Genomic DNA, 53505 nt, shown 5'->3' with positions numbered 1-53505 from the left:
CGCAGCACGGCCTTCGCGCGCACGGCCGCCTCCAGTTCCCTGTCCAGCCACGCGGCGTCCGCGTCAGGACCCTGGCGTTCGCGCAATCGGGCGATCAGCGGTCCGTAGTCGGGGTCGGAGGGGGGATCCGGCACGGCGGCCGGATGGCGTGTGCGCACCGCGACGGTCCCGTCGCGATCGACGAGCGTCGCCGGATACCGGGCGTCGGTCAGCGCCCAGTAGACGGTGTCCTGCCCGACTTTGGTCGTCAGCGATCCCCCGTGCACGGCGAGCCCGAGAGGGCGCAGCGACTGGTCGACCGCCATGGCCTCGAGGAGGTGCGCATCAGCGCTCTCCACCCGTGTGCGTCCGGTCTCGTCGTCCACCGAGACCCGTACGAGCCCGTGACGCTGCGCGGTCTGCGCGACAAGGTAGCCCAGGGGCTGCGGGATGCCCGTGAGCGAGATCCCCCCGAGGAACTCCAGGATCGACGCCTCGTCCTCTCCCGCGGCGAAGGCGTGCGCGACGGACTCCGCCGTGAACCGGTACGACGAGGCCTGGGAGGCGGACTCCCGACGGGCCATGGTGCGTAGGCGCACGTCCAGTGCGGGTTGCAGCGGACCGGGGGCGATCGCCGTGAGGTCGTTCTGCAGGAAGATCCGATCGACCTCCGCGGGCAGGAGTATCGACAAGGGCGAAGGGTCCGCAGCTGCACCGCTTCGCAACGGCGCAGACCACGGGGGCTCGGAGCCGTCCTCGGCGATGAGGCCGAGCAGACGAGCGGCCTCGAGCTGCCGCGCTGCCTCTTCCGGCCAGGCCGGGTCCCACGGGTGGGCCAGAGGCCATTGGCCGGGTGGCAGCCAGCCGCCCGTCGCGGTGCGGATCCCAGGAGGGAGGGTGTCGCGGAAGGTCGTGGCCAGGAGGCCCCAGCGGGCGGGAGCGGGGGAGCGAAGCCATTCCTCTGCTGCGGGTGTGGTGCGCAGCAGTCGCTCGACCGGGGTGGCCAGGCCGGCTCGCACGGCGAGAGCAACCAGCGGGTCCACGCTCTCGACGGCGAGACCCGCCTCGGCGAGCTGGCGCTTCTGACCTGCGCTCACCGCCCCGCCCATGAGAAGCGCGAACGGCTGCTCTCTGGCGAGCAGGAGGATATCGGCGAGCACGCCGACAGTGGTGAACGCCCGCTCGGCGGCGTGCGCGGCCGCGGATTCCTCCGCGGCCGGTGCGGGCGTCTCATCGAGCGGAGCAGGTCGTGGTCTTCCGGCGACGGCGTCGGCGACCGGCGGATGCGGCGTGCCGTCGGGGCGGAGCAGGGCGAGTGCCGTCAGGCGCTCACGCCCGGCGCCGGCGTCGCCTCCCTTCGCAGCATCGACGAGCGCGGCGGCCTCCGCGACGGTGAGGGTCGGGAGCACGCGGCCGATCGACGAGGGCTCCAACAGGGCCTCCGCGGCGTCGAAGAGATCCTGCCAGGTGGCGTCGGGACGCACGCCGCGCGCGGACAGCAGCGCCGTCAGCTCGTCATCGCTCGCCGCAGCCAGGTCGTCGGCCAACGGGCGTGCGTGCGTGCTCATCGATGCGGCCTCAACGACGCGACTCGGCGCGGCCCTTCCGCACGAAGCTCATCACCAGCAGCACGATGATCATGATGAAGGCGAGAGGCAGGCCCCAGTACGGGATCGCCGCGATCACCGGCCAGAGGCCTTCGCCGAACGCGGCCCGGTCCATGCCGAGCGCCGTGCCGATGATGATGACGAAGAAGCAGATCACCGAGGCGGCCGCGATGCCGAGCGCGGTGAACGCCAGGATGCGGTCGATCCGACGGATGGGGACCTCCGGTCCGGGACTCTGCGTACTCATCGGCCCCAGCCTACTCGCACGCGCGGGAGCGGTTCCGTTCCGCGCGTGACCGGTAGGCTGGGGGCACGCGCACGAGCGCGCTCCGTCAGCATTCGATCCAGCGAGGTTCTCCCATGCCCACCGGCAAGGTCAGGTTCTACGACGAAGACAAGGGTTTCGGCTTCATCGCCAGCGATGACGGCCAGGACGTCTTCCTGCACGCCTCCGCGATGCCGGCAGGCACCGCCGTGAAGGCCGGTGCACGCGTGGAGTTCGGCGTGGCCGACGGCAAGCGCGGCCTCCAGGCACTGTCGGTGCGCGTGCTCGAAGCGCCGCCCAGCCTGGCGAAGGCGAAGCGCAAGCCCGCCGACGACATGGCGATCATCATCGAGGACCTCGTGAAGCTCCTCGATGGCATCGGCGGCGATCTGCGCCGCGGCCGCTACCCTTCCTCCAGCCATGGTCGCAAGATCGCGGCCGTCCTGCGCAAGGTCGCCGATGACCTCGAAGCCTGACGCCGACGCGCGTCTCATCGAGGCGCATGACCTCGCGCTCTCCGCACTGCGTGAGATCACTCCCGCCGCCACGATCGGGCCGGCTGCGGGTTTCACGCCGGAGGACGACGGATCCGTCTCGCTGCGGTTCGAGAACCGTCTCCCCGGCTACCCGGGCTGGTACTGGACCGTGACGGTCGCTCGGGTCGACGACGAGGAGCCGACCGTCCTCGAGGTCGAGCTGCTCCCCGGCGACGGAGCGCTCCTGGCCCCGGAATGGGTCCCGTGGGCGGAGCGCCTCGCCGAGTACCGTGCGCACCAGGCCGAGCTGGCCGAGGCCGCGGCAGCCGGCGGTGAGGACGAGGACGCTGACGGGGACGACGAGGACGGCGACCTCGACGACGGCATCGACGATGACGAGCTCGATGAGGATGGCTCGGACATCCTCCACGCCGGCGATCTCGACGGCGTGGACATCGACGAGCTCGACGACTCCGATGAGGAGGACGCGTCCGGCGACGACGTCGACGAGGACGACGAGGCAGAGGACTCCGAAGACGACGACGCCGACGCCCGCGATGCGGACGCCGGCGACGAAGAGGAGTGAGCCGGGCGGTCAGCCGCCCATGTTCTCCTGCACGAAGTCGATGGCCCGGATGAGCTGACGCACGTCGTCCGGCTCGATCGAGACGAAGGTCGCTACCCGCAGCTGGTTGCGGCCGAGCTTGCGGTACGGCTCGGTGTCGACGATGCCGTTGGCGCGCAGCGTTTTCGCGATCGCCGCGGCGTCGACGCTCTCGTCGAAGTCGATGGTCGCCACCACGGGCGAGCGGTGCGCCGGGTCGCTGACGAAGGGCGTCGCCACGGCGGACGCCTCCGCCCAGTCGTAGAGCACCGACGACGACTCCGCCGTCCGTGCCGCAGCCCACGAGAGCCCGCCGTTGTCGAGGATCCACCGCAGCTGGTCGTCCAGGAGCAGCAGCGTCGTCAGAGCGGGTGTGTTGAGCGTCTGGTTGAGCCGCGAGTTGTCCACCGCATGCTTCAGGCTCAGGAACTCCGGGATGTACCGCCCCGAGGCGGCGATCCGCTCGATGCGGTCGATCGCGGCGGGGGAGACCGCGGCGAACCAGAGTCCGCCGTCGGAGCCGAGGTTCTTCTGCGGGGCGAAGTAGTAGACGTCGGCCTGCGCCATGTCGAGGTCGATGCCGCCCGCGGCGCTCGTCGCGTCGATCACGGTGAGCGCTCCTTCCGCGTGGACGCGCTCGATCGGCGCGGCCACGCCGGTGGAGGTCTCGTTGTGCGGCCAGGCGTACACGTCCACACCCTCGACGAGCTCGGCGGCGCTGCGCGACCCGGGCTCGGCGGAGCGGACGTCGGGAGCCTCCAGCCAGGGAGCGGCGGCGGCCTTGGCGAACTTGCCTCCGAACTCGCCGAACACGAGGTTCTGGCTGCGACGCTCGATGAGACCGAAGGCCGCGGCGTCCCAGAACGCCGTCGAGCCGCCGTTGCCGAGGATGATCTCGTATCCCTCCGGGAGGCGGAAGAGAGCGGCCAGCTGCTCGCGGACGCTGCCGACGAGGTTCTTCACGGGCGCTTGGCGATGCGATGTGCCCAGGATCGAGGCTCCCGTCGTGACGAGCGCCTCGAGCTGCGCGCCGCGCACCTTCGAGGGTCCGCAGCCGAAGCGGCCGTCGGTGGGCAGGAGGTCACGGGGAATCTCGATCGCCATGGCTAGATTCTAGGGGGATCGCGCCGCCGTCCCTCCCGCCCCCGCCCCGTCCGATGTCGCCGGAGGAATGTAGGCTTGCCTAAGAACTTTCGGAGGGCCACATGACGGATCTGATCGACACCACGGAGATGTATCTCCGCACCATCCTCGAGCTCGAGGAGGAGAACATCGTGCCGCTGCGGGCGCGCATCTCGGAGCGCCTCGGCCACTCCGGTCCCACCGTCTCGCAGACCGTCGGACGCATGGAACGGGACGGCCTCGTCGTGGTGTCCGAAGACCGCACGCTCGAGCTCACCGACGCCGGACGTCGCAAGGCCGTCGACGTCATGCGCAAGCATCGCCTCGCCGAGCGCCTGCTGTCCGACGTGATCGGGCTGGACTGGGCGTTCGTCCACGAGGAGGCCTGTCGCTGGGAGCACGTCATGAGCGAGCAGGTCGAGCGCCGTCTCGTCGAGCTGCTCGGTCACCCCACCGAGTCGCCGTACGGCAACCCGATCCCGGGCCTCGACCAGCTCGGCGACCTTCCCGCCCGCACCTTCGACGAGGGTGTCATCGGCCTCGTGCAGCGGCTGAATGCCGCGGGCGAGCCGGTCGAGGGGACCGTCCGCCGTCTCGCCGAGCCGGCCCAGGTCGACCCCGAACTGCTGGAGCAGCTGCGTGACGCGGGCGTCGTCCCGGGTGCGCGCGGAGACTTCCGCTTCAACGAGGGCTACGTGCTCATCCAGATGGACGGCAAGGAGGAGGGCCTGGAGCTTCCGGTGGAGCTGGCCTCGCACATCTTCCTCGTCGGCGAACCGGCCTGAAAACCCTCACCGAGGATTGTCAGTTTCCCAGGGTGACATGATCGTTATCTTCCGGTAACCTCGGTCAGGTCCTCAGCGAAGAAGCCCGCTGGGGGCGAACCGCGAAGATCCGCCTTCCGGCTCGTCGTCTTCCCGAGAGGGATGCGCTCGAACCCGAGCAGTGCATCTCTGCCCTCGGGCAGAGGCCGACGAGCCAGCGCCACCCGAGGTGCGAAGGCTCAGGAGGACCACGTTTTGGCCGCAGACATCGAACCGACCGCGAAGACATCTGAAGATCGAGTACCCGCCCGGCGCACCGGTGCCAGGGTCAGTGCTCGGAAGATCGCAGCCCCTCTCCGGTCGGTGGCGATCTTCGGTGCCGTCGGTGCTCTCGTCGCCGCCGTCGCGCTCCCCGCCTACGCGGCCTCGAAGCCGACGGACGCCACGGCGCAGACCGTGCAGCAGCTCGCCGCGGTCGACGCTCAGTCGCTCGTCGTCGCATCGGAGGCCACGGCGGCTCCGCTCGTCCGTGGCGCCTTCAGCGCGACCACGCCGGAGGAGATCGAGAAGAAGAAGGCAGAAGAAGCGGCCGCCGCCGCGGCCCGTGCCGCTGCTGCCACCGCGTCCGCCTCAGCGTCCGCGCCGTCCTCAGGCACCTTCAACACGTCCGGCTACGCGCTCGTCGCCCCCGGCTCCGGCCAGGTCCGCTACCCCTTGCCGCTCGGCTCGTGGAACGTCAGCCGTACCGTCGGCGGCGGCCACAACGGCGCCGACATGCTCGCGCCGGCCGGTACGCCGATCTATGCCGCCGCCGCAGGCGTCGTGCGCGCCTCGGCCGAGAGCATCGGCGGCTACGGCGTCGCCGTCATGCTGGACAGCGTCGTGGGCGGACAGCAGGTCCAGACCACGTACGGCCACATGCTCTACGGGTCGCGCCAGGTGCAGGCCGGCCAGACCGTCGCCGCCGGGCAGCTGATCGGCTACGTCGGCAGCACGGGCCGGTCGACCGCGAACCACCTCCACTTCGAGGTCTGGATCAACGGCGGTCTGGTCGAGCCGATGTCCTGGCTCTCCGTCAACGCCGGCTGAGCGGGACACGTTCTCGAGCATTCATCTCCCGTTTCGCCTCGGTCCTCGCGGGATGGGTTAGCCTGAACCCGTCGTCATACAGACGGGAGAGGCTGATGGAGCGAACACCGAGCATCCGAACCATGGACGCTCTCGGTCGTCACGTCCTTCGGCATTGCCCGCAGGGATGCCGCGGTGCTGCCGCGCGCGAGAGGCGCCGTCTGTAGACGGCGCCTTTTTTCGTCCCTGCGAACACTCTTCCTCCTGCACGACGTCGTGTGAGTCGAGAGTGCCGGGAAGCCGTCCCGGCGGATCGAGAGGATGACGAATGCGCACACTGGTCCTGAACGCCGGATACGAGCCGCTGGCGATCGTGTCCTTCAAGAGAGCCCTCGTCCTGGTGATGAACGACAAGGCGACGGTCATCGAGAGAGTCGAGGACGACCCTGTCTGGGGTACCCACGGCGTCTACGATCGCCCGGCGGTGATCATCCTCTCCCGCTACGTGCGCGTCCCCCTCAGCCGTCGCGTGCCGGTCACGCGACGTGGCGTGCTGCGGCGTGACGGGCATCGCTGCGGATACTGCGGCAAGGCCGCTGCGACCATCGACCACGTCCTGCCACGGTCGCGTGGCGGCGCGGACTCCTGGGAGAACCTCGTCGCGTGCTGCCTGCGCTGCAACAACCTCAAGAGCAACCGCACCCCGCAGGAGATGCGGTGGCAGCTGCGGTTCACGCCGCGACCGCCGCACGGAACGGCATGGACGGTACGCGGGGTGGAGCGCAGCGATCCTCGGTGGGAACCCTACCTCGCCCTCGCCGCGTGACGGACGGCGCGAGGGCGCGCAACCCTGGTCCCGTAGACTGGGTTGCGCGCCCTCGTAGCTCAGCAGGATAGAGCAGCCCTCTCCTAAAGGGCAGGTCGCAGGTTCGAATCCTGTCGAGGGCACTCCCGCTTCCGCACGCGTCAGGGGCGTCCGCGCCGCCAGAGCTTCGACGGCCACCAGATGGCCTTGCCGATGTCGTACGCGAGCGCCGGCACGAGCAGCGAGCGCACCACGAAGGTGTCCAGCAGCACTCCGAACGCGACGATGAACGCGAGCTGCACGAGGAAGAGGATCGGGATCACCGACAGCGCCGCGAAGGTCGCCGCCAGCACCAGGCCCGCGGAGGTGATGACGCCTCCGGTGATCGAGAGCCCGCGCAGGATGCCCTCCCTCGTCCCGTGCTGCTTCGACTCCTCCCGCACCCGCGTCATGAGGAAGATGTTGTAGTCGATGCCCAGGGCGACGAGGAACACGAAGCCGTAGAGCGGGACGGCGGGATCGGCGCCGGGGAAGTCGAAGATGCCGTTGAACACGAGTGCCGAGACCCCCATGGCCGTACCGAAGGACAGCACCGTCGTGAGGATCAGCAGCACCGGCGCGAGGATCGAGCGCAGCAGCAGCATGAGGATGATCATGATCACGACGAGGATCACCGGGATGATGAGGTTGCGGTCGTGGATGGACGCGTCGTTCGTATCGATCGAGGTGGCCGTCACCCCGCCCACCACGGCGCCGAGGTCATCGAGCTCTCCCCGCAGCTCGCGCACGGTGGAGGCCGCGGCCGCAGAGTCAGCGGCGTCCGTCAGCGTCGCCTGCAGGAGCACCTGACCGTCGACCGTCGTGGGCTCGGGAGCCGGGGTCCCGGGAGGGCCGACGGCTGTGATCCCGTCTGCCGTCACCGGCGCGGATCCGCTCGGCGAGTCGGCCGCGGTGACGGTCACCCCGTCGATCCCGTCGTTCGCGAGGAGCACGTCGGCGGCATCCTGCAGGTTGTCCTCGTCGACGATCACGGAGACCGGGCTCCCCGAGCCGCCGGGGAAGTGCTCGCCGAGCGCGACCTGGCCGTCGCGCGCCTCGGAGGCCCCGAGCACGAGGTCGGACTGCGGCACCCCCTGAGCGTCCAGCTGGGTGACCCCGGCCGCGCCCGCGAGGAGGACGAGCGTGGTCGCGATCCAGATCACGCGCGGGCGCTTCTTGATGAGGCCGGACAGTCGTGCCCAGAGGCCGGTGGTGCGCATGCCGTGCTCCTCGGCAACGACCGCGGGTTCGAAGCGGGGACGCCGCGGCCAGAAGACCGCGCGCCCGAACAGCAGCAGCAGCGAGGGCAGGAGCGTGAGCGCGGACAGCATCGCGAACACGATGCCGATCGCCGCGACCGGGCCGAGGGTGCTGTTCGACTTCAGATCGCTGAGCAGCAGGCACAGGAGTCCCGCGATCACGGTGCCCCCGGAGGCGACGATCGGCTCGACGGACCCCTTCCACGCGGCGAGGAGCGCGACGCCCTTGTCCTGCGAGACCCGCAGCTCCTCCCGGAACCGCGCGACGAAGAGCAGCGCGTAGTCGGTGGCGGCGCCGATCACGAGGATGAAGAGGATGCCCTGGGTCTGCCCGCTGAGCAGCAGGATCTCCCACTTGGCCAGCCACCAGACGACGAGGAGCGCGACGCACAGGGCGAACAGGCTCGTGGAGAGCACGACGAGCGGCAGCAGGAACGAGCGGTAGACGAGCACGAGGATCACGAGCACGGCGAGCAGGGCGACGCCGAGGAGGAAGCCGTCGATGCCGGCGAACCCCGCGGCGAGGTCGGCCGTGAAGCCCGCAGGACCGGTGATGTAGACCGTGATGCCGTCCGGCACCGCGGCGCGCAGCTCATCGCCGAGAGCGGTGGTGGCATCGCTGAGCTCGGCGTCGCCGTCGATCGGGATGAAGGCCTGCACGGCGCGGCCGTCCTCGGACGGCAGCGCCGGGGAGACGTCGTCCGCGACGCCCTCCACGTCCGGCGCGTCGGCCACCGCGTCGGAGATCGCTTCGAGCTCGGACGGCGTCAGCTCCTCCTCCGAGGTGAACACCGCGATCGCCGGGATGGCGTCGCTGTCGGTGAACTCGCCGAGGAGCTGCTGCACGGTCGTGGCGTCCGCGGACTCCGGGAGGTAGGTGGTCTGGTCGTTCGACGACACCTCGTCGACCTTCCCGAACAGCGGACCGCCGAAGGACGCACCCGCGAGCCACACCAGGATGAGGGCGACGGGCAGGAACACCCGCAGCCAGGAATGGCGGCGGGTGCGCTCGCGGGTCGGCGGCGTCGGTGCGGGGGCGGGGCGGGACATCGGGGTCCTTTCAGGCGGGCGGTCGGGGAGGGTGCGACGGGTCAGGAGACCCAGGCGAGGATGAGGATCATCGTGGCGAGGAAGCCGGCGATGTAGTTGAGCGCGATGAACCGGCGCCAGGCGCGGTTCGTGCCGGCCGAGGTCTCGTCGGTGACGTTCCACCACGGCGCGGCGTTGACGATGTAGGGCAGCGCCAGCACGGCGGCGAGCGGTCCGGGCCAGGGGGTCAGCAGCATCGCGGCGCCGGCGATCGTCCAGAGCACGAGGGACAGCCGGACGGTGGCCCTGGCTCCGATCACGGTCGCGATGGACGAGATGCCGCCCTCGCGATCGGGTCCGATGTCCTGCACGGCGCCGAAGGCGTGGGCCGCCATGCCCCAGAGGAAGAAGGCGACGAGGACGAGGACGGCGGTCGTCGTGACGGGGGCTCCGGCGAGGGAGAGGCCGACGAGGGCGGGGCTGACGAAGTGGGTGCTCGAGGTCACGGAGTCCAGGAAGGGACGCTCTTTGAAGCGCAGCGCCGGTGCCGAGTAGGCGAGGACGGCGAAGACGCTGACGGCGAGCCACAGCCAGGATGCCGGGGTACCGACCGCGAACAGGTACACGAGGAACGGCACGTTCGTGACCGCCGCCGCCCACAGCGTCGCGCGGTGGATCCGCGGGGACAGCAGGGCGCCCTCGATCCCGCCCTTGCGGGGGTTGGCCAGATCGGAGGCGTAGTCGAAGACGTCGTTGATGCCGTACATGGCGAGGTTGTACGGGACGAGGAAGTACAGCGTGCCGATCACGAACGTCGCGTCGATCTCCCTGGTGCTCAGCAGGTAGGCGGCGGCGAAGGGGAAGGCGGTGTTGATCCAGCTGATCGGTCGGGAGGAGAGCACGATCTGGGCGATGTCGCGGCCGAGGTCCCCGGTGCGGGACGTCTGATCGGTCATGCCTGCTCCTCCATCCGGGCGGCGGCGCGCGTCCGGGAGCGGCGCCCGCGGAGGGCGGTCCACAGCGCGGGGAGCAGCAGCACCCCGGCCAGCGGGTAGGCGAAGTCCTCGATCGGGGCGAGCCCGATGTGCAGGCCGGCGAGCGGGCCGGGCGCGTAGTGGAAGAGGCCGGTGGCGATCATGACGGTGTCGAACACGGCGGTCAGCACGAGGAGGGCGAGGGCTGTCAGCGCGAGCGCGCCGAGGTGCGGGGTACGGCGTGCGGCGACGCCGAGGGCGACCGCGGCGAGGGCGGCGACGGCGAGGAACACGGCGGACAGCTGCAGGTAGGTCATCGCGCCGCTCCTTGCGCCTGGGAAGTGCCATGGCGGCGCTCCAGGAGGCGCACCGCGCCGCCGTAGAGCACCATCGTGCACACGACGAGGAAGACGAGGAAGATCGGCTCTTCGAGAGGGAGTTCGGGAGCCAGGACGATGCCCGTGGCGATCGCCGCCTCGCCGCGGAAGAAGATCCCCGCCGCGATACCGGCCACATCCCAGACGAGGAAGAAGGCGAGGCCGACGGCGGTGACGACGGCCGCCGCCACGGCGTCGCGCCAGAAGAACAGGCGGAACCGCCAGTCCAGCAGGAGCATGCAGCCGAGGGAGACGAGCAGGGCGGCCAGATAGATCGCGCCCATCATGCCCGCTCCGCGCTCGTCGGCCGTGGGGCGGGCTCCGGCAGCGGACCGGGGGAGTGGTCGCCCCGGATGCGCTTGAGCACGATCTCGGCGCTGATGAGGCACATCGGCACGCCCACACCGGGGGCAGTGGTCGCTCCGGCGTAGTACAGCCCCTGCACGCGGCGGGAGGCGTTCTGCGCGCGGAACATGGCACTCTGCGAGAGGATGTGCGCGGGCCCGAGCATCCCGCCCCGCCAGGAGTGGTAGTCGTCGCGGAAGTCGGCAGGCCCCACGGTCTCCCGGACGACGATCCGCTCCCGAAGGTCGGGGATCCCCGCCCACGTCTCGATCATGTCGATCGCGGCGTCCGCGGCCTTCTCGACAGCCGCGGAGCCGGCGCCGTCGCTTCCCCCGTGCCCGAGATCGACGTCGGCCGGCACCGGCACCAGCACGAAGAGGTTCTCGTATCCGTCCGGCGCGACCTCGGCATCGGTGGCGCTGGGGCGGCAGACGTAGGTGGACGCCGGGCTGGGGACGGCAGGGGTGCGACCGAAGATCGCGTCGAAGTTCGCATCCCAGTCGTCGGTGAAGAAGAGCGAGTGATGGGGGAGCTCGGGCAGGGCGCCGCGGACGCCGAGCATCACGAGCACGCCGCCGGGCCCGCTCGTGCGCCGCGCCCACCAGGACTCCGGGTAGGACTGCAGCGTCGGGGGCAGCAGCGCCGTCTCCGTGTGGTGCAGATCGGCGCCGGAGACGACGATGTCCGCGTCCTCCACATGGTGGTGGCCGTCGCGGTCCGTCCAGCCGACCCCGGTCGCATGGGTCGCGCCGTCGGCATCCTGGGTGCGGATCCCGGTGACCTCCGCGCCGGTGACGATCCGGGCGCCGGCATCTTGGGCCAGCGCCGCCAACCGTTCGACGACGCGCCAGAAGCCGCCCTGCGGATACAGCACGCCCTGGTCGAGGTCGAGCGCGCTCATCAGGTGGTACATCGCCGGGGCCGTCCGGGGATCGGTGCCGAGGAAGACCGCGGGGTAGCCCAGGATCTGGCGCAGCACCGGGTTCCGGAAGCGGCGGGCGGCGAAGGCCTGGAGGCGCGTGCCGAGCAGCGAGAAGAGCCGAGGGAGCGCGCGCACCACCTCGGGCGCGGCCAGCGTCCTGGTCCTGGTGAACGGGTTGTAGAGGAAGTACCTCCTCGCCATCGCCCCGGCATCGTGGGCGGAGGCGAGGTAGGTGCCGAGCGCGGCAGCGGAGCCGGGTTCCATCGACTCGAACAGCGCCGAGACGGCGTCCCGTCCGGCGGGCACCGTGACCGGAGCGTCGCCGGACTCGGGGGAGCGGAAGACGCGGTACCCCGGGTCGAGCAGGGTCAGATCGAGCTGCTCCTCGGTGCTCGTGCCCATCATCGCGAAGTAGTGGTCGAACACCTCGGGCATGAGGTACCACGAGGGGCCGGAGTCGAATCGGAAGCCATCGCGCTCGATGGTGCCCGCCCGTCCGCCGACGCGGTCGTTCTTCTCCAGCACCACGACGTCGTGGCCGTCGCGTGCGAGCAGCCCGGCCGTGGCCAGGCCGGCCACCCCCGCGCCGATGATGACGACGCGGCTCATCGGTCCCGCTCCAGGCTCGTGACGACGACGGCACGCGCGGCGAGCAGCGCCTTGATCGGATCCGGCACGCGGACCCGCCGGCGGTACAGCTCCGCGGCCGGCGTCCGCGCGACCTTCCGGGTCAGGGCGGCGAAGAGGGCGAGGGCGCTGCGTACCGCGGCACGCGCGTCCTTCGGGAGCAGCGGGATCGCTGCTCTCGCGTCGGCGAGCTGACGGTGGACCGTGTCGACCCAGGCGTCGCGGTCGGCATCGGTGAGACGAGCTGAGCCGCCGAGGTAGCCGCGCTGCAGGCGGTCGGTGTCGTCGGCCAGATCGCGGAGGAAGTTCACGTTCTGGAACGCGGCTCCCAGCCGCCGAGCCCCGCGCTCGAGGATGTCGAGCTCGGCCGGCGTCCGCGTGGCGTCGCGGAGGAAGACCCGCAGGCACATGAGGCCCACGACCTCCGCCGACCCGTAGACGTAGGCGGCGTGCGCGTCGGCGTCGTAGGCCGTGAAGCCGGAGTCACCGGCGATGTCGGCGCGCATCGAGTCGAAGAACGGCCGCGTGAGCTCCTCGCCGATCCCGCACGCGCGCGCCGTCCGCGCGAACGCGTGCAGGATGAGGTCGCTGCTGTAGCCGGTCCGCATCGCCCGATGCGTCTCCGCGATGTACGAGTCCAGGGCGGTCGCCTGGGCGCCCGCGTCGAGCCCGGCCTCCGCGGCGACACCGTCGACGATCTCGTCGGCGATGCGCACCATGGCGTAGATGTTGCGGACGTGCTGACGGTGGCGTCGACCGAGGAGGCGAGTGGCCAGGCCGAATGATGTCGAATAGGTGCGGATCACGTCGGAGGTCGCGATCTCGGCGGTGCGGCTGAAGCGGCGCAGCGCCGCGTCGTCGCGATGCTCGGCGGGGGTCGCGGTCATCGGCTGCGGCCCTCGATCCGGTCGGCGAGCGCGAGGACGACGCGCCCCGCGTCGGCGGAGAGCGTGCCCGCCTCCTCCGCTTCCGCGAGGACTGTCGAGACGGCGGTCAGCTGCTCCTCCACGAGTCCGCGGACGAAGCCCTCCGCACCGCACTCGCGGAGGCGGTCGCGCATCTCCGCCGCGTCGTCGATGCTGAGGTCGGTGGCCCCGAATCGCAGTTCGATGCCGGGCCAGTGGCTGGTCATCCGCGCGTAGGCGATGATCGCGGTCTCCTTGCCCTCGCGGAGGTCGGAGTAGGGGTCCTTGCCGTGCGCGTCCGGGTCTCCGAACACGGACAGCAGGTCGTCCTGGAGCTGGTAGGCGAGCCCGAGGTGGCCGCCGATCTCGGTCAGCTGCTCCTCGGCTGCCGTCGACGCCCCCGACAGGATGGCCGCCGCGCGGAGGGGGAGGACGAACGAATAGGCGGCCGTCTTCGACGCGCTCGTGGAGAGGATGGTGCGGAGGTCGGCCGCGATGATGCCGTCGCTGAGGGCCACGTCCGAGTGCTCGCCAGCGACGGTCTCGAACACCGTCGTCTCGAGGAGGGCGAGGAGCCGCTCCCGTCGCGCGGCGGGGATGTCGGCGCGGGCGAACCCGAGCACGGCACTGGACAGGAGGAGGTCTCCGAGGAGGATGGCGCTCGACCGGCCCCAGTGCAGGGCCGCCTCGCCACCGGCGTCGGGGCGACGGGAGACGAGGGAGCCGATGAGGTTGGGGCGGCGGCGGCGCGTGAGGTCGCCGTCGATCACGTCGTCGTGCAGGAGGAACGCGAAGTGCAGGAGCTCGACATGAGCGGCCACGTCGATCGCCCGCGCGGTGTCCTTCGCCGTGAGGGGAGCCGCGGTGAGTGCGGACAGCAGGTCCATGAGCATGCGCGGACGCAGGAGCTTCCCGCCGAGGGCGTGCTCTGCCGCCGTGTGCCACAGCGCGGCGAACTCCGCCCCGTAGTGCTCGGCGGCGACCGTGCGCTCGGCGAAGCGTCGTCGCAGCACCGCCTCGATGCGGGTGCCGAGGTCTTCCTCTGTCACGGTGACGGCCATGGCTCAGACCTCTCCGTGTCGTCGGAGGAGCGGGAGCTGCTCCGCGAGCCAGGGGCTGAAGGCGAAGGGGGTGCGGATGACCGCGGCGAGCAGGTCGTCCACATCGACCCATTCCCATTCCGCCACCTCGTCGGGATTCGCGGCGGGCTGCCCGTCGATCACGGCGACGTGCACCGGGCAGATCTCGTTCTCCACGATGCCGCTCGCGTCCACGGCGCGGTAGCGGTAGTCGGGGAGCGCGAGCCGGACGTCGCTGACCTGGACCCCCAGTTCCTCGGAGCCGCGTCGGCGCACCGCCTCGATCATGTCCTCGCCGGGCTGCGGGTGACCGCAGAAGCTGTTGGTCCAGACACCTGGCCACGTGCGCTTGCCGAGGGCGCGACGGGTGACGAGCAGGCGTCCCTCTCGATCCTGCACGTAGCAGGAGAAGGCGAGGTGGAGGGGCGTGTCGGTCGTGTGGACTTCGCTCTTCGGCAGGATGCCGACGGCAGTCCCGTCTTCGGCGAGGAGTGTGACGTTGTCCATGGCGCCCTCTCGTCTTTTAGCTAACCTGGCGAAATATCAACTTAGCATGAAGCTGTTGGTGTGTAACATGATCGCATGCACTCCGAGCCCCGCACCACCCCGGTCGCCGAGGCGCCGGCGACCGCGGGGCCGGACGACCTGACCCATGGCGCGATCTACGACGTCGAGGCCAGCGATCCGCGCAGCACGATCATCGACCGCTCCGGCGTCGCGCCGGAGGATCTGCGGCAGATCGCTCGCGTCATGGAGGCGCTCGGCGGATTGCGCGACGCCGAGCAGCGGCTGTCGCAGGCGTCGCGCCGGTACATGCAGCTGAACGAGACCGACATGCGGGCGCTGCACTATCTGATCGTGTGCGCGAATCGGTCGCTGGTGGCGACCCCCAGCGGGATCGCCCATCACCTCGGGGTCTCGACCGCGGCGACGACGAAGCTGCTCGACCGGCTCGAGAAGGGCGGGCACATCCGGCGCTCGCCGCATCCCACCGACCGACGAGCCCTCGCGATCACGATCACTCCGGAGACCAGGCACGCCGCGATGGAGACGGTCGGGCGGCAGCAGGCCAAGCGCTTCTACGCGGCCGCGCGGTTGTCGGCGGCGGAGCGCGATGTGGTGATCCGGTTCCTCCAGGACATGACGGAGGAGATCACCCTGCGTGACGAGCCGTGGGCCACGCAGGGCGTACACGAAGATCCCGCCCGACCGTGAGGTGGGGCGGGACCGGATCAATGAGCGGCGCGGTACGCGTCGAGGATGGGGGCCGGAACTCGTCCCCGCTCCGAGAGCGTGTACCCGTTCTCCTTCGCCCAGGCGCGGATAGCCGCGACCTCGGGGTTGCGTGAGGGCCGCTTCCGCGACGAGGCGGAGGACGAGGAGCGCCCTCCGCCGGTGGACGCACCGGATCCCGCCCGACGCCCGGCCGTGATGTACGGCTCGAGGGCCTGACGCAATTCCTCGGCGTGCGCGGAATTCAGATCGATCTCGTAGGAGGTGCCGTTCAGCGAGAAATGCACGGTCTCGCCTTCTCCGACCTCCAGGACGGTGCCGTCGATATCGTCGACCAGCTGGTGCACAATTCGTCTCGCCATGACGGCGACTTTATCGCGGCGGCGGGAATGCGCACAACAAAGGCCGCTCCTTCATGGCCCCGTATGACGCGGTCGTGGAGAATGCCGATTCAGGGAAGCAGGCCCGCGCGACGTGCTTTGGTCACGGCGGCATGCCGCGTCGACGCGTCCAATTTCGACATCGCGGTGCCGAGATAGGCCTTGACGGTGCCTTCCCGCAGACCGAGGTGCGCGGCGATCTCCGCATTCGTCGATCCGAGGGCGGCGCACGCGAGGACGTCGGTCTCGCGCGGGGAGAGGTGGATGACGGGGACGGGACCGGTCGTCGTCGGGAGGTCGTCACCGGCGAGGGTCAGCAGTCGGCGCTCGACCTGCGCCAGCCGCGCGCGGATGCCGGCGTCGTCCACGGTGGCGGCGATGCTGCGCAGCTCGGCGAAGCTCTCCCGCAACTCCTCGCGCTGGGCCGGCGCGACCGTTGCGGGCGACGGGGACGCGGCCCGCAGACGGCGCTGCACCTCGTCCCGGATGCGCAGCTCATCGGCGACGGATTGGGCGACCTGCATCGCCGGTGCCGTCGTCACGCCGCCGATCCTCTCCTCGGCCCAGGCGCCGGCATAGAGCACGCCGCGCGGGCGCCCCTGGACGACGATCGGCAGGGCGAGCAGCGTCCGCAGGCCTTCGCCGAGCACGAAGACGTCGTAGTCGTGGGTGATCTGGCGGGAGGAGCCGTAGTCGCTCGTCATCCGCGGGCGCAGCTCCATCATCGCCCGCCCGCCGAGGCCGCGCTCGGGGCGCACGCGGAGCCCGTCGAGAGCACGCGTGCGGGCACCGACGATGCTCGTGACGCTCACGACGCCCTCTTCGATCAGCCCGCCGAACGCGACGGGGAAGCGCGTGCGCCGCGCGAGCTCGCGCACCGCGTTGGCGACGAGCTCCGCCTCGGATTCGACGGTGATCGGAGAGCTCACGAATACCTACTTTCGGGGGTGACGGCACCGTTCCCCGTTTCGTAGCGTCGACCCTACCACTCGGGCGGCGACAGCCGCGCGTGCAGCGGACATGTGGCAAGGAGGCCCCATGAGCGAACAGGTTCCGACCCCTCAGAACGGTGCGATCGATTACGTCGCCGTCGAGCAATCCCCTCGATTCCTGCGATTGAAACGGACGCAGCGCTCTTTCATCTTCCCCCTCGCCGCGTTCTTCCTCGTGTGGTATTTCGTCTACGTGCTGCTGGCGGCATTCGCCCGCGATTTCATGGCGCAGCGCGTCTGGGGGGATATCACCGTGGGGCTGCTGTTCGGGCTCGGACAGTTCGTGACGACATTCGCCATCACGATGGCGTATGTCGCATTCGCGAATAGGAAGCTCGACCCGCTGGCATCGGAGATCCGCGAAGAACTCGAGAAGGCGCAGGCGGACGCATGACCATCATCCGCACGGCCACCGAGGATGTGGCACTCGACATCAATCCGGTGTTCAACATCTCGATCTTCCTCGCCTTCGTCGCGGTGACGTTGTTCATCGTCATCCGCGCCAGTCGGAACAACAAGACGGCCGCTGACTACTACGCAGCTGGTCGTTCCTTCACCGGGCCCCAGAACGGATTCGCGATCGCCGGCGACTATCTCTCCGCCGCGTCGTTCCTCGGCATCTGCGGCGCCATCGCGATCAACGGGTACGACGGATTCCTCTACTCCATCGGATTCCTCGTCGCCTGGCTGGTGGCGCTGCTGCTCGTGGCGGAGCTCATGCGCAACACCGGCAAGTTCACGATGGCGGACGTGCTCTCGTTCCGCTTGAAGCAGCGCCCGGTGCGGATGGCGGCGGCGATCACCACGCTCGCGGTCTGCTTCTTCTATCTCCTCGCGCAGATGGCGGGGGCGGGCGGCCTCGTGTCCCTGCTGCTCGGGATCGACGGGCGCGTCGGGCAGTCGGTCGTCATCGCCGTCGTCGGCATCCTCATGATCGTCTACGTGCTCATCGGCGGCATGAAGGGCACCACCTGGGTGCAGATCGTCAAGGCGGTGCTCCTCATCGGCGGTGCCCTGGCGATGACCATCTGGGTCCTCGCGATCAACGGCTTCAGCCTGAACACCCTCCTGGAGGCAGCGGTGGCCAACTCCGACAAGGGTGAGGCGGTCCTGGCGCCCGGTCTGCAGTACGGCGCCAACCCGTGGGACTTCCTGTCGCTGGGCATGGCCCTCGTGCTCGGCACTGCGGGTCTGCCGCACGTGCTCATGCGTTTCTACACCGTGCCGACGGCCAAGGAGGCACGGCGTTCGGTGGTGTGGGCGATCTGGCTGATCGGCGGGTTCTACCTGCTCACGCTGGTGCTCGGTTACGGAGCCGGTGCGCTCGTCGGGGCCGATGTGATCGCCGCGGCACCCGGGGGAGTGAACTCCGCTGCGCCGCTGCTGGCGTTGAAGCTCGGCGGTCCGGTGCTCCTCGGGTTCATCTCCGCGGTGGCGTTCGCCACGATCCTCGCGGTCGTCGCCGGACTCACCATCACCGCGGCGGCGTCGTTCGCCCACGACATCTACGCGAACGTCATCCAGAAGGGGCGCAAGGACGCCTCGGGGAAGCCGGTCGAGGCTGATCCCAACGGCGAGGTGCGGGTCGCTCGCCGGACCGTGATCGTCATCGGCATCCTCGCGATCGTCGGCGGCATCGGGGCGCAGGGGCAGAACATCGCGTTCCTCGTCGCGCTCGCCTTCGCGGTCGCGGCATCGGCCAATCTGCCGACGATCCTCTACTCGCTGTTCTGGCGCCGGTTCACGACGCGGGGCGCGGTGTGGAGCATGTACGGCGGGCTCGGTTCGGCGATCATCCTCATCATCCTGTCGCCCGTGTTCTCCGGCACGCCGACGTCGATGATCCCGGGGATCGACATCGCCGTCTGGCCCTTGAACAACCCGGGCATCGTGTCCATACCGCTCGGGTTCGCGCTCGGCTGGCTCGGGACCGTCACCAGCACGCGGCGCGAGTCTCCCGAGCTGGCGGCCGAGATGGAGGTGCGCTCGCTCACCGGCTTCGGCGCGGAGAAGGCCGTCGACCACTGACGCGACCTCCTCGGGTGCGGGCCCGGCGGCCTACTCGCCGGGCCCGCGCCCCAGGAGCGGGATTCATCGGGACTCGAGGTCCAGAAGGAAGCGCTTCCGTTCCGGATGGCCGCCGTAGTGCCCCGCGGAGCCGTCGGATCGCACGACCCGGTGCACGGGTACGATGATCGAGAACGGCGTGAGGCGGCACGCCGTCCCGACGGCGCGCGCGGCCCCCGGGTGGCCGGCGAGCACCGCGACCTCCCCGTAGCTCAGGGTCTGGCCCCAGGGGATGTCGCACACGGTGTGCAGCGCCGCCCGGTGGAAACCGTCCACGAGGCGCCAGTCGAGGCGGACGCGCTCGTCGAAGCGCACGGGCTCGCCGTCGAAGTAGGCATCGAGGAGCGGGACGAGCTCGTCGGCGGCGCCGGGCTCGGGCTCCGGGACGGCACCGAGCTGCCGCGACACGCTCTCGAGCAGCCACGGCACCTGCGGGTCTGCGGACTCGGAGAGGTCGAAGCGCACGATGCCCTCGTCGGAGAAGACCGCGAGGGCATCGCCGAAGGGCGTCGGAGCGAAGTCATAGCGGAAAGTCATGTCCCCATCCTGACCGGCCCGCTCGACACGAGAGAACCGGTCGCCGGCCCGGTCGCGCGTTCCGTGGACAACGTGAGCGCACGACCGTCCGGGGAGGAGCAGTCCGAGCGGGCGTCGTACCGGCTGTTTTTCACCGGAAACCCGCCGTGGATACCGATCTCCGGCGGTGTCGCGCCTAGGGTGTGAGTGTGTGGCGACGGGAAAGCAGGTCTGCGAACAGCACAGCGGTGGACAACGCTGTGTCCCTCGGCGACCTGCACGACTCGTCCACCGGAGTCGGCATCGCGCACGCCGCCGAGGCCGAGCGCACGCGCCTGCGGGCCGAAGCCGCCGATCTGGGCGGTCCTTCGCCGCTGAGCAGCTTCCGCGACGGGCCGGAATCCGGCATCGACATCTCCAAGGCGCACCCGGGCAGCCTCCCGCAGTTCATCACCGGCAAGTCGACGCTGCTGTCCAACCTCTTCCGCGACGAGGTGGGCCTGCGTACCGCGCGGCTGGCCGCCGAGCGGATCACGGCCAAGAACACCGAGCTGCGCACGGTCCGGGGGATCGAAGCCGTGCACCTCGCCGTCGGTGTCGCGCGGTGGCGCATCGGCGGGGCGACCTTCGCCGCCCCTGTCCTGCTGCGACCCCTCGCCATCCGCCGCCATCACACGGACTTCGAGCTCAAGCTGCAGGGCGCCTTCGAGGTGAATCCGGAGCTCGTCCGGGTCGCCCGCGAGCACTTCGGGCTGTCGCTCGACGCCACAGCCCTCGCGGCGCTCGCCTACGACGGCGGCATCTTCAAGCCGCAGCCGGTGATCGACAGCCTTCGCGGTCTCACCCGATCGATCGAGACGTTCTCCGTCGAGCCTCGACTCGTCGTCTCCACCTTCGCCGACGTCGCGGGTGCCATGGCCCAGGACGGCGGCACCCTCGACCACCCGGTCCTCAACGCCCTCGGCGGCCACGTCGGCGATCGCGAGCAGGTCACGGCACCCAGGGCCGTTCCTCACCACATCGGCCCCGACGACCGCGCGCCCGCCTCGGACACGCTCCTCCTCGACGCCGATGCCGAGCAGGAGGCGGTGCTGGCCCGCATCACCGCCGGTCACTCCCTCACCGTGGCGACGCTGCCGGGCACCGGCGGCACGCAGACCGTCATCAACGCGCTGGGCGAGCTCGTCCGTGCCGGCAAGAAGGTGCTCGTCGTCTCGGCGCGCCGGTCGACGCTCGACGGCGTGCGCCACCGCCTCGCCGGCATCGGCCTCGACAGCCTCGCGGTGTCCCCGGCGAGCCTGCGCCGCGACCTCGTCCGGGCGATCGGCAGGAACGAGAAGGCGACCGCGCCCAAGGTGAGCGAGGTCGACGACGCGCTCGTGCGGCTGCGCACGGTGCTCCGCGACTACCGCGACGCTCTGACCGTCCCGATCCCCGGCCTCGACGCCTCCGTCCTGGACGCGACCAGGCACCTCACCCGCCTCGCGTCGCTGCCGGTCCCGCCGTCGACCACGGCCCGCCTGAGTGTGGACGCCCTGCGCCGGCTCGCGAAGGACCGCAGGGACGCGGCCGCCGCCCTGGCGCACGCCGCGCGGCTCGGCGAGTTCCGCGTCGGCCCGAACGATTCGCCCTGGTACGGCGTGACCTTCGGCAGCACCGAGGCCGCCCGCGCCGCCCACGAGCTCGCCGGGCGCCTCCATGCCGTCAGCGTGCCCGCCCTGCTGGAGCGCGGCTACGAGCTCATCGCGCAGACGCACATGCGACCGTTCTCGACGATCGACGAGCTCGGCGACTACCTCGAGCTGCTGCAGGGCATCCGCGACACCCTGGACCGGTTCAGCCCGACGGTGTTCGAGCGTCCGCTCGGGGAGCTCATCCAGGCGCACGGCTCGCGCCGGGACGCGCCCGGGATGTCCGGAGCCAACCGTCGCCGCCTCCGCCGTCTCGCCAAGGAGTACGTCCGCCCCGGCGTGCACGTGACGGAGATGCACGAGGCGCTGCTGCGCATCCAGACCCAGCGCACGCAGTGGCAGCGCTACGTCGACGCGGGCGTCGCGCCGGAGATCCCGCTCGGCCTCGCCGACGTGTTCGCCTCCTGGCAGCGGGTGGAGGCCGAGCTGGCCGAGCTGGATGCCGCTCTCGGCCGCCGCGAGCCGCTGTCCTCGCTGCCGGTCGCGCGACTCGTGCGCATGCTCGCGGGCCTCGCGGCGAAGTCCGACGTCTTCGAGAACCTCGTCGAGCGCGCGCAGCTGCGTGACAAGCTCGCCCTCCTCGGCCTGGAGCCGCTGCTGACCGAGCTCTCGGTGCGCCACGTCTCCGAAGCCCGGGTGGGGGACGAGCTCGAGTTCGCCTGGTGGCAGTCCCTTCTCGAGCGCGCGCTGCAGGACAACCGGGCGCTGCTCGGAGCGAACACGGCCGTGGTCGACCGCCTCGAGCGCGACTTCCGGCTGGTGGACGAGGCGCACGCGGCGATGGCGGGACCGCTGCTCGCCTGGCAACTCGCGAACCAGTGGCGCATCGCCATCGTCGACGAGCCCGAGCAGTCGCAGAACCTGCGCCGGGCCCTCACGCAGTCCGCGACGACGGCCGCCGAGGTCGTCAGCGCCGCACCGACGCTCGTCGACGTCCTGGCTCCGGTCTGGATCTCGTCGCCCTACCTCGTCCCGGAGATCCCGGACGCGGTGGAGTTCGACACCGTGCTCCTCGTCGACGCCGCGGCCATCAACCTCGCCGAGGCGGCCCCGGCGATCCGCCGTGCCCGGCAGGTCGTCGCCTTCGGAGACCCGGTCACGCAGCGGCCCTCTCCCTTCCGCATCGCGGTCGACCCCGCGGAGGACTGGGAGGAGGAGGTCCCGTTCGACGAGGTCTCCGTCTTCGAGCGGCTGTCCGAGCTGTTCCCCGTGATGACGCTGACCCGGAGCTACCGTGCCGGCGGCGAGGATCTCGCGGAGCTCATCAACGACGCGTTCTACGGCGGCGAGATCGTCTCCCTTCCGTGGGCGGGGTCGTACCTCGGCCGCGGCAGCCTCACCGTCGACTACGTCGAAGGCGGCACCGGGACGCCCGATCCCGTGTCCGGCGCCGTCGAGAGCCCGGACGCCGAGGTCGCCCGCGTCGTCACGCTCGTCGTCGAGCACGCCGTGCACCGCCCGACGGAGTCGCTCATGGTGGTCACCGCCAGCACGCGTCACGCGGAGCGCGTGCGGGCCGCCGTGACCGCCGCCTTCGCCGGCCGTTCCGACGTCGCCGACTTCGTCGCCCGCGACACCGCGGAGCCGTTCGCCGTGCTCACGCTCGAGGAGTCCGTCGCCGAGAGCCGCGACCGTGTCATCTTCTCGCTCGGCTTCGGGCTCACCAAGCACGGCCGCGTCCTCAGCGACTTCGGCGACCTGTCCACGCCGGACGGCGAGCGGCTGCTGACCGTCGGGATGACCCGGGCGCGGCGTTCCATGGTGATCGTCTCGTCCATCCGCCCCTCGGCCTTCGACGACGGGCGTCTCGAGCACGGCGCGGCTACGCTCATGTCGATCCTCGGCGGTCTCGCGGCCCGCGCCCGCGACGCGCGCCTGGAGGATCTGGCCGACCCGCTCACGCTCGCGCTGGCCAGGGAGCTCCGGCGTCTCGGGGCCTCCGTCGACGTCGACTACCGAGGGCTCCTGCCGCTCGTGGCGCAGCACAATGGCAAGGCCGTCGTGATCGAGTCCGATCCGGAGTCCCGGGGGGAGTCCCTGCGCGAGACGCTCCGGCTGCGCCCGCATGTGCTCCGCCGCCTCGGCTGGCACTACGTCCGCGTCCACGCGTTCGACCTCTACAGCGACCCGCGCACCGTGGCGTCCCGGATCGCGACGGTGCTCGGCATCTCGGAGTCGGCCCCGCGCGCGGAGAACGACACGCAGCCCCTCGACCTCGGCGACCACCGGAATGACTGACGGCCGTGACGAGCCGCGTCAGCGGGTCGTCCGGGTGCCGGGCTCCCGGCGGGCGCGCCTGACGCCGGTCGAGGGCAGCGACCCGGCGCCGGAGGTCCCGGAGGGCCAGGCGCCGCGCCGGTCGGCCCCGGGTGACCCGAAGGGGCCCAATGACGACCAGCTCCTCCGCGACGTGCCTCCGCACTACTGAGGCGGCCGCACCCGGAACGAGAAAGACCCACGGCCCTCCGAGGAGAGCCGTGGGTCGTGAGCGCGGTGCGGTCAGACGCCGCGCGGACCCTGCTGGGTCTTGAGCAGATCGCGGATCTCGACGAGCAGCTCCGCCTCGGTCGCGGCGGCCGGCTCTTCCTCCGGCTCCTCGGCGGGCGTGCCCTTGCGTGCCTCGACGTGCGCCTTGAAGGTGTTCATCGGCAGCACGAAGACGAAATAGACGACCGCGGCGACCGCGAGGAAGCTGATGATCGCCGAGATCAGGTCGCCGATCGGGAAGACGACCTCTTCGCCGTAGATGTTGGTGACAGGGATGCCGAAGTTCCCGGCCGCATCGGCCTTGAGGAAGAGCGCGATGAGCGGGTTGATGATGCTGTTCACCACGGCCGTCACGACGGCCGTGAAGGCGGTGCCGATGACGACCGCGACGGCCAGATCGATGACGTTCCCGCGGAGCAGGAAGTCCTTGAATCCTTTGAGCATGGAAACCCCCAAGTCGACTGGGCCTCAGTTCGAGGCGGGAGTCGACGCAGCAGCCGGTTTGGCGCTCGTCGTCGAATCCGACTTCGATGATGCCGAAGCATCCTTCGAACCCCCGGATTTGGCGCGCGAGTCCGTGCGATAGAAGCCGGAGCCGTTGAAGGTCACGCCGATCGAGCCGTACTGCTTGCGCAGCGCGCCACCGCACTCGGGGCAGACCGTGAGCGCGTCGTCGGAGAAGCTCTGGACGGCGTCGAACTGGTGCCCGCACGCGGTGCAGGCATAGGCGTAGGTGGGCATGGCGGTCCTTGCGGGTCAGCGTCGCCGAGGCGACAGATGCAGCGTCTGCGACGGGGTCACGATGCCGTCGACCGGCTGGTCGTGCACCTCGCGCGGCAGTTCGTCGAGTACCTCGGAATCATAGATCACCGCGTACACCGGAGGGCATTTCTCCATGGAGCCGATGGTCTTGTCGAAGTAGCCGCGGCCCCAGCCCATGCGCATCCCCGAAAGGTCGACGGCGGCGGCGGGGACGATCATCAGATCGACGTCGTTCACCGCGATCGGCCCGAGCACCTCGCCGGTGGGCTCGGGCAGCCCGTGGAGGCCTTCCGCGATCTCGTCGGTGTCGTCGGCGACCGCCCAGTCCAGCAGTCCGTCGGAGCGGGTGACCGGGAGGAGGACCCGGATCCCGCGGCGGACCGCGCGGGTGACGAACTCCCTGGTGCCCGGCTCCGTGGTGGTGGAGAGGAAGCAGGAGACGGAGCGGGCGCCGAGCTCGTCGACGAGGGCGTCCAGCCGTTCGCCGATCGCCGTGGCAGCGGCTTCGCGCTGCGGATCGGACAGAAGCTGACGCCGCTCGCGCAGCTCCGCGCGGAGGGCTCGCTTGGCGTGCTCGACGTCGTTAGCCATGGTCCGAGTCTAGGGCGGCCCCCACCGGTAGGCTGTGGGAATGGCTCACGAGAAGATCAAGGCTGTCATTCCCGCTGCCGGGTTGGGGACACGATTCCTGCCCGCGACGAAGGCGATGCCGAAGGAGATGCTCCCCGTCGTCGACAAGCCGGCGATCCAGTACGTCGTCGAGGAGGCGGCGAACGCCGGGATCGAGGACATCCTCGTGATCATCGGGCGCAACAAGAACGCGATCTCCAACCACTTCGACTCCGTGCCGGAGCTCGAGGTGAAGCTCATGGAGAAGGGCGACACGGGTCGCCTGGAGCGCGTGATGAAGTCGAGCGACCTCGCCGACATCCACTTCGTCCGCCAGGGCGAGCCCAAGGGTCTCGGCCACGCCGTGCTCCGCGCTCGGACGCACGTCGGCGACAGCTCGTTCGCGGTGCTGCTCGGCGACGACCTCATCGATGAGCGCGACCCGCTGCTCACGGAGATGATCGCGGAGCACGAGCGCACGGGCGCCGCCGTCATCGCCCTCATGGAGGTCGACCCGGACAGCATCCACATGTACGGGGCCGCCGCCGTCGAGCCGATCGAGGGGTCGGACGCCGTTCGTGTCACGGGCCTCGTCGAGAAGCCCGCGAAGGAGGACGCCCCGTCCAACCTCGCGATCATCGGACGCTACGTGCTCCCCGCATCGGTCTTCGAGATCCTCGAGCGGACCGAGCCCGGCAAGGGCGGAGAGATCCAGCTCACCGACGCGCTGCAGGAGCTCGCGACGGCGGACGGCGGTCCCGGCGTGGTCGGCGTCGTCTTCGGAGGCCGCCGCTACGACACCGGCGACCGCGTGGACTACATCAAGGCGATCGTGCAGCTCGCGGCCGACCGCGACGACCTGGGCTCGGAGCTGCGCCCCTGGCTCAAGGACTTCGCGGAGCGCCTCTAGGCGCCTCGCGGTCGTCGGAGGTGCGGCGTGGAGCTGTCGACGGGGATGCGGCACGGACCGGTCGAGCTGCGTCTGATCCGGACGAAGGACGCGCGGCCTCTGCAGCAGGAGCTGCTCGCGAACCGCGCGTGGCTGCAGCCGTGGGAGGCGACGATCCCGCACGGGGCGGTCTCCTTCGACATGCGGGTCAGCATCCGTCGGCTGCTCCAGCAGTACCGGGACGGCGGCGGCTACCCGTTCGTCATGGAGTACGACGGTGAGGTCGCCGGGCAGCTGAACGTCTGGGGTGTCGCCCGGGGCTCGCTGTGCTCGGCGACGATCGGGTACTGGGTGAGTGAGCGCTTCGCGGGGCGGGGGATCACCCCGACCGCGGTCGCGCTCGCCACGGACGCCTGCTTCACGGAGTACGGGCTGCATCGGATGGAGATCTGCATCCGGCCCGAGAACGCCGCGAGCCTTCGCGTGGTCCAGAAGCTCGGCTTCCGGTACGAGGGGCTGCGCCGGCGATACATCCACATCGACGGGGACTGGCGCGACCACTATGCCTTCGCCCTCACGCAGGAGGAGGTCCCTCAGGGCGTACTCGCCCGGTGGATCCACGGACAGGTGCCGCCGCACGCGGCGACGATCCCGCCGGCGGACCGCATCAGCCTCTGACATCGCCCGTTGCGGAAGGACACGCCGCGACACGCGCCCCGACTGCACGGCGCGGCCGGTCCGCCGCCGTTACCGTTGTCCTATGGACGGGCCGGTGCTGAGCGGGGGAGTGATCGTGCTCGTCGCCGTGCTCCTGTGGATGCTGTACCTGCTGCCCTCTTGGCGCGGGCGCTTCCAGTACAACGCGGCCGAGCGGAACGCCGTGCGGCTCAATCAGGCGCTGCGGATCCTCGCCGAGACGAGCGAGACGCCCAGCGAGGTGCACATGGAGCTCAATGCCCGTACCGTCGTGGCCCAGCAGAAGCTCGCGAAGCGGCTGCAGGCCCAGCGGGAAGCCGCGGAGCTCGAGGCCCTCCGCCAGGAACTCGCCGCCACGCGGGCCGATCCCGTGGTCCGTCGCGCCCGGGCCCGCCGACGCGTGCGCCTGACGGCGACCGGCGCGCTCGTCCTCGGCCTCGTCGCTGTCGGGCTCGGCATCTGGCAGCTCCTGGCCACCGGGGGAGCGGTGCTCCTCTGGAGCGGCGGGGTGGCAGCCCTCATCGCCACCATCGTCCTGCAGCGGATGGCCGCGGTCGCTGTGCGCGCTGCCCGACGTCCGCAGCCCGCGGCCGTCGAGACCGTCGCGGAGAGGGTCGCTCCGACCCTGCATGACCAGGGGCCCGCCACCTGGACCCCGCGTCCGCTCCCGGAGCCGATGGTGTCGGTGTCGGGATCGCGCGCCCAGGCGGCTCGCGCCGAGATCGATGCACAGGAGGAGCGCCGCAAGGCCGCTCGGGTCGCCGCGCTCCGTGCCCGCGCCGAGGAGATGGCGCCGGCAGCGCCCGTCAGCCTCCCGGCAGCTCCGGCGGCATCGGCGGCAGCGGCGGAATCCCCGTACGCCCGCATGGGCTTCGTCGACGACGCGGAGATCGAGGCGCACGTGCGCCAGCTCCTCCAGCGTCGGGCAGCCGGATGACCGTCGCGGTGAGCGCGGGTCTTCTCCGCTGACGCCTCCGTGCCGCTCCCGGCGAGCGGTTCCGGCCGTCTCGGCCGCACGGGCACACCGGAGACGCGCGCAAGTGTCGCTCCTCGCGTCCCGCCCGCTCGGGGCCGTAGAGTCGTGGGATGGGAACCATGCAGTACGGCTCCGGCAGCGAGATCCAGATCGAGGACCGCGCCCTTGCCCATCTGAAGGTCGCGATCGCGACCAAACTCCGCCGGAACGAGAGCTTCACACTGTCCTGGAAGCACCCCGACGGCGACGTGCCGGGACGTTCGACGATCTGGCTGCATCCGTCGATCCCGCTGCGCTTCACCTTCTCGGAGCCGGAGACGCCGGAGCTGAACGTGAAGTGGATCCAGGCCCTCATGGTCGAGGCGAGCTCGTCGGGAGGCATCAGCCTCGTGGACGAGGTCGTCGACGGTCCCGCCGACTGAGCGCCTCCGCTACTCGGCGGGGTACGCCTGCGCAGTGAGCTGCTGGGCGAGGTGCGCGGCGTTGCGGGTCGCGGTCGCGATCGCGGAGCTCACGGCTTCCGGGGTCTCGTCGAGGTCCTTGTAGTCCACGGTCTGCATGGCCTCGCCGTTCCAGTACACCGACGTCTGGGCCGGGATCGTGTAGCCGATGTCGTTCAGCGCCTGGAAGAGGATCGCGGAAATGTGGTGCGCGCCGTCCTCGTTCCCGAGGACACCGGCGATCGCGACCTTGTCGAAGAGGATCGGGCGGCCCTGCTCGTCCGTCTCGCCGAGCTCGGCGTCCAGGCGCTCCAGCACGCGCTGGGCGACGCTCGAGTGCTGTCCCATCCACGTCGGCGTGACGAAGACGAGGATGTCGGCATCGAGGACCCGCTGACGCAGGCCGGGCCACTGGTCGCCGTCGCCCATGTCCTTCTCGACGCCGGGACGGATGTCGAGGTCGACGGCACGGACGAGGTCACCCGTCACCCCGTGCTCGGCAAGGGCATCGAGCAGCTGACGCGCGAGCAGATCGGAGCTCGACGACGCGGGGGAGGGCTTGAGGGTGCAGGAGATCGCGAGGGCGGTGAGGGAGGTGTCCATGCTCCGACTCCACCAGAGATCCGGGCGGCGGCACAGGGCCTTCCCGGGGCCGGGCTATCCTGGTAGAGCACCGACGACAGGAGATCCCGTGATCCTCAGCTTCCTCTTCTTCATGATCATGTTCCTCGGAGGCTTCTGGCTGCTGGGGATCGCCCACGAGATGCCGGACACGCTCGCCGCGCTCACCTTCGTCGGCGGCATCCTGCTCGTCTCGCTGGCTCTCGGGTTCGCGATGCGTCAGCGCGGTTCTGCCACGCGTCGCTCCAAGAACTGGACCGGCAGCCCGACCGAGTGACCAGCGCGGGGCGGCGCCCCGCGCTCACCGTCGCCGGGCGAGCCTCGCTTCGAGGTTCGCCCGCACCGCGGGCCATTCCGGCTCGATGATGGAGTACTCCACGCTGTCGCGGAGTGCGCCGTTGCGGTAGCGGCTCATGGCCCGCATCACGCCGTCCTGCTTCGCTCCCAGCCGTTCGATCGCGGCGCGGGACTGGAAGTTCACCCACTGGGTCGTCAGCCCGACCCGGAACACCCCCAGCGTCTCGAAGGCGTGGCGGAGGAGCAGCAGCTTCGACTCCGCATTGGTGCCCGTGCCGTGCGCGGACGGGCGGTTCCAGGTGTATCCGATGTGCAGTCGGGGGACGTCGGCGACGATGTCGTAGTACGACGTGAGGCCCAGCACCCGGCCGGCGGTGTCGAAGGCCGTGAAGGGCACCATCTCGCCGGTGGCGACGAGGCCCAGGCGGCGGTCGACCTCAGCCGCGACGCCGTCGGGCGCCGGAACCGAGGTGTACCAGGCCGTCTTCCACAGGTCGCCCTCGGTGACCGCTTCGACGAGTCCGTCGACGTGCGACCGGTCGAGAGGGCGGAGCTCGACGAGCTCGCCGGTGAGAGTGACGGGGGCGGGGGTGACGAGGAAGGCCATGAGGTCATTCAACCAGCGTCGCCCGCCGTCCCCGATCATCAGGCGGCGGACTCGGACGGGTTCTTCCGGAGGAGCACACGCTGGAACGCGAGGACGATCTCGATCGTCACGTCGAGTTCGAACGCCAGGCTGGCCAGGTGGGTGCCGCGGAGCTGCTCCGCCGCTGCGTACGCCGCGGGCGTGATCAGACATCGCGCGGCCCACTCATCGGCCTGCCGCTCCTGTCGCGCGCGGAAGGTGGCTTGCCGTGTGGGCTGATGGCCGAGGTGGGCGTGGCCGAGTTCGTGGGCGAGCACGCTGCGCGCGGTACGCCGGCTCATCCCCGGAGCGAGCCGGATGGTCCGGGTGACGGGTTGGAAGCCTCCGGGGGTGGGACCTGTGCGTTCGATCACGCGGAGACCGAGCTCGTCGGCCAGACGGAGGAGATGCTGCATGGGCCTCCGTCCGGTCGGTGTCGTCTACTCGTAGAGGTCGTCGGTGTCCGTCTCGCGGGCGGATCCGGATTCGAAGGCGACCTCGCGGGTATTGTCGCGCGGGGTGGCGACATCGGTGCGGCGCCGGAAGGGGGTGATGATCGCCGACATGCCGTCGGCGGCCAGGCGCTCCTCGGCCCGGGCGACGAGGACGTGCGGCTCGATCCCGAGCGTGGCGCACACCGCGTAGACCACAGGGACGGGAATGGCGCGCTTGCCCGTCACGTAGTTGTCCAGCGCGCTCCGGGCGATGCCCACGTCGCGCGCCATGGCGGCGATGCTGCTGCGTGCCGCCGCGATCTCCGCCCGCATCTGACGACCGATCGCCTCGTTGAACTGCTCGGCTGGTGTCTTCATCCGGCTCACCTTAGCAGCGGGCCGACAGCAGGATGCCGTCATATTGGTGGGTTATAGAAGTGTGGGTGTCCGTGCGTGGCGGTACCGTAGGCGTATGGGGACAGAATTGCGTCATCTGATGGCATCAGCGGTGGAGGCGGCGCGATTGCACGCCGGAGTGTCGTTCATGGACCTCTCGGAGCAGGCCGGGATCGCACCTCCCGCCCTGGCAGACCTCCTCGAGGAGCGCGCGGACTTCACGATGGAGGATGTCGCGGGGATCGCGATGGTCCTCGGCGTCCCCGTCACGCGCCTGCTTCCCTGCGCGCCCTGAGGCGGGGCCCGCTCGTGCCGCGGGCGGGCGGGACGCGATGAAGTAGCGTGGGCGCATGAAGACCGTTTCCTTCGGATCGACGACCGCTCCGGCCCTGATCGCCGGGATGATGCGCATCGACAGCCTCGACGACGAGCAGATCCGCGCGCTGTACACGACCGCACGCGACGCCGGGATCGACTTCTTCGACCACGCGGACATCTACGGCGGCCGGATGCACCACTGCGAGGCACGATTCGCGGATGCCCTCCAGCTCGGCGGCGCGGAGCGCGACGAGATCGTGCTGCAGACCAAGTGCGGCATCGTGCCGGCGCAGGGCATGTTCGATTTCTGCTACGACCACATCGTCGGGCAGGTGGAGGGCTCGCTCGCGGCCCTCCACACCGACCGCATCGATGTGCTCCTGCTGCACCGGCCGGACGCTCTGGTCGAGCCGGAAGAGGTGGCCCGCGCCTTCGACCACCTCGAGTCATCGGGCAAGGTCCGGGCGTTCGGGGTGTCCAACCACACGCCCTCGCAGATCGAGCTGCTGAAGACCGCAGTGCGGCAGCCCCTGGTCGCGAACCAGCTGCAGCTGTCCCTCACGCACGCGCCGATCATCGCGCAGCCGGTGGCCGCGAACATGGCCGGGCACGATCAGAGCATCGGTCGCGACGGCGGCGGCGTCGTGGACTACTGCCGGATCCATGGCATCACCGTGCAGGCCTGGTCGCCCTACCAGAGCGGTTTCGGCGGCGGCGTCTTCCTCGGGCACCCGGACTACCCCGAACTCAACGCGGTGATCGAGCGTCTGGCCGGAGTCCATGGAGTGACACCGACCGCGATCGCCACCGCCTGGATCACCCGGCACCCCGCCGGGATGCAGGTCGTGCTCGGGACGACGACACCGCACCGCGTGCAGGAGGCGGCGGCCGGGGTGGACGTCGTGCTCACCCGCTCGGAGTGGTACGAGCTCTTCCGCGCCGCCGGACACCTGCTGCCGTGAACCCTCGGCTCCGGCCCGTGCGTCGTCTACCCTGAACCCATGCCGTTCCTGTTCTCGCTCCTGGTCATCGCGCTGATGATCGGTGCCCTGATCGACATCATCACGCGCGACGACTCGCAGGTGAAGTACCTGCCGAAGATGGTCTGGATCATCATCGTGATCCTCCTGCCGCTGATCGGCAGCGCGCTGTGGTTCGCGATCGGCCGCGAGTACGGGGACGCCGGCGTCCCTCTTCCGCGGATGCGGCGCGCCGAGCGCCCGACCGCCCCGACGACCACGGTCACACGCTCAGCGCCGCCGGTCGACGTGCGCTCCACCGAGCAGCAGATCGCGGACCTCGACCGCGAGATCGAGGAGTGGCGGCTCCGCGAGGAGATCGAGAAGCGGCGTCGGGAGCGGGGAGACGACGCTCTTCCTTCGTCCTAGCCGCCGAGCGGTCCAGCCTGCCAGGATGCCGTCATGAGCATCCTCGTGAACGTCGACAACTTCGCCCTCGCCGAGACCCACCGCATGATGCGCGACCTCCAGAAGGAGGCCGGGGGTGTGGATCGGTTCCTGCACAACAGGGCTCCGGCCGCGATCGACCGGCAGACCGTGATCCGGCTGAACCGGGACACCCTGTACAGCTTCGCGGTCCTGGACATCAGCGAGGGCGCGACGTTCACCATCCCGGAGCACGGCGACCGCTACCTCTCGGCGATGGTCGTCAACGAGCACCACTACGTCGATGCGATCTTCCACGAGGCGGGCGAGCACACGCTGACGGTGGCGCAGTTCGGGACTCCGTACGTCGTGCTGGCCGTCCGCATCCTCGTGGACCCCGCGGACCCGGCGGATGTGGCGGAGGTGGGGGCGCTGCAGGACCGCATCGCGCTGCACAGCGGGTCGGCCACGCCGTTCACGATGCCGGACTACGACACCGTCAGCTTCGACGAGACCCGCCAGGCGCTGCTCGCGCTGGCGCGGAACCTGCGAGGCTTCGACCGCATGTTCGGCAGCGAGCGCGAGGTCGACCCGGTGCGGCACCTCATCGGCACGGCGGCGGGCTGGGGCGGGCTGCCGTCATCCGAAGCGAGCTACATCGGCGTCGACCCCCGTCTGCCGGTGGGCCGGTACGAGCTCACGGTCGGCGAGGTTCCGGTCGACGGCTTCTGGTCGATCTCGGTGTACAACGCGGACGGCTTCTTCGAGCCGAACGATCGCGACGCCTACACGATCAACGACATCACCGGCGTCCGCAACGACGACGGCACGATCACCGTCCGCTTCGGCGACCATCCGGAGGGGGTGCCGAACGTGCTGCCGATCACGGAGGGCTGGAACTACCTCGTCCGCCTCTACCGCCCCCGCCCCGAGGTGCTCGACGGCAGCTGGACGTTCCCGGCGCTCCCGGAGTCGGCTTGACGGGCTCTTCGCGCGACCGCGGTCAGGCCACGTGCGTCCGGGCGTTCGCGTCCGCCGCGGCGAACGAGGCACAGACGGCCTCCTCGAGGTCCGGGTAGCGGAAGGTGAAGCCGGCGGCGGTGAGCTTCTCGGGGAGGACCCACCGGCTCTTGAGCACGAGCTCGGTCTCGGTACGGATGCCGATGGCGCCGAGCTCGAGCATCCAGCGCGGCATCGGCGGACCGACCTTCGCCCCCAGCACGCGGCGCACGGTGGCCATGAAGGTGGCGTTGTCGACGGGGTGCGGCGAGGCGGCGTTGACCGGCCCGTCCAGAGCGGGGGTCCGTTCGAGGAACTCGATAATGCGCGCCACATCCTCGATGTGGATCCAGCTGAAGCGCTGCCGACCGCGACGGGCGCCGGGGAGGTGTGCGGTACCGGCGGCGCGGCGCGCGGGACCGACCGGCCAGAACCCGTCGTACTGCGGGCCGCCGAGCCCCCGCCGCGCGAGCGTGCGCAGCGGTTCCAGCACACCGCCGTCGCCGAGGACGATGGCGGTGCGGAGGGCCACGCGGCGGGTGCCGGGGAGCGCGTCGGCGAAGAGGGCACGCTCCCACGCCTTGGCGACCTCGACCGAGAAGCCGGTGCCGATCTCGCCGGAGGACTCCGTCATCGGCCGGTCTTCCGCGTGCCGGTAGATCGTGGCCGTCGAGGAGTTGATCCACAGCGGCGGCGGGGTGGCCGCGCGGGAGATGGCGCGGCTCAGGGCCGCGGTCGTGTCCAGGCGGGAGCGGAAGATCTCGGCACGGTTGCGTGGCGTGTAGCGACAGTTCACGCTCTTTCCCGCGAGGCCGACCACGAGCGAGGCCCCGTCGACAGCGGCGTCGATGCCGTCCTGATCGCTCCAGGTGAGGTCGCTTCCCGAGCGGGAGATCGTGACGACCTCGCGCCCGGCATCCCGGAGTCGTGCCGTGAGGAATCGCCCCATGAACCCTGTGGCCCCGCCGATGACCGCCCGGTCCGTGCTCATGCGCTGTCGTCCTTCCGATCGGGTTCGAGGGCGTAGTCGAAGTCGCCCCGGTACTCGTAGAGGCGGCCGAGGAGCGGGGCGTCGACCGTCAGGCGCACCCGCTGGCGACCGGCCTCGTCGTCCCAGCGCTCGACGAGCCGGACCACGGGAGCCACGATCCGCGGGATGCGGAGCCGGAAGCGCCCGAGGCGGATGCCCACCGCGCGACTGGTCAGGTGCAGAGCGCCCGCGCGGGGCTCGACATCGAAGCAGGCCGCGATGAGGCCGGGCTCGCCGAGCTCGTCGACGATGCGGCCGTGCCGCGTCGGGGCGACGGCGTCGCGCATGACCCACGGCCCGGTCGCGAACCGGAAGGTGCGCTCGGCGATCGCCCGGGAGGCGATGGTGCGGTTCTCGATGCGGAAGGGCACGTCGCGCTCCCAGCGGGCGGCGACCACCCCGCGCCGTTCGAGGCGGCGGAGGAGCGGCCAGAGCGCGCGGCGCGGCGTGCCGACGCGCTGGAACGTGCCTTCGCCGACGCCGACCATCCCGTCCGGGACCGCCTGGAAGTAGGTCCGGAGCCGGGGGTGCAGCTCGGCGAGGCGCTCGCCGAGGGCCCTCGCGTACGGGGACTGCGGCACGGGCGTCACGGTTCGAGCCTAGCCCTCGCGGACGCCGCCCCGGCCCGCGCCGTCCGCCGGGCGGAGCAGACGGTCGAGGAGGGCGAGGGCCTCGTGCTGCGGAGCCGTGTCGTCCAGCAGCCACTGCGTCTGCAGGCCGTCCGAGGCCGCGACGACGAGGGCGGCGACCGCGAGAGGATCGACGTCCGCCCGGATGCGCCCGTCCGTCTGCTGCTCCCGGACCGTCTCGGCGATGTCGGCCCGCAGGCGGGCGAAGCGCTCGGTCGCGAAGGCGCGGGCGGCGGGGTGGCCCTCCTCGAGCGCGCTGGCGACGAGCGTGGAGTACAGCTGCACCAGGCCGGGGACCTCGCGGTTGGCCCTGGCCGACCGGATCATCCCCTCGACGGGGTTCGCGGGTTCCGGCTCGGTCTTGCGTCCCGGGGCGTTGCTCTCGACGTAGACCGCGACGAGCAGCTCCTCCAGCGACCCGAAGTAGTGGGTGAGGGCGGCATGCGTCACCCCCACCTCCTTCGCGATCGCCCGCAGACTCGTGCGGTCGGCGCCGCGGGCCGCGAACACCTCGATCGCGCGGTCCAGGATCTCCTGGCGGCGGGCGATGCCCTTGGCGTACGTCCCGCGGGGACGCGGGCGTTCGGAGTCGTGGGAGGGTGCGGCGGGCATGTCGCGAGTCTATCGACAGAAAACTTCCATGTGGAGGTATTCGGTGCTAGCGTGCCTCCGGGGCGCGATGCCCACCTGTCACCGACGACCGAGGAGCACGACCGATGACGATCCAGACCTCTCTGCAGCTGTTCACGATCCGCGAGCAGCTGGAGGCCGACCTCGAGGGCACGCTCGCCGCGGTGGCGGCGCGCGGGTTCACCGCGGTCGAGCCCTACGACTTCGTGCGCCGGGCGGACGCCATGGCCGCCGCCGTGTCGGCCGCGGGACTGACCGCCCCCTCCGGGCACGCTTTCCTGGCCACGCCGACCTTCGTACGCCCTGACGGCTCCGGCACCACGGCCCCCGTGCCTTCGCCCGCGGAGGTCTTCGCGGCCGCGAAGGCGCTCGGCATGGGCACGGTGATCGATCCCTACACCGAGCCGGCGCGTTGGGAACGCATCGATCAGATCGTCGAGACCGCCCGGCTGCTCAACGAGGCGGCGGAGATCGGCGCCGAGGCCGGCGTCCGGGTCGGCTACCACAACCACGCGCATGAGCTGGAGGCGGTGTTCGACGGGGTGACCGGGCTGGAGGTCCTCGCGGAGCACCTCGATGAGCGCGTCGTGCTGGAGGTCGACCTTTACTGGGTCGCTCGGGGCGGCGTCGATCCGGCGGCCCTCGTGGAGCGTCTCGGCGAGCGCGTGATCGCGGTGCACGCGAAGGACGGCACCCTCGACCCCGCGCTGCTGGACGCGTACCCGCCGGCCGATCAGGTGTCCGCGGGCGACGGGACCGTGCCGCTCCGGGAGGCGATCGCCGCCGCGCCCGCGCTCGAACTCGCCATCGTGGAGTTCGACCACTACGACGGTGACCTGTTCGACGCCATCGAGCGCAGCCGGGTCTTCCTCGACGCCGAGGTGGCGCGCTGATGGTGCGCGGGGGTGGTGTCGTCGGCGTCGGCCTCATCGGCGCCGGGAACATCAGCGACCAGTATCTGCAGAACCTCACGCACTTCCCGGACGTGGAGGTGCGCGCGGTCGGCGACCTCGTCGAGGAGCGGGCGCGCGCGCAGGCCGCGGCGTACGGGGTGCCGCGGGGCGGGGGTGTCGAGGTCGTGCTCGACGATCCCGGCATCGACATCGTGGTGAATCTCACGATCCCCGCCGCGCACGTCGCCGTCTCGGAGGCCATCGTCGCCGCCGGAAAGCACGTGTGGACCGAGAAGCCGCTCGGTGTGGACCGCGAGGAGGCGCGACGCCTTCTCGAGACGGCCGCAGCGGCCGGACTCCGTGTCGGCGTCGCGCCCGACACCGTCCTCGGTCCCGGTGTGCAGACCGCGAAGCGCGCGATCGCCCGCGGCGACATCGGCCGTCCGCTGTTCGGCCAGACGACCTTCCAGTGGCAGGGACCGGAGATCTTCCACCCGAACCCCGCGTTCCTCTATGCGAAGGGGGCGGGGCCGCTCCTCGACATGGGGCCGTACTACGTCTCGACCCTGGTCCACGTCTTCGGGCCGGTGGCCGCCGTGGCCGCCCTCGGGCTGCAGGGGTCGCCGACCCGCCGCGTGCAGGTCGGCGACCGTGCCGGGGAGGAGTTCCCGGTCGAGATCCCGTCCACGCTCAGCGTCCTGATGGACTTCGAAGGCGGCGGTCAGGCCCAGAGCCTCTACAGCACGGACTCGCCGCTGGTTCGGCAGGGCATCGTGGAGATCACGGGAACCGAGGGCACCCTCGTCATCCCCGACCCGAACACGTTCGGCGGGCCGATCACGATCACCCGGCCGCTGTCCCGGCACTTCGTGCCACCGGAGCCGGTGGTGCAGGAGGTCGTCGATGTCACGCCCGAGGGGGTGCTCGCGGGGCGCGGGCTCGGGCTGCTCGACATGGTGCGCGCGATCGCGGAGGACCGACCGCACGTCGCCACCGGCGAGTTCGGGTACCACGTGCTCGACACGCTCCTCTCGATCGAGGAGGCTGCAGCGCGGCGCACGTTCGTGGAGGTCGCGAGCACGCTGGATCAGGTGGGCGCGCTGCCCGCCGACTTCGATCCCTTCGCGGCGACGTAGCGGTCCACGTTCGCGGGGGAGAGCACCTCGCGAGCGACCATGATCGCCGCCCCCAGCACCGCCGCGCGGTCGCCCGCCTGCGATTGCACGATCGCGAGGTGCTGGGTGGCGAGCGGGATCGAGCGGCGGTAGACGACCTCGCGGACACCGGCGAGCAGGTGCTCTCCCGCGCGGGCGATGCTGCCCCCGAGCACGATGATCGACGGGTTGAGCAGGTTCACGACCGTCGCGAGCACCTCGCCGACATCGCGACCCGCCTGGCGGGTAGCCTCGATGGCCGCGGCGTTGCCGGCGCGGACGAGGTCGACGACGTCGGAGGCGCTGTGCACGTCGTGACCTTCGGCGCGCAGCGCGACGGCGAGGGCCGAACCGCTCGCGAGGGCCTCGAGATCCCGTTCGTCGCCCGGCTCCCGCCCCGAGCCGGCGCTCATCGGCACCTGGACGTGACCCATGTCGCCCGCCGATCCCTGCGCCCCGCGCTGCAGCTGACCGCCGGCGATGATGCCGGCGCCGATGCCGGTCGAGACCTTCACGAACACGAGGTCGTCCACCCGCGGCCAGCTCGTGGCCTGCTCGCCGAGGGCGAGGATGTTCACATCGTTGTCGACGAGGACCGGGACGTCGAACGTGCGCTGCACGTAGCCGGGGACGTCGAAGCGGTCCCAGCCCGGCATGATCGGCGGGTTGGTCGGGCGCCCCGTGGAGTGCTCGACAGGGCCGGGGACGCCGATGCCGACGCCCACGAGGGGCAGGCCGTCGGCGGTCGCGGCGAGCAGGGCCGTCCCCTCCGCGAGGATCGCGTCGAGGAGGGCCTCCGGTCCGTCGCCGATGTCGATCGCGCGGGTGTGCGCGTCGAGGATCACGCCGGCGAGGTCGGCCACGGCGACGGTCGCGTGCGTGGCTCCGAGGTCGACGGCGAGGACGAGGCCGGCGCGCGGGTTGAAGGCGACGCGGGCCGGAGGGCGGCCGCCCGTCGAGACCGCTTCACCGGCGGGGCGGAGGAGATCGGCGGCGAGCAGCGCGTCGACCCGGGACGCGACGGTGGAGCGGGCGAGGCCGGTGAGGGCGGCGAGCTCCGCCTTGGTGCGCGCGTGCCCGTCGCGGAGGATCTGGAAGATCTCGCCGGTCCCGGGGGAGGGCGTCGCGAGCGGCCTCAGCACGTCAACCATGGCGTCAGTAAAGCACAGCACTTCTCGCAGTCGGCTGTGCGACTTCGGATTCGTTACAAACAACTTTTGACGAAGGACTAGCAAAAGTCCTCGTCGCTGTGTCAGACTCGCCGCCATGACAACGGATGTCACTGACACCGGTCTCGGGACGATCCGAACCGGGATCCTCGGCGGGGGCTTCATGGCCCGCGTGCACCGCACGGCCGCCCGAGACGCGGGCGGCGCCCTGCGCGCCGTCGCCACCCGTTCCGCGCAGGGCGCCAGGGAGGCCGCGCAGCTGCTCGGCGCCGCACGGGCCGACGACGTGGAGGCCCTGCTGGACGCCGACGACATCGACGTCGTCCACATCTGCACCCCCAATGCCACGCATGCCGACCTCGCTCTCCGCGCGCTGCGGGCGGGCAAGCATGTCGTGTGCGAGAAGCCGCTCGCGACGACCGCCGCCGATGCGGCCGCCCTCGCCGAGGCCGCCGCCGAGGCGGGGCTCGTCGCGGCCGTCCCCTTCGTGTACCGCTACCACCCCATGGTGCGCGAGGCCAGGGCGCGCATCGCCCGTGGTGAGGCCGGGGAGCTGCTCACGCTGGACTGCTCGTACCTGCAGGACTGGATGCTGCGGCCCACCGACGACGACTGGCGGGTGCGCTCCTCGTCCGGCGGCGCCTCCCGCGCCTTCGCCGACATCGGCTCGCATCTGTGCGACCTCCTCGAGTTCGTCACGGGCGACCGGATCCGCACCCTGAGCGCCCGTACCCGCCGCGTCTTCGCCGAGCGGGCCGGGCAAGCCGTCGACACGGAGGACATCGTCGCCGTGCTCGTCGAGACCTCGGCGGGGGCGCTCGGCACGCTGCTCATCTCGCAGATGGCGGCGGGCCGGAAGAACGCCCTCACCCTGGAGCTGCACGGGACGCGGCAGAGTCTGCGGTTCGAGCAGGAACGGCCGGAGGAGCTCTGGGTCGGCATGCGGGAGGAGTCGCGGCTGCTGCTGCGCGACCCCGTCGCGGCCGACCCGGAGTCCGCCCGGCTGCAGCGTGTCCCGGCCGGGCACGCCATGGGATATCAGGACGCCTTCAACGGCTTCGTCGCCGACGTCTACGCCGCGATCGCGGGTGACGTCCCCGACGGACTGCCGACGTTCGCCGACGGCCACCGCGCGGCGGTGCTGACCGAGGCCGTGCTCGATTCCGCCGCCCACGAGGGACGCTGGACGGAGGTGCCGGCATGACCGCGACGACGACGCAGCCGGTGCTGCAGGTGGCCGGGATCCACAAGGCGTTCTTCGGCGTGGAGGTGCTGAAGGGCATCGACTTCGACGTGCGGCCGGGGGAGGTGCACGGCCTCGTCGGCGAGAACGGCGCGGGCAAGTCCACGCTCATGAAGATCATCGCGGGCGTGCAGCCGGCCGACGAGGGGACGATCACGTAGCGGGGCGCGGAGGTACGCCACGCGCACCCGCGGCAGGCCATGGACGCCGGCATCGTCACGGTGTTCCAGGAGTTCACCCTGCTCCCGGAGCGGACGGTCGCGCAGAACGTCTACCTCGGCCGGGAGCCGCGGCGCGCGGGGCTCATCGACGTCCGGGCCATGAACGTGCGGACCGGGGAGCTGCTGAGCGACCTCGGCGTCTCCTTCATCGATCCGCAGTCCCGGGTGGGCTCGCTGACGGTGGCCGAGCAGCAGATCGTCGAGATCGTGAAGGCGCTGTCGTTCGACGCGCAGGTGATCTCGATGGACGAGCCGACCGCCGCCCTCAGCGACCGCGAGGTGGAGCTGCTGTACGCGATCATCCGCCGGCTCACGTCGCGAGGGGTCGCCGTCATCTACGTCTCGCACCGGCTGAAGGAGATCTTCGACCTCTGCGACCGGATCACGATCCTCAAGGACGGCGCCCTCGTCTCCACGGACGAGACCGCGGCGCTGACCACCGACGAGCTCGTGCGCCGGATGGTGGGGCGGTCGATCCAGTCGTACTTCCCCGACCCGGTGGCCGGCACCGCGGTCGGCGCGCCCCGACTCGAGCTCGACGGCTGCGGGAACGCCTACGTGGACGGGGTGTCGCTGACGCTCCGTGCGGGGGAGATCGTCGGGGTGGCCGGGCTCCAGGGGTCGGGGCGCACCGAGCTGGTGGAGGGCGTGTTCGGCATCCAGGCCTTCACCCGTGGCGCCGTGCGGATCGACGGGAAGCCGGTGCGGATCGGCGGACCACGCGCGGCTGTGCGCGCCGGACTCGCCCTCGTCTCCGAGGACCGCAAGGCGCAGGGGCTCGCGCTGGGGCAGTCGATCCTCGACAACGCCCTGCTCGTGGTGCGGAACGTGTTCGCGGGACGCACCGCGGCGTCGCGCCGGGAGGTGCCGGGGGTGCTCCGCACGCTGGAGGTGTCCTCGCGCGGCCTCGATCAGGAGGTGCGCTTCCTGTCCGGCGGCAACCAGCAGAAGGTGGTGCTGGCGAAATGGCTGCTCACCCAGCCGCAGATCGTGCTCTTCGACGAGCCGACGCGGGGCATCGACGTGGGCGCCAAGTACGCCGTCTACCAGCTCATGCGCGAGCTGGCGGCACAGGGGAAGGCGGTGCTCATGGTCTCGAGCGAGCTGCCGGAGGTCATCGGCATGAGCGACCGCATCCTCGTCATGCACGACGGCGAACTCGTCGCCGAGCTGCCGGCCGGTGCGGCCGAGCACGAGATCCTCGCGGCGGCCACCGGCGCCGACCGCGGTCCTTCGACGAACGGGGGTGCGCGATGAGCCGCCGCTCCGGAGCCCGTCTCCGCATCGACTCGACCGTCATCGTGCTCGGCATCCTGCTGCTCGCGCTCGTCGTCGGCGCGATCCTCGTCGCCACGGTCGGTCGCAACTTCCTCAGCCCGGGGAACATCCGCGACATCCTGACCGGGATGAGCGTGCTCGGCCTCGTGGCCATCGGGCAGACGCTCGTGGTGCTCGGCGCCTCGCTCGACCTGTCGGTCACCTACGTCATCAGCCTGTCGAGCCTGCTCGCGGCGACGATGATGGCCGGGAACGCGGGGAACATCCCGCTCGCCGTGATCGTGACGCTCCTCGTGTGCGCGGGAATCGGGCTCGTGAACGGGCTCATCGTGACGGTGCTCAAGGTCAACGGCTTCATCGCGACGCTCGGCGTCGGGCTGATCCTCCAGGGCATCCTCAACACGAACTTCGAAGGCTCGGCAGGCGAGGTCCCGTGGGCGTTCCAGCTCATCGGCGCGACCGGGGTCGGACCGATCCCGGTGTCCACGCTCATCATGATCGCGCTCGCCGTGCTGGTCTGGGTGCTGCTCAACCGCACCCGCACCGGCGCCCATCTCTACGCCGTCGGCGGCGACCCCGAGATCGCGCGGCTCAGCGGCGTGCGCACCCGCCTCCCGCTGATCTGGGCGCACGTGCTGTGCTCCGTGTTCGCGGGCCTCGCCGGACTCCTGCTCGCCAGCCGTCTCGGGGTGGGCAGCCCGACGGTCGGGCAGCAGGGCGGCTACGCGCTGCTCTCCATCGCCGCGGTCGTGCTCGGCGGCACCCTGCTCCTCGGCGGGCGCGGCTCGATCTGGGGCACCATCGGCGGCGTCGCCATCCTCGCCGTCGTCGACAACGTCATGAGCGTGCTGCAGGTGAACCCCTTCCTCAAGGACGTGGTGCGCGGCATCGTCATCGTCGCCGCGGTCGCCGTCTACAGCCGGCGTGCCATCGTGCGGCGCCGTCCCCGCTTCGGCGCCGGCGGCACGCGCACCGGGGGAGATGATGCCGCGAAGGCGGCCGAAGCCGACATGGCGGTCGCGGCCGCCGAGCTCGCCGACCCGACCACCGAGGTCGCCGCCGTCGACAGCGCCGCGGATACCGCCTCCGTGCGGGAAGGAGGGCGCTCATGAACGCGCTGCGCACGCTCGTCAGCCCCCGCGGGGCGGTCTTCCTGCTGCTCGTGATCCTGCTCGTCGCGGTCGCCGTGCTCAACCCGAGCTTCGCCGAGCCCGGGCAGTTCATGCGGTACCTGCAGCGCGTCGCCCCCATCGCGATCGTCGCGATCGGGCAGTACTTCGTGATCATCGCGGGGGAGTTCGACCTCTCCCAGGGGTCGCTCATCACGGCGCAGGTCATCATCGCCGGCAACCTCGTCGGCCAGGACGACGCGCGCACCCTCCCTGTCCTGCTGCTCATGATCGTGTTCGGCGTCGTGGTGGGGCTCGTGAACGGTGTCCTCACGACGCTGCTCAAGGTGCCGTCGTTCATCGTGACGCTGGGCATGATGCTCGCCCTGCTCGGCGGCGTGATGTGGTGGACGGGCGGCGCGGCCACGGGGAACCCGGCCGACAGCTTCCGGGAGATCGGTCGCGGCGGGATCCGCGACCTCCCCGTGCTGGAGTTCCTGCCCTGGGCCGTGCTGCTGCTCGCCGCCTGGCTCGCCCTCGGCATCGTCATCACCAAGCGCCCGCTGGGCAAGACCCTCATCGCGATCGGCGACAACGCCCGCGCGGTGGACTACGCCGGTGCCCGCCGGGCCTGGGTCACGACCCGCGCGTTCGTGCTGTCCTCCCTCTCGGCCACTCTCTCCGCCGTCCTGCTCGTCGGGTACGCGGGGGTGCACCCGTCCGTCGGCCGCGGCTACGAGTTCACCGCGATCACCGCGGTGGTGCTCGGCGGCGTCGTGCTCGGCGGAGGCCGAGGGTGGATCGTGGGCGCCGTGGCCGGAGCCTTCGCGCTGGAGGCGCTGTTCCTGCTCCTGAACATCGCGGGCGTCCCCTCCACGCTCCGCGACGCCGTGCAGGGCGTCATCATCATCGCGGCCGTCGCCTACGCGGGGGTCGCCTTCCGAGCCCGCCGCCGGCGCGGTCCCCAGCCGACGGACGTCCCGACCGCGGGGACCGAGAACCCCCAGAACCGCACCACCGCATCAAGCCCTACAACCAGAGGAGATTAGCAATGCGACGATCGATGAAGATCGCCACCGCAGGGGTGGCCCTCTTCGGCCTCATCGCGCTCGCCGGGTGCACGACCGACCCGTCCGTGGCGCCGGCGGAGTCGGAGAACCCCGAGGAGTCGGCCGAGACCACCGAGTGGTTCGACCAGGAGCTCTTCGACAAGCAGGACGAGGAGCGCGGCGTCGACCCCCAGGGCCCCGCCGACCAGCCCTACCTGCAGCACATCAACGCCGAGATGGTCGACACGTCGGAGTTCGCCAGCACCGGCGCCAAGAAGGCCTGCTTCGCGAACGCCTCGATCTCGAACCCGTGGCGGCAGACGGGCTGGATCACGATGAACGAGCAGCTGAAGGTGCTGCAGGAGTCGGGCGCGATCAGCGAGATGGAGACCCGCGACGCGCAGGACTCCGACGACACCCAGATCGCCGACATCGACTACTTCATCTCCGAGGGGAACTGCGACGTCTTCCTCATCTCGCCGAACAGCACGGCGGCGATGACCCCCGCGGTCGAGCGGGCGTGCGAGACGGGCAAGCCGGTGGTCGTGTTCGACCGCGGCGTGAACACCGACTGCCCTGTCACGTTCATCCACCCGATCGGCGGCTTCGCCTGGGGCATCGACACCGCGGAGTTCCTCATCGACAACCTCGACGAGGGCGACAAGGTCGTGGCTCTCCGGATCCTCCCCGGCGTCGACGTGCTGGAGCACCGCTGGGCCGGAGCCGAGAAGCTGTTCGAGGAGGCCGGGATCGAGGCCGTCGACCACTTCACCGGAGCGGACCCCGCCGAGATCAAGAGCATCATCAGCGACGAGCTCGCCAAGGGCGACGTGCAGGGCATCTGGATGGACGCCGGTGACGGTGCCGTCGCCGCCATCGAGGCCTTCGAGGACGCCGGAGCCGACTACCCGGTGATGACCGGCGAGGACGAGATGAGCTTCCTGCGGAAGTGGAAGGACACGGGTCTCACCGGCCTCGCTCCGGTGTACTCGAACTTCCAGTGGCGCACCCCGCTGCTCGCGGCGCAGATGATCTTCGCGGGTGAAGAGGTGCCGAAGGAGTGGGTGCTCCCGCAGAAGCCGATCACCGAGGCCGAGCTGGACGACTATCTCGCGGCGAACGAGGGGATGCCCGACGGCCACTACGCCAAGTTCGGCGGCGAGGACCTCCCCGGTTACCCGACGGTCTGGCAGGAGCGTCAGATCCCGTAACCCCGTGTGCTCCCGCCCTTCCGCTCGGCCCGCGCCGAGTGGGAGGGTGGGAGCACCCGCACGATCACAAGGACAACGATGCCCCGCACGATCGCCGTCAACACCTGGGTCTGGACGTCTCCGCTGACGGACGACACCCTGGAGCCGCTCGCCCGCACGGCAGCGCGGATGGGCTACGACGCCCTGGAGCTGCCGCTGGAGAGCGTCGGCGACTGGGACCCGCTGCGGGCCCGCGCCGTGTTGGACGGCCTCGGCATGGGCGCGGTCGTGGTCGGCGCGATGGGTCCCGGCCGCTCGCTGCTCGCACGCGCCGGAGACGTCGCCGCGACGCAGGACTACCTCCGCGCGTGCCTGGACGCCGCGGCCGTGCTCGGGGCCTCGGTCGTCGCCGGACCGTTCTACGCGCCGACCGGCGTCACCTGGCGCATGGACGAGAGGGAGCGGGCGGAGGTCGTCGGCGAGCTCCGGGAGAACCTCGCTCCGCTCGCCAGGGAGGCCGCGGCGATCGGCGTGACGCTGGCCGTCGAGCCGCTCAACCGCTACGAGACCAGCGTGCTGAACACCGTGGCGCAGAGTCTGGACGCGCTGGCGCCGCTGCTCGGTGCCGGGGTGGGGCTGGCCCTCGACACCTACCACCTCAACATCGAGGAGAAGCGGCCGGCCGATGCGGTCCGCGCGGCCGGCGCCGCCATCGCGCACGTGCAGGTGTGCGGCAGCGACCGCGGTGCCGTGGGCGACGACCACACCGACTGGCCGGAGATGCTCCGCGCGCTCGACGACGCCGGCTACCGCGGCGCCCTGGGACTGGAGAGCTTCACGGGGGAGAACGCGACGATCGCCGTCGCCGCCTCCGTGTGGAGACCGCTCGCCGCGAGCCAGGACGACCTCGCCGCCCGCAGCATCGCCCACCTGCGCGCCCTCGGTGCCTGAACCCCCGCCCGCGACACGAAGCCCCCGCGATACGAAGGAGTATCCATGAGCAGTCACCCGGTCACCCTGTTCACCGGCCAGTGGGCCGACCTCCCGTTCGAGGAGGTGGCCCGCCTCGCGGCGGAGTGGGGCTACGACGGCCTGGAGATCGCCGCGTCCGGCGACCACCTCGACCTCCGTCGGGCGGACGAGGACGACGCCTACGTCGCGTCCCGCTGCGAGATCCTCGACCGGCACGGGCTGCAGGTGTTCGCGATCTCCAACCACCTGGCCGGGCAGGCGGTGTGCGACGACCCGATCGACTTCCGGCACCAGGGCATCCTGCGCCCGTACGTCTGGGGCGACGGCGAGGCCGAGGGTGTACGGCAGCGGGCCGCGGAGGACATGAAGCGGGCGGCAAGGGTGGCCGGGAAGCTCGGCGTCGACACCGTCGTCGGCTTCACCGGTTCGTCGATCTGGCCCTATGTCGCGATGTTCCCGCCGGTGCCGGAGGCGGTGATCGCCCAGGGTTTCCAGGATTTCGCTGACCGGTGGAATCCGATCCTCGACGTGTTCGACGGGGAGGGCGTGCGCTTCGCCCACGAGGTCCATCCGGGGGAGATCGCGTACGACTACTGGTCGAGCGTCCGCACCCTCGACGCGATCGACCACCGCGACGCGTTCGGCTTCAACTGGGACCCCTCGCACATGATGTGGCAGAACATCGACCCCGTCGGCTTCATCGTCGACTTCGCCGACCGGATCTACCACGTCGACTGCAAGGACACCCGTCTGCGCCCGCGGAACGGCCGGGCCGGGGTGCTCGGCTCGCACCTGCCGTGGGGCGACCCCCGGCGCGGCTGGGACTTCGTCTCCACCGGCCACGGCGACGTGCCGTGGGAGGACGCCTTCCGGGCGCTGGACGCGGTCGGCTACGACGGACCGATCTCGATCGAGTGGGAGGACGCCGGTATGGACCGCCTGCACGGAGCCCCTGAGGCTCTGGCTTTCGTGCGCTCCCTGCTGTGGCCGCAGCCCGAAGCCGCCTTCGACGCCGCGTTCCGCCATCAGTGACGGCAGGGCGGACGACCGGCCGTGCTCAGGGCTCCCGTAGGCGGACCAGGCGCTCGTGCCCGGTCTCCTCGAGCTCGGCGATGTCGTCGCGCGACTTGAGGAAGTCGGAGAACGACCGGTAGCCGAGGGCCTTCTCGCTGAAGGACGGGTCCATGCGGCGCATGTGCGTCTTGACCGCGGAGCTGTGCAGCCATTCGTCGGCGTCCGCCTTGTCGTGGCCCAGACGCAGCGCGCGCTCCAGGAGGCGCGTGGCCTCGCCCTGGTCGTCGATCTTCTCCTCGACCTTGGGCTCCTCGGCGGTGGGCTTGCTCTTGGCCTTCGTGCGCGACTTCGACGCCGTCTTGGGCTTCGGGGCACCCGTGTCCGCGGTGGCCGGGGCGGACGGCTCCGCCGGAACCTCGACCGCGGGGGCGGCGGCCGGTGCCGCCTTCGTCGGACGCGCCACGCCGGGGAGCGAGTCGTACGACTCGAACTCGTCGCACGCGGCCGCGAGGGATTTCGCCGTGGACCCGGCCACGCCCACGCCGATCACGTACCGGCCGAGGCGCTTGCAGCGCTGGGCGAGCGGCACATAGTCGCTGTCGCCCGCCACGATGACGACGTGGGTCAGGTCCGGCAGGCGGAACATGTCCTCGACCGCGTCGACCGCCAGCCGGATGTCCGCGCCGTTCTTCGCATACGCCGCGGCCGGGAAGAGCTGCACGAGATCCACCGCGCGCGCCACGAGCTGCGAGCGGTACTCGGCGTTGACCGGCGACGACCAGTCCGCATACGCCCTCGTCAGCACGAGCGTGCCGAAGGACGCCGCGTAGTCGATGATGGCGCCGACCTCGATCATCGCCCGGTTCAGCCGCTCGGCGACCTCGGGGTCGTTCGGGTGCTCCGTGATGCGCTGGCGATCCTTGCCGTAGGAGTTGCGGCCGTGGACGCGGTCGTACCAGGAGATGACGATGTTGTCGAAGTCCAGGTACACCGCCACGCGGGCGTCGGTCGTCTCAGCCACGGTCGTCCTCCTCACCGGGGTACCGGACGCCGATCTGCGCGCGGATCTCGTCGAGGGCACCCATGATGGCGACGCTCTCCGCGATGGGGAGGATGTCGCCCTCGAGGAGACCGTCGCGGACCAGACGCTCGGCGGCGAGCGCCTGGTACTGCATGCCGCGGCCCTCGACCTCCGAGACGTACTCCTCCTGCACGGTGCCGTCGGGCCGCACGACGCGGAAGGAGGTGGGGGTGTACCAGACCCGATCGATGTCGATGCGGGCCTCGGTGCCGACGATGCTCGCAGCGTTGGGGCCGGCACCGCGCGAGGAGGAGAGGCTCGTGGAGACCGCCCCGCTCTCGTGGATCATGACGGTGGCGACCTCGGAATCGGCTCCGGTCTCGACCAGACGCCCCACGGCGCGGATGGTGGTCGGTGCCCCGAGGATGTCCCAGATGAAGGAGATCGGATAGATGCCGAGGTCGAGCAGCGCGCCGCCGCCGAGCTCGAGCGCATTCAGACGGTGGGCGGGGTCGGTGGGCAGCTGCTGCGTGTGGTCGGCGCTCACGGCGCGGATCTCACCCAGGGCGCCGTCGGCGAGGAGCTCGCGGATGCGGACCATGTGCGGCAGGTAGCGCGTCCACATCGCCTCCATCACGAGCAGCCCGCGCTCGGCGGCGAGCCGCTGGAGGTCTTCGGCCTGGGCGCGGTTGAGGGTGAACGCCTTCTCCACGAGCACGTGCTTGCCGTGCTCCAGGGCGAGCCGGGCGTTCTCGTGGTGCATCGGGTGCGGCGTGGAGACGTAGACGATGTCGACGTCGGGATCGGAGACCAGCGCCTCGTACGACGGATGCGCGTGCGCGATGTCGAAGCGCGCGGCGAAGGCGTCGGCCGACTCCTGCGAGCGCGAGCCCACCGCGACGAGGTCGAGGCCGGCCGTGCGCAGATCGGATGCGAAGGCGCCGGCGATGCCGCCGGTCGCGAGGATTCCCCAACGAAGTCCAGTCATCCTCTCAGCGTAGAGGGTGGCGCATGTGACCGTCTGTGACATCCGGTGACCTCCGGCATCGCCGTCGTGGCCGGGGCCGCCGTCGCGCTCCTACCGTGTCGGCATGACGGAACCCCTCGTGATCGGCGCCATGGTGCGCACCCTCGGCGCCTACCCCTCCGGGTGGCGGTACCCCGGAGCCCACCGCGACCCCGCGGGAGACGCCGACATCCTCCGCCGCATCGCGCGGGAGGGGGAGGACGCGGGCCTGGACTACCTCTTCTTCGGCGACTGGCTGGCGACCGGGCCCGACCTGGAGTTCCGTGATCCCTACCTGCTGGCCCGCATCGACCCGCTGAGCGCGGTGCTGTTCCTCGCCGGGGTGACCTCCCGGATCGGACTCATCGCGACGGTCAACACCACCTATGCCGACCCGTACGCCACGGCGCGGGCCCTGGCCTCCCTCGACGTCCTCACCGACGGCCGGGCGGGGATCAACCTCGTCACCGGCGCCGAGCCGCGCGCCGCAGGGAACCACGGCCGTGAGGCCCACGCCGACACCGAGACGCGCTACGACCGGGCGGAGGAGTTCGTCGTCGCGCTGCGCCGGCTCTGGGACTCCTGGGACGAGGACGCCTGGATCGCGGACGCCGAGCGCGGCGTGCTGATCGACCCCCGGGGGCTGCGCGCCGCCGACGTCGCGGGCGCACACGTGCGGGTCGCCGGCCCGCTCAACGTCGCCCGCCCGCCGCAGGGGCGCATCCCGATCGTGCACGCCGGCACCTCGCCGCGGTCGCGGGCGCTCGCGGCGACCGCCGCCGACCTCGCCCTCATCGCCGCCCCCACCCTCGCCGACGCCGTGGCCACGCGGCGGCTGCTGCGGGAGATCGCCGCGGAGGCGGGCCGCGCGGCGGAGGAGCTGAAGGTCATCGCCCCGGTGCTCCCCGTCGTCGCGGAGTCCGACGCCGCCGCCCACCGGATCGTCCGGCGGCTGCTGGAGCTCGTCCCGCTCGCGGAGGATCCGCAGCGGGACCGCCCCGGGTTCCCGCCGAACCGCACGGTGGAAGCCCTCGCCGACGCGCTGGAGGTGGCCGCCGACGACCCACTGCGGGTGGCTGACTTCGACGCCGCGGTGACGACCGCGGAAGCCGCACGGCTGGGGGAGCGGGGTGCCGCGCTCGTCGAACGGCTCGCGCGGATTGCCGGACTCCGGGTCGGGGCGCCGGACGCCCTGACCTGGCGGCATCTCGTCGCCGCGCACGCCGTCCCTGCGGCCTTCGTCGTCGGCGACGCCGGCACGATCGCCGACCACTTCGCGCACTGGCGCGACGAGGGCGCCGCCGACGGCTTCAACGTCCTCTCGGCGTTCCAGCCCGGGCAGTTCGAGGCCTTCACCCGCCTCGTGGCCCCCGAGCTCCGTCGTCGCGGTCTCCTCCGCGCCCCGGACGAGACCGGCCAGGGGTCCCGCACGGAGACGCTGCGCGACCGCCTCCGTGTGACGTCGCGTGTCGGCGCGTGACCACACGTGTCGTCTCGCGACACCCGGAGTCCGCGGCCTCGCCGCTGCACCCCGCCGCTTCCTACCGTGAACACCACCCGCACCCCCTCCGCACACACCCTGCCTTCCGAACTCGAGGAGCCCTCCGCATGAACCGCCGCCTCATCCGCACCGCCGCCGTCGCGGTCCCGCTCGTCCTGATCGGCAGCCTCGCCGCCTGCGCCACCTCGCCCGCGCCGGGGAACACCCCGGCCGCGGCGGGGGACCCCGTCACCGGCGGCACGCTCACCTACCTCGAGCACCAGGCCTACACGAACCTCTACCCGCCGCAGGCCGGCTTCTACCCGAACGGCGGCATCGTCAACAACATCGCCGCCCGGCTCACCTGGCAGAACCCGGAGACGCTCGAGATCGAGCCGTGGATCGCCGCGGAGTGGACCGTGAACGACGACGCCACGGAGTACACCTTCGACCTCAACCCGGACGTGACGTTCTCGGACGGGACGCCCGTTGACGCCGCCGCCGTCGCGAAGAACTTCGACACCTACGGGCTGGGCGACGCCGAGCGCGGGCTCACCGTCTCCGAGGCCATCAACAACTACGCCGGCAGCGAGGTGGTGGACGAGGACACCGTGACGTTCCGCTTCAGCGCGCCGTCGCCCGGCTTCCTGCAGGCGACGTCGACCATCAACTCGGGACTGCTGTCCCCGGAGACCCTGGACGGCACGATCGAGGACTTCGGCGCGGGCAACGCGGAGGAGATCATCGGCTCCGGGCCCTTCACCGTCACCGACGAGAAGCTCGGTACCGAGTACACCCTCACCGCCCGCGACGACTACGCCTGGGGCCCGGACAGCGCCGAGAACGACGGTCGGCCCTACCTCGACGCCGTGCACGTGCTGGTCACGCCCGAGGACTCCGTGCGCATCGGGTCGCTGCTCGCGGGCCAGGCCGACTACGTCCGCTACGTGCAGGCGTTCGACGAGGACCGCGTCGAGGGCGCCGGATTCACGCTGTACGCCCCGCAGACCCGCGGCGTGAACAACTCGATCGCCCTCCGCCCGGAGAACCCGCTGCTGGCCGACATCCGCGTGCGCCAGGCGATCATCGCCGCGGTCGACGCGCAGGAGGTCGTCGACACCCTGTTCACCGAGAACTACCCGGTGGCCACGTCGGTGCTGTCCTCCCAGGCCGCGGGATACAAGGACGAGTCCGCGCACTACGCCCACGATCCGGAGAAAGCGGAGGCGCTGCTCGACGAAGCCGGCTGGGAGCCCGGCGCCGACGGCATCAGGGAGAAGGACGGCGAGCGGCTGTCGATCACGGTCTACGAGGCCAAGCCGCAGCCCCTGTCGAAGCAGACCCTGGAGCTGGTGGCGCAGCAGCTCGCGGCGGTCGGGGTGGAGCTCACCGTCAAGCCCGGCGACGCGGGCAGCTACGCGGAGGACACCCGTGATCCGCTGAAGACGGGGTTCTACCACTCGATGGTCGGCCGTGCGGACCTCGACGTGATCAAGAGCCAGTACTTCACGAAGAACCGTGACGTCCTCATCTCCCAGGACGCGACGCTGGACGAGCTGCTGCTCGCCGTCGCCTCCGAGCCGGACGCCGAGAAGCGGGTGGCCGCCTCGCAGGCCGTGCAGGACTACATCGCGGAGCAGGCGTACGTGATCCCGCTCTTCGAGGAGCCGCAGGTCTACGGTGCGGCCACCTATGTGCACGGCGTCGCCTTCGAGTCGGTCGGCCGCCCCACGTTCTCCGGCGTGTGGCTCGCGGAGCACTGAGGACCACGGTGACCCCATGACCTTCGTCCTCCGACGGGCCGGGCAGGCCGCGATCGTGCTGATCGCGGCCTTCACGGCCACGTTCTTCCTGCTGCAGCTGCTGCCGGGAGACGCCATCCTCATCAAGTTCTCCGACCCGAGCCTGGGGCTCTCGCCGGAGCAGCTCGACGACATCCGCGCGACCTACGGCGCCGACGTGCCGTGGGGGGAGCAGTACCTGCACGCCGGTCTCGGCTTCCTGGCGGGTGACTTCGGCTACTCGACCCAGTACGGCACGCCCGTGCGGACGATGCTCGCCGAAGCACTGCCCGCCACGCTGCTGCTCGCGGCGCTCGGACTCCTGGTCGCGGTCGTGCTCGCGGTGCTGATTGCGGCGCTCTCCGCGCTCGCGCCCTTCGCCTGGCTGCGGGACGGTCTGCGGCAGGTGCCGGGACTGTTCGTGGCGGTCCCTGTGTTCTGGCTCGGGATCCTGCTCATCCAGGTGTTCTCGTTCGGGCTCGGCTGGGTGCCGATCGTGGGAGCCGACCCCGTCAGCGGCCTGATCCTCCCCGTCCTCACGCTCGCCGTGCCGATCTCGGCGCCCCTCGCCCAGGTGCTGGTCCGGTCGATCGACCGCGTGCAGGCACAGCCGTTCGTGACGGTGGTGCGGGCGAAAGGCGCGCCGCCGGCCTGGGTGCTCACCCGCGCGGTCGCACGCAACGCCGCCGTCCCGACGCTCACCATCGCGGGGGTGCTGTTCGGAGAGCTCGTCGGAGGAGCGGTGGTCACCGAGACGGTCTTCGGCCGCACCGGCATCGGACGACTCACGGAGCAGGCGGTCGCGAACCAGGACATCCCGGTGCTGCAGGGGGTGGTGCTGCTGTCGGCCCTGGGGTTCGTGGTGATCAGCTTCGCCGTCGACCTCGCCACGCCCCTGATCGACCCGCGGCAGCGGCGATCGGCGCGCGCGGCCCGTTCCCGCCCCGTCCGTCCCGTCGCCCAGGAGGTGCCCGCATGACCGCTCCCGTGATCGCGGAGACCACCGTCGAGACGCCCGGAGCCCCGCCCGCGCCGTCCGCCGTCTCCGCATCCCATCCGCGACGGCGCTCGCGCGCCTGGGGTCTGTATCTCGCGCTCGTGGTCGTCGCCGTGGCGGTGCTGTGGGCGGTGATCCCCGGGGTCTTCGCGCCGGGCGACCCGCTGACCGGCGTACCCGCCGACAAGCTCCTGCCCCCGAGCGCCGCGCACTGGTTCGGGACCGATGCGCTGGGCCGCGACCTGTTCGGCCGGGTCGTCCACGGCGCGGTGCATTCCCTGTCGGGTGCGCTCATCGCCGTGACGGTCGGCCTCGCGCTCGGCACGCTCCTCGGAGCCGTCGCCGGCGCGACCGGCGGCGTCGTGGACGACGTGCTGATGCGGATCGTCGACGTGCTGCTGGCCATCCCGGGGCTGCTGCTGTCGCTCTCCGTCATCATCCTGCTCGGCTTCGGCACCGTCAACGCGGCGATCGCCGTGGGCCTCGGCAGCGTCGCCGCCTTCGCCCGGCTCATGCGCGCCGAGGTGGCGCGGGTGCGGCGCACCGAGTACGTCGAGGCGGCCTTCGGCAGCGGCGGCAC

The 53505-nt window shown here is 71.1% G+C and carries 59 protein-coding genes, 1 tRNA gene and 1 pseudogene (2 of these 61 running past the window's edge); 34 read left to right on the top strand and 27 right to left on the bottom strand.

Going from position 1 to position 53505, the window contains the following annotated elements:
• Positions 1-1547, bottom strand: partial view of a helicase-associated domain-containing protein gene (locus tag BLU02_RS05580; RefSeq protein ID WP_060921799.1) — the 5' portion only. Its footprint begins 157 nt before the window's first position; only the first 1547 of its 1704 coding nucleotides appear in the window; it begins with the start codon at positions 1545-1547; its stop codon lies beyond the left edge, outside the window.
• A gap of 10 nt (positions 1548-1557) precedes the next feature.
• Complete coding sequence (locus BLU02_RS05575) at positions 1558-1833, bottom strand: hypothetical protein (RefSeq protein ID WP_060921798.1); 276 nt, start codon at positions 1831-1833, stop codon at positions 1558-1560.
• A 113-nt stretch (positions 1834-1946) separates the two neighbouring features.
• Here BLU02_RS05575 and BLU02_RS05570 point away from each other — a divergent pair, with 113 nt between their 5' ends.
• Together BLU02_RS05570 and BLU02_RS05565 are read left to right on the top strand one after the other, a co-directional pair.
• Entirely contained in the window at positions 1947-2327 is a 381-nt protein-coding gene (locus BLU02_RS05570) for a cold-shock protein (RefSeq protein WP_025105533.1), read from the top strand.
• The gene (locus BLU02_RS05565; protein WP_060921797.1) at positions 2311-2913 is read left to right on the top strand and encodes a DUF3027 domain-containing protein; all 603 of its coding nucleotides are present in this window, start codon (positions 2311-2313) and stop codon (positions 2911-2913) included. Before BLU02_RS05570 ends, BLU02_RS05565 begins: the two co-directional genes overlap by 17 nt.
• Positions 2914-2922: 9 nt before the next feature.
• Here the strand turns inward: BLU02_RS05565 and serC are convergent, their stop codons facing one another.
• On the bottom strand, positions 2923-4035 hold the full coding sequence (serC, locus tag BLU02_RS05560) for a phosphoserine transaminase (protein ID WP_060921796.1): 1113 nt from the start codon (positions 4033-4035) through the stop codon (positions 2923-2925).
• A gap of 101 nt (positions 4036-4136) precedes the next feature.
• Here serC and BLU02_RS05555 point away from each other — a divergent pair, with 101 nt between their 5' ends.
• From BLU02_RS05555 to BLU02_RS05540, 4 genes are all read left to right on the top strand, one after another.
• Positions 4137-4838: an iron-dependent transcriptional repressor DtxR gene (locus BLU02_RS05555; RefSeq protein WP_025105536.1), complete on the top strand. Its 702-nt coding sequence runs from the start codon at positions 4137-4139 to the stop codon at positions 4836-4838.
• Positions 4839-5180: 342 nt separating this feature from the next.
• The gene (locus BLU02_RS05550) at positions 5181-5906 is read left to right on the top strand and encodes a M23 family metallopeptidase (RefSeq protein WP_231919647.1); all 726 of its coding nucleotides are present in this window, start codon (positions 5181-5183) and stop codon (positions 5904-5906) included.
• Between the two features lie 307 nt (positions 5907-6213).
• Positions 6214-6711 carry an HNH endonuclease gene (locus BLU02_RS05545; RefSeq protein WP_060921795.1) on the top strand — a complete coding sequence of 166 codons (498 nt, stop codon included), beginning with the start codon at positions 6214-6216 and terminating at the stop codon, positions 6709-6711.
• A gap of 48 nt (positions 6712-6759) precedes the next feature.
• Positions 6760-6833 (top strand) — tRNA-Arg (locus tag BLU02_RS05540).
• An 18-nt stretch (positions 6834-6851) separates the two neighbouring features.
• Here BLU02_RS05540 and BLU02_RS05535 read toward each other — a convergent pair.
• The 8 genes from BLU02_RS05535 to idi are packed head-to-tail and all read right to left on the bottom strand — an operon-like array spanning position 6852 to position 14753.
• Entirely contained in the window at positions 6852-9038 is a 2187-nt protein-coding gene (locus BLU02_RS05535) for an MMPL family transporter (RefSeq protein ID WP_060921794.1), read from the bottom strand.
• Positions 9039-9079: 41 nt separating this feature from the next.
• On the bottom strand, positions 9080-9973 hold the full coding sequence (locus BLU02_RS05530; protein WP_060921793.1) for a prenyltransferase: 894 nt from the start codon (positions 9971-9973) through the stop codon (positions 9080-9082).
• Positions 9970-10308 (bottom strand): lycopene cyclase domain-containing protein, encoded by a 339-nt coding sequence (locus BLU02_RS05525; protein ID WP_060921792.1) that lies wholly within the window; start codon positions 10306-10308, stop codon positions 9970-9972. The genes BLU02_RS05530 and BLU02_RS05525 overlap by 4 nt, the downstream gene beginning before the upstream one ends.
• A complete protein-coding gene (locus BLU02_RS05520) occupies positions 10305-10652 on the bottom strand; it encodes a lycopene cyclase domain-containing protein (protein ID WP_060921791.1) in 348 nt (115 codons plus the stop codon). The genes BLU02_RS05525 and BLU02_RS05520 overlap by 4 nt, the downstream gene beginning before the upstream one ends.
• The gene (gene crtI, locus BLU02_RS05515) at positions 10652-12244 is read right to left on the bottom strand and encodes a phytoene desaturase family protein (protein WP_060921790.1); all 1593 of its coding nucleotides are present in this window, start codon (positions 12242-12244) and stop codon (positions 10652-10654) included. Before crtI ends, BLU02_RS05520 begins: the two co-directional genes overlap by 1 nt.
• Positions 12241-13149, bottom strand: coding sequence for a phytoene/squalene synthase family protein (locus BLU02_RS05510; RefSeq protein WP_060921789.1), 909 nt, complete (start codon positions 13147-13149; stop codon positions 12241-12243). Before BLU02_RS05510 ends, crtI begins: the two co-directional genes overlap by 4 nt.
• Positions 13146-14228 carry a polyprenyl synthetase family protein gene (locus BLU02_RS05505; protein ID WP_060921788.1) on the bottom strand — a complete coding sequence of 361 codons (1083 nt, stop codon included), beginning with the start codon at positions 14226-14228 and terminating at the stop codon, positions 13146-13148. The genes BLU02_RS05510 and BLU02_RS05505 overlap by 4 nt, the downstream gene beginning before the upstream one ends.
• A 3-nt stretch (positions 14229-14231) precedes the next feature.
• Positions 14232-14753 carry an isopentenyl-diphosphate Delta-isomerase gene (gene idi, locus BLU02_RS05500; protein ID WP_060921787.1) on the bottom strand — a complete coding sequence of 174 codons (522 nt, stop codon included), beginning with the start codon at positions 14751-14753 and terminating at the stop codon, positions 14232-14234.
• 75 nt (positions 14754-14828) lie between these two features.
• On the opposite strand from idi, the gene BLU02_RS05495 reads away from it, so the two are divergent.
• Positions 14829-15461, top strand: a complete 633-nt coding sequence (locus BLU02_RS05495; RefSeq protein WP_082750006.1) for a MarR family winged helix-turn-helix transcriptional regulator — start codon at positions 14829-14831, stop codon at positions 15459-15461.
• 17 nt (positions 15462-15478) lie between these two features.
• Here the strand turns inward: BLU02_RS05495 and BLU02_RS05490 are convergent, their stop codons facing one another.
• Both BLU02_RS05490 and BLU02_RS05485 read right to left on the bottom strand, forming a co-directional pair.
• Positions 15479-15841: a histone-like nucleoid-structuring protein Lsr2 gene (locus tag BLU02_RS05490; RefSeq protein ID WP_060921786.1), complete on the bottom strand. Its 363-nt coding sequence runs from the start codon at positions 15839-15841 to the stop codon at positions 15479-15481.
• 89 nt (positions 15842-15930) lie between these two features.
• Positions 15931-16788 (bottom strand): LuxR C-terminal-related transcriptional regulator, encoded by an 858-nt coding sequence (locus tag BLU02_RS05485; RefSeq protein ID WP_060921785.1) that lies wholly within the window; start codon positions 16786-16788, stop codon positions 15931-15933.
• 109 nt (positions 16789-16897) lie between these two features.
• Between BLU02_RS05485 and BLU02_RS05480 the strand changes: the two genes are divergently transcribed.
• Positions 16898-17245, top strand: coding sequence for a DUF485 domain-containing protein (locus BLU02_RS05480; RefSeq protein WP_060921784.1), 348 nt, complete (start codon positions 16898-16900; stop codon positions 17243-17245).
• Positions 17242-18879 carry a monocarboxylic acid transporter gene (locus tag BLU02_RS05475; protein ID WP_060921783.1) on the top strand — a complete coding sequence of 546 codons (1638 nt, stop codon included), beginning with the start codon at positions 17242-17244 and terminating at the stop codon, positions 18877-18879. The genes BLU02_RS05480 and BLU02_RS05475 overlap by 4 nt, the downstream gene beginning before the upstream one ends.
• 63 nt (positions 18880-18942) lie before the next feature.
• Here BLU02_RS05475 and BLU02_RS05470 read toward each other — a convergent pair whose 3' ends face one another.
• Positions 18943-19455 (bottom strand): methylated-DNA--[protein]-cysteine S-methyltransferase, encoded by a 513-nt coding sequence (locus tag BLU02_RS05470; protein WP_060921782.1) that lies wholly within the window; start codon positions 19453-19455, stop codon positions 18943-18945.
• A gap of 227 nt (positions 19456-19682) precedes the next feature.
• On the opposite strand from BLU02_RS05470, the gene BLU02_RS05465 reads away from it, so the two are divergent.
• Both BLU02_RS05465 and BLU02_RS05460 read left to right on the top strand, forming a co-directional pair.
• Positions 19683-23363: an ATP-binding protein gene (locus tag BLU02_RS05465; RefSeq protein ID WP_060921781.1), complete on the top strand. Its 3681-nt coding sequence runs from the start codon at positions 19683-19685 to the stop codon at positions 23361-23363.
• On the top strand, positions 23356-23553 hold the full coding sequence (locus BLU02_RS05460) for a hypothetical protein (RefSeq protein WP_060921780.1): 198 nt from the start codon (positions 23356-23358) through the stop codon (positions 23551-23553). Before BLU02_RS05465 ends, BLU02_RS05460 begins: the two co-directional genes overlap by 8 nt.
• Before the next feature lie 71 nt (positions 23554-23624).
• Here the strand turns inward: BLU02_RS05460 and mscL are convergent, their stop codons facing one another.
• From mscL to BLU02_RS05445, 3 genes are read right to left on the bottom strand one after another with little or no spacing between them, the layout of a single operon-like run.
• Positions 23625-24056: a large conductance mechanosensitive channel protein MscL gene (gene mscL / locus BLU02_RS05455; protein ID WP_060921779.1), complete on the bottom strand. Its 432-nt coding sequence runs from the start codon at positions 24054-24056 to the stop codon at positions 23625-23627.
• Between the two features lie 24 nt (positions 24057-24080).
• Positions 24081-24353: an FmdB family zinc ribbon protein gene (locus BLU02_RS05450; RefSeq protein WP_025105556.1), complete on the bottom strand. Its 273-nt coding sequence runs from the start codon at positions 24351-24353 to the stop codon at positions 24081-24083.
• Between the two features lie 15 nt (positions 24354-24368).
• The gene (locus BLU02_RS05445; protein ID WP_060921778.1) at positions 24369-24965 is read right to left on the bottom strand and encodes a 5-formyltetrahydrofolate cyclo-ligase; all 597 of its coding nucleotides are present in this window, start codon (positions 24963-24965) and stop codon (positions 24369-24371) included.
• 40 nt (positions 24966-25005) lie between these two features.
• Between BLU02_RS05445 and galU the strand changes: the two genes are divergently transcribed.
• From galU to BLU02_RS05425, 4 genes are all read left to right on the top strand, one after another.
• Positions 25006-25893, top strand: a complete 888-nt coding sequence (gene galU, locus BLU02_RS05440) for a UTP--glucose-1-phosphate uridylyltransferase GalU (protein WP_060921777.1) — start codon at positions 25006-25008, stop codon at positions 25891-25893.
• A 45-nt stretch (positions 25894-25938) separates the two neighbouring features.
• A complete protein-coding gene (locus BLU02_RS05435) occupies positions 25939-26550 on the top strand; it encodes a GNAT family N-acetyltransferase (protein WP_060921801.1) in 612 nt (203 codons plus the stop codon).
• A gap of 82 nt (positions 26551-26632) precedes the next feature.
• Entirely contained in the window at positions 26633-27505 is an 873-nt protein-coding gene (locus BLU02_RS05430) for a hypothetical protein (RefSeq protein WP_060921776.1), read from the top strand.
• Between the two features lie 149 nt (positions 27506-27654).
• Positions 27655-27966, top strand: a complete 312-nt coding sequence (locus tag BLU02_RS05425; RefSeq protein WP_025105561.1) for a DUF7882 family protein — start codon at positions 27655-27657, stop codon at positions 27964-27966.
• Positions 27967-27975: 9 nt separating this feature from the next.
• Here BLU02_RS05425 and BLU02_RS05420 read toward each other — a convergent pair whose 3' ends face one another.
• Positions 27976-28587 (bottom strand): flavodoxin family protein, encoded by a 612-nt coding sequence (locus BLU02_RS05420; protein ID WP_060921775.1) that lies wholly within the window; start codon positions 28585-28587, stop codon positions 27976-27978.
• 88 nt (positions 28588-28675) lie between these two features.
• On the opposite strand from BLU02_RS05420, the gene BLU02_RS05415 reads away from it, so the two are divergent.
• On the top strand, positions 28676-28882 hold the full coding sequence (locus BLU02_RS05415) for a hypothetical protein (RefSeq protein WP_025105563.1): 207 nt from the start codon (positions 28676-28678) through the stop codon (positions 28880-28882).
• Between the two features lie 24 nt (positions 28883-28906).
• Here the strand turns inward: BLU02_RS05415 and BLU02_RS05410 are convergent, their stop codons facing one another.
• The 3 genes from BLU02_RS05410 to BLU02_RS05400 are packed head-to-tail and all read right to left on the bottom strand — an operon-like array spanning position 28907 to position 30339.
• Positions 28907-29509, bottom strand: coding sequence for a GNAT family N-acetyltransferase (locus tag BLU02_RS05410; protein WP_060921800.1), 603 nt, complete (start codon positions 29507-29509; stop codon positions 28907-28909).
• 38 nt (positions 29510-29547) lie between these two features.
• Positions 29548-29943 (bottom strand): ImmA/IrrE family metallo-endopeptidase, encoded by a 396-nt coding sequence (locus tag BLU02_RS05405; protein WP_060921774.1) that lies wholly within the window; start codon positions 29941-29943, stop codon positions 29548-29550.
• 24 nt (positions 29944-29967) lie between these two features.
• Positions 29968-30339 carry a helix-turn-helix domain-containing protein gene (locus tag BLU02_RS05400; RefSeq protein ID WP_231919646.1) on the bottom strand — a complete coding sequence of 124 codons (372 nt, stop codon included), beginning with the start codon at positions 30337-30339 and terminating at the stop codon, positions 29968-29970.
• A gap of 118 nt (positions 30340-30457) precedes the next feature.
• On the opposite strand from BLU02_RS05400, the gene BLU02_RS05395 reads away from it, so the two are divergent.
• Genes BLU02_RS05395 through BLU02_RS05380 form a run of 4 tightly spaced genes read left to right on the top strand, consistent with a single transcriptional unit; the run spans position 30458 to position 33041 of the window.
• Positions 30458-30652 carry a helix-turn-helix domain-containing protein gene (locus BLU02_RS05395; protein ID WP_060921772.1) on the top strand — a complete coding sequence of 65 codons (195 nt, stop codon included), beginning with the start codon at positions 30458-30460 and terminating at the stop codon, positions 30650-30652.
• A 55-nt stretch (positions 30653-30707) separates the two neighbouring features.
• On the top strand, positions 30708-31637 hold the full coding sequence (locus BLU02_RS05390) for an aldo/keto reductase (RefSeq protein WP_060921771.1): 930 nt from the start codon (positions 30708-30710) through the stop codon (positions 31635-31637).
• A gap of 39 nt (positions 31638-31676) precedes the next feature.
• Positions 31677-32063: a PLDc N-terminal domain-containing protein gene (locus BLU02_RS05385; protein ID WP_060921770.1), complete on the top strand. Its 387-nt coding sequence runs from the start codon at positions 31677-31679 to the stop codon at positions 32061-32063.
• 33 nt (positions 32064-32096) lie between these two features.
• A complete protein-coding gene (locus tag BLU02_RS05380) occupies positions 32097-33041 on the top strand; it encodes a DUF1214 domain-containing protein (protein WP_060921769.1) in 945 nt (314 codons plus the stop codon).
• Positions 33042-33063: 22 nt separating this feature from the next.
• Here the strand turns inward: BLU02_RS05380 and BLU02_RS05375 are convergent, their stop codons facing one another.
• The 3 genes from BLU02_RS05375 to BLU02_RS05365 are packed head-to-tail and all read right to left on the bottom strand — an operon-like array spanning position 33064 to position 35330.
• On the bottom strand, positions 33064-34050 hold the full coding sequence (locus tag BLU02_RS05375) for an epimerase (protein WP_060921768.1): 987 nt from the start codon (positions 34048-34050) through the stop codon (positions 33064-33066).
• Complete coding sequence (locus BLU02_RS05370) at positions 34047-34679, bottom strand: DUF4166 domain-containing protein (protein ID WP_083370902.1); 633 nt, start codon at positions 34677-34679, stop codon at positions 34047-34049. Before BLU02_RS05370 ends, BLU02_RS05375 begins: the two co-directional genes overlap by 4 nt.
• Before the next feature lie 9 nt (positions 34680-34688).
• A complete protein-coding gene (locus BLU02_RS05365; protein WP_060923556.1) occupies positions 34689-35330 on the bottom strand; it encodes a TetR/AcrR family transcriptional regulator in 642 nt (213 codons plus the stop codon).
• A gap of 104 nt (positions 35331-35434) precedes the next feature.
• Between BLU02_RS05365 and BLU02_RS05360 the strand changes: the two genes are divergently transcribed.
• Both BLU02_RS05360 and BLU02_RS05355 read left to right on the top strand, forming a co-directional pair.
• Complete coding sequence (locus BLU02_RS05360) at positions 35435-36241, top strand: sugar phosphate isomerase/epimerase family protein (protein WP_060923557.1); 807 nt, start codon at positions 35435-35437, stop codon at positions 36239-36241.
• On the top strand, positions 36241-37377 hold the full coding sequence (locus BLU02_RS05355; protein WP_060923558.1) for a Gfo/Idh/MocA family protein: 1137 nt from the start codon (positions 36241-36243) through the stop codon (positions 37375-37377). The genes BLU02_RS05360 and BLU02_RS05355 overlap by 1 nt, the downstream gene beginning before the upstream one ends.
• Here BLU02_RS05355 and BLU02_RS05350 read toward each other — a convergent pair.
• Positions 37329-38546, bottom strand: a complete 1218-nt coding sequence (locus BLU02_RS05350; protein WP_060923559.1) for an ROK family transcriptional regulator — start codon at positions 38544-38546, stop codon at positions 37329-37331. The genes BLU02_RS05355 and BLU02_RS05350 overlap by 49 nt on opposite strands.
• A gap of 115 nt (positions 38547-38661) precedes the next feature.
• Between BLU02_RS05350 and BLU02_RS05345 the strand changes: the two genes are divergently transcribed.
• The 8 genes and pseudogenes from BLU02_RS05345 to BLU02_RS05315 all read left to right on the top strand — a co-directional run bounded on the left by BLU02_RS05345 (position 38662) and on the right by BLU02_RS05315 (position 46658).
• On the top strand, positions 38662-39768 hold the full coding sequence (locus tag BLU02_RS05345) for a Gfo/Idh/MocA family protein (protein ID WP_083370901.1): 1107 nt from the start codon (positions 38662-38664) through the stop codon (positions 39766-39768).
• Positions 39765-40277: pseudogene (locus BLU02_RS17890) on the top strand (ATP-binding cassette domain-containing protein); the annotation flags it as partial. The gene BLU02_RS05345 and the pseudogene BLU02_RS17890, both read left to right, overlap by 4 nt.
• Positions 40272-41285 (top strand): sugar ABC transporter ATP-binding protein, encoded by a 1014-nt coding sequence (locus BLU02_RS05340; RefSeq protein WP_306304913.1) that lies wholly within the window; start codon positions 40272-40274, stop codon positions 41283-41285. The pseudogene BLU02_RS17890 and the gene BLU02_RS05340, both read left to right, overlap by 6 nt.
• On the top strand, positions 41282-42418 hold the full coding sequence (locus BLU02_RS05335; protein WP_082750146.1) for an ABC transporter permease: 1137 nt from the start codon (positions 41282-41284) through the stop codon (positions 42416-42418). Before BLU02_RS05340 ends, BLU02_RS05335 begins: the two co-directional genes overlap by 4 nt.
• On the top strand, positions 42415-43464 hold the full coding sequence (locus BLU02_RS05330; protein WP_060923163.1) for an ABC transporter permease: 1050 nt from the start codon (positions 42415-42417) through the stop codon (positions 43462-43464). The genes BLU02_RS05335 and BLU02_RS05330 overlap by 4 nt, the downstream gene beginning before the upstream one ends.
• 14 nt (positions 43465-43478) lie before the next feature.
• A complete protein-coding gene (locus tag BLU02_RS05325) occupies positions 43479-44675 on the top strand; it encodes a substrate-binding domain-containing protein (RefSeq protein WP_370670664.1) in 1197 nt (398 codons plus the stop codon).
• A 78-nt stretch (positions 44676-44753) separates the two neighbouring features.
• Positions 44754-45605 carry a sugar phosphate isomerase/epimerase family protein gene (locus BLU02_RS05320; protein WP_060923161.1) on the top strand — a complete coding sequence of 284 codons (852 nt, stop codon included), beginning with the start codon at positions 44754-44756 and terminating at the stop codon, positions 45603-45605.
• Positions 45606-45650: 45 nt separating this feature from the next.
• The gene (locus BLU02_RS05315) at positions 45651-46658 is read left to right on the top strand and encodes a sugar phosphate isomerase/epimerase family protein (protein WP_060923160.1); all 1008 of its coding nucleotides are present in this window, start codon (positions 45651-45653) and stop codon (positions 46656-46658) included.
• A gap of 25 nt (positions 46659-46683) precedes the next feature.
• Here the strand turns inward: BLU02_RS05315 and BLU02_RS05310 are convergent, their stop codons facing one another.
• Both BLU02_RS05310 and BLU02_RS05305 read right to left on the bottom strand, forming a co-directional pair.
• Positions 46684-47661: an NYN domain-containing protein gene (locus tag BLU02_RS05310; protein ID WP_060923159.1), complete on the bottom strand. Its 978-nt coding sequence runs from the start codon at positions 47659-47661 to the stop codon at positions 46684-46686.
• Positions 47654-48649 carry a Gfo/Idh/MocA family protein gene (locus BLU02_RS05305; protein ID WP_060923158.1) on the bottom strand — a complete coding sequence of 332 codons (996 nt, stop codon included), beginning with the start codon at positions 48647-48649 and terminating at the stop codon, positions 47654-47656. Before BLU02_RS05305 ends, BLU02_RS05310 begins: the two co-directional genes overlap by 8 nt.
• Positions 48650-48752: 103 nt before the next feature.
• Between BLU02_RS05305 and BLU02_RS05300 the strand changes: the two genes are divergently transcribed.
• The 4 genes from BLU02_RS05300 to BLU02_RS05285 form a co-directional block, all read left to right on the top strand.
• Positions 48753-50147, top strand: a complete 1395-nt coding sequence (locus BLU02_RS05300) for an NtaA/DmoA family FMN-dependent monooxygenase (RefSeq protein WP_083370900.1) — start codon at positions 48753-48755, stop codon at positions 50145-50147.
• A 128-nt stretch (positions 50148-50275) separates the two neighbouring features.
• Positions 50276-51910, top strand: coding sequence for a TIGR04028 family ABC transporter substrate-binding protein (locus BLU02_RS05295; protein ID WP_060923053.1), 1635 nt, complete (start codon positions 50276-50278; stop codon positions 51908-51910).
• Between the two features lie 16 nt (positions 51911-51926).
• A complete protein-coding gene (locus BLU02_RS05290; protein WP_060923054.1) occupies positions 51927-52907 on the top strand; it encodes an ABC transporter permease in 981 nt (326 codons plus the stop codon).
• Positions 52904-53505, top strand: the 5' portion of a protein-coding gene (locus tag BLU02_RS05285) for an ABC transporter permease (protein ID WP_060923055.1). The gene runs 283 nt beyond the window's last position; only the first 602 of its 885 coding nucleotides appear in the window; its start codon is at positions 52904-52906; its stop codon lies off the right edge, out of view. Before BLU02_RS05290 ends, BLU02_RS05285 begins: the two co-directional genes overlap by 4 nt.

The organism is Microbacterium paraoxydans, assembly GCF_900105335.1.
Classification (GTDB): domain Bacteria; phylum Actinomycetota; class Actinomycetes; order Actinomycetales; family Microbacteriaceae; genus Microbacterium; species Microbacterium paraoxydans.
This window is presented reverse-complemented; position numbering and strand designations above follow the sequence as displayed.

Excerpts from the sequence above, each read along its gene's own strand:
- BLU02_RS05430 (WP_060921776.1), top strand. The coding sequence starts at position 26,633 with ATGGACGGGCCGGTGCTGAGCGGGGGAGTGATCGTGCTCGTCGCCGTG.
- BLU02_RS05525 (WP_060921792.1), bottom strand. The coding sequence starts at position 10,308 with ATGACCTACCTGCAGCTGTCCGCCGTGTTCCTCGCCGTCGCCGCCCTC.
- BLU02_RS05355 (WP_060923558.1), top strand. The coding sequence starts at position 36,241 with ATGGTGCGCGGGGGTGGTGTCGTCGGCGTCGGCCTCATCGGCGCCGGG.
- BLU02_RS05425 (WP_025105561.1), top strand. The coding sequence starts at position 27,655 with ATGGGAACCATGCAGTACGGCTCCGGCAGCGAGATCCAGATCGAGGAC.
- BLU02_RS05320 (WP_060923161.1), top strand. The coding sequence starts at position 44,754 with ATGCCCCGCACGATCGCCGTCAACACCTGGGTCTGGACGTCTCCGCTG.
- BLU02_RS05300 (WP_083370900.1), top strand. The coding sequence starts at position 48,753 with ATGACGGAACCCCTCGTGATCGGCGCCATGGTGCGCACCCTCGGCGCC.
- BLU02_RS05520 (WP_060921791.1), bottom strand. The coding sequence starts at position 10,652 with ATGGGCGCGATCTATCTGGCCGCCCTGCTCGTCTCCCTCGGCTGCATG.
- BLU02_RS05460 (WP_060921780.1), top strand. The coding sequence starts at position 23,356 with ATGACTGACGGCCGTGACGAGCCGCGTCAGCGGGTCGTCCGGGTGCCG.
- BLU02_RS05570 (WP_025105533.1), top strand. The coding sequence starts at position 1,947 with ATGCCCACCGGCAAGGTCAGGTTCTACGACGAAGACAAGGGTTTCGGC.
- BLU02_RS05385 (WP_060921770.1), top strand. The coding sequence starts at position 31,677 with ATGCCGTTCCTGTTCTCGCTCCTGGTCATCGCGCTGATGATCGGTGCC.
- idi (WP_060921787.1), bottom strand. The coding sequence starts at position 14,753 with ATGGACAACGTCACACTCCTCGCCGAAGACGGGACTGCCGTCGGCATC.
- mscL (WP_060921779.1), bottom strand. The coding sequence starts at position 24,056 with ATGCTCAAAGGATTCAAGGACTTCCTGCTCCGCGGGAACGTCATCGAT.
- BLU02_RS05330 (WP_060923163.1), top strand. The coding sequence starts at position 42,415 with ATGAACGCGCTGCGCACGCTCGTCAGCCCCCGCGGGGCGGTCTTCCTG.
- BLU02_RS05375 (WP_060921768.1), bottom strand. The coding sequence starts at position 34,050 with ATGAGCACGGACCGGGCGGTCATCGGCGGGGCCACAGGGTTCATGGGG.
- BLU02_RS05535 (WP_060921794.1), bottom strand. The coding sequence starts at position 9,038 with ATGTCCCGCCCCGCCCCCGCACCGACGCCGCCGACCCGCGAGCGCACC.
- BLU02_RS05340 (WP_306304913.1), top strand. The coding sequence starts at position 40,272 with ATGGACGAGCCGACCGCCGCCCTCAGCGACCGCGAGGTGGAGCTGCTG.
- BLU02_RS05365 (WP_060923556.1), bottom strand. The coding sequence starts at position 35,330 with ATGCCCGCCGCACCCTCCCACGACTCCGAACGCCCGCGTCCCCGCGGG.
- BLU02_RS05510 (WP_060921789.1), bottom strand. The coding sequence starts at position 13,149 with ATGACCGCGACCCCCGCCGAGCATCGCGACGACGCGGCGCTGCGCCGC.
- BLU02_RS05555 (WP_025105536.1), top strand. The coding sequence starts at position 4,137 with ATGACGGATCTGATCGACACCACGGAGATGTATCTCCGCACCATCCTC.
- BLU02_RS05360 (WP_060923557.1), top strand. The coding sequence starts at position 35,435 with ATGACGATCCAGACCTCTCTGCAGCTGTTCACGATCCGCGAGCAGCTG.
- BLU02_RS05530 (WP_060921793.1), bottom strand. The coding sequence starts at position 9,973 with ATGACCGATCAGACGTCCCGCACCGGGGACCTCGGCCGCGACATCGCC.
- BLU02_RS05295 (WP_060923053.1), top strand. The coding sequence starts at position 50,276 with ATGAACCGCCGCCTCATCCGCACCGCCGCCGTCGCGGTCCCGCTCGTC.
- BLU02_RS05325 (WP_370670664.1), top strand. The coding sequence starts at position 43,479 with ATGAAGATCGCCACCGCAGGGGTGGCCCTCTTCGGCCTCATCGCGCTC.
- BLU02_RS05390 (WP_060921771.1), top strand. The coding sequence starts at position 30,708 with ATGAAGACCGTTTCCTTCGGATCGACGACCGCTCCGGCCCTGATCGCC.
- BLU02_RS05505 (WP_060921788.1), bottom strand. The coding sequence starts at position 14,228 with ATGGCCGTCACCGTGACAGAGGAAGACCTCGGCACCCGCATCGAGGCG.
- BLU02_RS05395 (WP_060921772.1), top strand. The coding sequence starts at position 30,458 with ATGGCATCAGCGGTGGAGGCGGCGCGATTGCACGCCGGAGTGTCGTTC.
- BLU02_RS05495 (WP_082750006.1), top strand. The coding sequence starts at position 14,829 with ATGCACTCCGAGCCCCGCACCACCCCGGTCGCCGAGGCGCCGGCGACC.
- BLU02_RS05475 (WP_060921783.1), top strand. The coding sequence starts at position 17,242 with ATGACCATCATCCGCACGGCCACCGAGGATGTGGCACTCGACATCAAT.
- BLU02_RS05400 (WP_231919646.1), bottom strand. The coding sequence starts at position 30,339 with ATGAAGACACCAGCCGAGCAGTTCAACGAGGCGATCGGTCGTCAGATG.
- BLU02_RS05470 (WP_060921782.1), bottom strand. The coding sequence starts at position 19,455 with ATGACTTTCCGCTATGACTTCGCTCCGACGCCCTTCGGCGATGCCCTC.
- BLU02_RS05480 (WP_060921784.1), top strand. The coding sequence starts at position 16,898 with ATGAGCGAACAGGTTCCGACCCCTCAGAACGGTGCGATCGATTACGTC.
- BLU02_RS05345 (WP_083370901.1), top strand. The coding sequence starts at position 38,662 with ATGACAACGGATGTCACTGACACCGGTCTCGGGACGATCCGAACCGGG.
- BLU02_RS05420 (WP_060921775.1), bottom strand. The coding sequence starts at position 28,587 with ATGGACACCTCCCTCACCGCCCTCGCGATCTCCTGCACCCTCAAGCCC.
- BLU02_RS05350 (WP_060923559.1), bottom strand. The coding sequence starts at position 38,546 with ATGGTTGACGTGCTGAGGCCGCTCGCGACGCCCTCCCCCGGGACCGGC.
- BLU02_RS05545 (WP_060921795.1), top strand. The coding sequence starts at position 6,214 with ATGCGCACACTGGTCCTGAACGCCGGATACGAGCCGCTGGCGATCGTG.
- BLU02_RS05380 (WP_060921769.1), top strand. The coding sequence starts at position 32,097 with ATGAGCATCCTCGTGAACGTCGACAACTTCGCCCTCGCCGAGACCCAC.
- BLU02_RS05405 (WP_060921774.1), bottom strand. The coding sequence starts at position 29,943 with ATGCAGCATCTCCTCCGTCTGGCCGACGAGCTCGGTCTCCGCGTGATC.
- BLU02_RS05335 (WP_082750146.1), top strand. The coding sequence starts at position 41,282 with ATGAGCCGCCGCTCCGGAGCCCGTCTCCGCATCGACTCGACCGTCATC.
- BLU02_RS05445 (WP_060921778.1), bottom strand. The coding sequence starts at position 24,965 with ATGGCTAACGACGTCGAGCACGCCAAGCGAGCCCTCCGCGCGGAGCTG.
- BLU02_RS05490 (WP_060921786.1), bottom strand. The coding sequence starts at position 15,841 with ATGGCGAGACGAATTGTGCACCAGCTGGTCGACGATATCGACGGCACC.
- BLU02_RS05290 (WP_060923054.1), top strand. The coding sequence starts at position 51,927 with ATGACCTTCGTCCTCCGACGGGCCGGGCAGGCCGCGATCGTGCTGATC.
- serC (WP_060921796.1), bottom strand. The coding sequence starts at position 4,035 with ATGGCGATCGAGATTCCCCGTGACCTCCTGCCCACCGACGGCCGCTTC.
- BLU02_RS05565 (WP_060921797.1), top strand. The coding sequence starts at position 2,311 with ATGACCTCGAAGCCTGACGCCGACGCGCGTCTCATCGAGGCGCATGAC.
- BLU02_RS05575 (WP_060921798.1), bottom strand. The coding sequence starts at position 1,833 with ATGAGTACGCAGAGTCCCGGACCGGAGGTCCCCATCCGTCGGATCGAC.
- BLU02_RS05450 (WP_025105556.1), bottom strand. The coding sequence starts at position 24,353 with ATGCCCACCTACGCCTATGCCTGCACCGCGTGCGGGCACCAGTTCGAC.
- BLU02_RS05435 (WP_060921801.1), top strand. The coding sequence starts at position 25,939 with ATGCGGCACGGACCGGTCGAGCTGCGTCTGATCCGGACGAAGGACGCG.
- crtI (WP_060921790.1), bottom strand. The coding sequence starts at position 12,244 with ATGAGCCGCGTCGTCATCATCGGCGCGGGGGTGGCCGGCCTGGCCACG.
- BLU02_RS05305 (WP_060923158.1), bottom strand. The coding sequence starts at position 48,649 with ATGACTGGACTTCGTTGGGGAATCCTCGCGACCGGCGGCATCGCCGGC.
- galU (WP_060921777.1), top strand. The coding sequence starts at position 25,006 with ATGGCTCACGAGAAGATCAAGGCTGTCATTCCCGCTGCCGGGTTGGGG.
- BLU02_RS05410 (WP_060921800.1), bottom strand. The coding sequence starts at position 29,509 with ATGGCCTTCCTCGTCACCCCCGCCCCCGTCACTCTCACCGGCGAGCTC.
- BLU02_RS05315 (WP_060923160.1), top strand. The coding sequence starts at position 45,651 with ATGAGCAGTCACCCGGTCACCCTGTTCACCGGCCAGTGGGCCGACCTC.